This window comes from Ruegeria sp. BHSA163 (assembly GCF_059613365.1).
Genome location: NZ_JBXWSJ010000017.1, coordinates 1 through 57,671, shown reverse-complemented (window position 1 = coordinate 57,671; position 57,671 = coordinate 1). Strand labels below are relative to the sequence as shown.

Annotated in this window: 52 protein-coding genes, 1 tRNA gene and 1 pseudogene (1 of these 54 running past the window's edge); 26 read left to right on the top strand and 28 right to left on the bottom strand. The window is 52.2% G+C overall.

Annotation, left to right across the window (positions count from 1 at the left end):
• Window positions 1-762, bottom strand: the 5' portion of a protein-coding gene (gene regB / locus AC2FNV_RS10000) for a sensor histidine kinase RegB (protein ID WP_170481116.1). 636 nt of this gene lie to the left of the window's left edge; the window shows 762 of its 1,398 coding nt (coding positions 1-762); it begins with the start codon at window positions 760-762; its stop codon lies beyond the left edge, outside the window.
• An 89-nt stretch (window positions 763-851) separates the two neighbouring features.
• On the opposite strand from regB, the gene AC2FNV_RS09995 reads away from it, so the two are divergent.
• Together AC2FNV_RS09995 and AC2FNV_RS09990 are read left to right on the top strand one after the other, a co-directional pair.
• Complete coding sequence (locus AC2FNV_RS09995) at window positions 852-1,472, top strand: SCO family protein (protein WP_170606555.1); 621 nt, start codon at window positions 852-854, stop codon at window positions 1,470-1,472.
• An 87-nt stretch (window positions 1,473-1,559) separates the two neighbouring features.
• Window positions 1,560-2,114 carry an ActR/PrrA/RegA family redox response regulator transcription factor gene (locus AC2FNV_RS09990; RefSeq protein WP_170481122.1) on the top strand — a complete coding sequence of 185 codons (555 nt, stop codon included), beginning with the start codon at window positions 1,560-1,562 and terminating at the stop codon, window positions 2,112-2,114.
• Window positions 2,115-2,202: 88 nt separating this feature from the next.
• Here AC2FNV_RS09990 and AC2FNV_RS09985 read toward each other — a convergent pair whose 3' ends face one another.
• Window positions 2,203-2,631, bottom strand: coding sequence for a GFA family protein (locus AC2FNV_RS09985; RefSeq protein ID WP_170606557.1), 429 nt, complete (start codon window positions 2,629-2,631; stop codon window positions 2,203-2,205).
• Window positions 2,632-2,772: 141 nt separating this feature from the next.
• Window positions 2,773-3,366, bottom strand: a complete 594-nt coding sequence (locus AC2FNV_RS09980) for an HD domain-containing protein (protein WP_170606558.1) — start codon at window positions 3,364-3,366, stop codon at window positions 2,773-2,775.
• Window positions 3,367-3,573: 207 nt separating this feature from the next.
• Between AC2FNV_RS09980 and AC2FNV_RS09975 the strand changes: the two genes are divergently transcribed.
• Complete coding sequence (locus AC2FNV_RS09975) at window positions 3,574-3,888, top strand: hypothetical protein (RefSeq protein WP_170481131.1); 315 nt, start codon at window positions 3,574-3,576, stop codon at window positions 3,886-3,888.
• Between the two features lie 3 nt (window positions 3,889-3,891).
• Here the strand turns inward: AC2FNV_RS09975 and AC2FNV_RS09970 are convergent, their stop codons facing one another.
• Window positions 3,892-4,899: a glycosyltransferase family 8 protein gene (locus AC2FNV_RS09970; protein WP_254442569.1), complete on the bottom strand. Its 1,008-nt coding sequence runs from the start codon at window positions 4,897-4,899 to the stop codon at window positions 3,892-3,894.
• Window positions 4,900-5,031: 132 nt separating this feature from the next.
• Here AC2FNV_RS09970 and ahcY point away from each other — a divergent pair, with 132 nt between their 5' ends.
• On the top strand, window positions 5,032-6,420 hold the full coding sequence (ahcY, locus tag AC2FNV_RS09965; RefSeq protein WP_170481134.1) for an adenosylhomocysteinase: 1,389 nt from the start codon (window positions 5,032-5,034) through the stop codon (window positions 6,418-6,420).
• 55 nt (window positions 6,421-6,475) lie between these two features.
• Here ahcY and AC2FNV_RS09960 read toward each other — a convergent pair whose 3' ends face one another.
• The 5 genes from AC2FNV_RS09960 to tsaD all read right to left on the bottom strand — a co-directional run bounded on the left by AC2FNV_RS09960 (window position 6,476) and on the right by tsaD (window position 10,367).
• Entirely contained in the window at window positions 6,476-7,123 is a 648-nt protein-coding gene (locus AC2FNV_RS09960) for a DUF899 family protein (RefSeq protein ID WP_496773168.1), read from the bottom strand.
• Window positions 7,124-7,617: 494 nt separating this feature from the next.
• Window positions 7,618-8,040, bottom strand: coding sequence for an EVE domain-containing protein (locus tag AC2FNV_RS09955; protein ID WP_170606562.1), 423 nt, complete (start codon window positions 8,038-8,040; stop codon window positions 7,618-7,620).
• Window positions 8,040-8,309 (bottom strand): YciI family protein, encoded by a 270-nt coding sequence (locus tag AC2FNV_RS09950; protein WP_170606564.1) that lies wholly within the window; start codon window positions 8,307-8,309, stop codon window positions 8,040-8,042. The genes AC2FNV_RS09955 and AC2FNV_RS09950 overlap by 1 nt, the downstream gene beginning before the upstream one ends.
• 1 nt (window position 8,310) lies before the next feature.
• Entirely contained in the window at window positions 8,311-9,273 is a 963-nt protein-coding gene (locus AC2FNV_RS09945) for an NAD(P)H-dependent glycerol-3-phosphate dehydrogenase (protein ID WP_170606566.1), read from the bottom strand.
• A complete protein-coding gene (gene tsaD, locus AC2FNV_RS09940) occupies window positions 9,270-10,367 on the bottom strand; it encodes a tRNA (adenosine(37)-N6)-threonylcarbamoyltransferase complex transferase subunit TsaD (protein ID WP_170606643.1) in 1,098 nt (365 codons plus the stop codon). Before tsaD ends, AC2FNV_RS09945 begins: the two co-directional genes overlap by 4 nt.
• 97 nt (window positions 10,368-10,464) lie before the next feature.
• Here tsaD and AC2FNV_RS09935 point away from each other — a divergent pair, with 97 nt between their 5' ends.
• The 11 genes from AC2FNV_RS09935 to AC2FNV_RS09885 all read left to right on the top strand — a co-directional run bounded on the left by AC2FNV_RS09935 (window position 10,465) and on the right by AC2FNV_RS09885 (window position 22,894).
• Window positions 10,465-11,178 (top strand): uroporphyrinogen-III synthase, encoded by a 714-nt coding sequence (locus tag AC2FNV_RS09935; protein ID WP_170606644.1) that lies wholly within the window; start codon window positions 10,465-10,467, stop codon window positions 11,176-11,178.
• A gap of 54 nt (window positions 11,179-11,232) precedes the next feature.
• Window positions 11,233-12,447 carry a COG4223 family protein gene (locus AC2FNV_RS09930; protein ID WP_496773165.1) on the top strand — a complete coding sequence of 405 codons (1,215 nt, stop codon included), beginning with the start codon at window positions 11,233-11,235 and terminating at the stop codon, window positions 12,445-12,447.
• A gap of 10 nt (window positions 12,448-12,457) precedes the next feature.
• Window positions 12,458-13,945, top strand: a complete 1,488-nt coding sequence (locus AC2FNV_RS09925) for a heme biosynthesis protein HemY (protein ID WP_170606570.1) — start codon at window positions 12,458-12,460, stop codon at window positions 13,943-13,945.
• 466 nt (window positions 13,946-14,411) lie between these two features.
• Window positions 14,412-15,512: an MHYT domain-containing protein gene (locus tag AC2FNV_RS09920; protein WP_170606572.1), complete on the top strand. Its 1,101-nt coding sequence runs from the start codon at window positions 14,412-14,414 to the stop codon at window positions 15,510-15,512.
• A 138-nt stretch (window positions 15,513-15,650) separates the two neighbouring features.
• Window positions 15,651-16,484: an FAD binding domain-containing protein gene (locus AC2FNV_RS09915; RefSeq protein ID WP_170606574.1), complete on the top strand. Its 834-nt coding sequence runs from the start codon at window positions 15,651-15,653 to the stop codon at window positions 16,482-16,484.
• Between the two features lie 14 nt (window positions 16,485-16,498).
• On the top strand, window positions 16,499-16,993 hold the full coding sequence (locus tag AC2FNV_RS09910) for a (2Fe-2S)-binding protein (protein WP_155149197.1): 495 nt from the start codon (window positions 16,499-16,501) through the stop codon (window positions 16,991-16,993).
• Window positions 16,990-19,407 carry an aerobic carbon-monoxide dehydrogenase large subunit gene (locus AC2FNV_RS09905; protein WP_170481160.1) on the top strand — a complete coding sequence of 806 codons (2,418 nt, stop codon included), beginning with the start codon at window positions 16,990-16,992 and terminating at the stop codon, window positions 19,405-19,407. Before AC2FNV_RS09910 ends, AC2FNV_RS09905 begins: the two co-directional genes overlap by 4 nt.
• A gap of 54 nt (window positions 19,408-19,461) precedes the next feature.
• Window positions 19,462-20,328 (top strand): AAA family ATPase, encoded by an 867-nt coding sequence (locus tag AC2FNV_RS09900; RefSeq protein WP_170481163.1) that lies wholly within the window; start codon window positions 19,462-19,464, stop codon window positions 20,326-20,328.
• Window positions 20,328-21,515, top strand: a complete 1,188-nt coding sequence (locus AC2FNV_RS09895) for a vWA domain-containing protein (protein ID WP_170606578.1) — start codon at window positions 20,328-20,330, stop codon at window positions 21,513-21,515. Before AC2FNV_RS09900 ends, AC2FNV_RS09895 begins: the two co-directional genes overlap by 1 nt.
• 11 nt (window positions 21,516-21,526) lie before the next feature.
• Window positions 21,527-22,336 (top strand): XdhC family protein, encoded by an 810-nt coding sequence (locus AC2FNV_RS09890; protein WP_170606580.1) that lies wholly within the window; start codon window positions 21,527-21,529, stop codon window positions 22,334-22,336.
• A gap of 105 nt (window positions 22,337-22,441) precedes the next feature.
• A complete protein-coding gene (locus AC2FNV_RS09885; protein ID WP_170606581.1) occupies window positions 22,442-22,894 on the top strand; it encodes an SRPBCC family protein in 453 nt (150 codons plus the stop codon).
• Window positions 22,895-23,321: 427 nt separating this feature from the next.
• On the opposite strand, the gene AC2FNV_RS09880 is transcribed toward AC2FNV_RS09885, so the two are convergent.
• Genes AC2FNV_RS09880 through AC2FNV_RS09870 form a run of 3 tightly spaced genes read right to left on the bottom strand, consistent with a single transcriptional unit; the run spans window position 23,322 to window position 25,800 of the window.
• On the bottom strand, window positions 23,322-23,708 hold the full coding sequence (locus AC2FNV_RS09880; RefSeq protein WP_170481314.1) for a thermonuclease family protein: 387 nt from the start codon (window positions 23,706-23,708) through the stop codon (window positions 23,322-23,324).
• A 32-nt stretch (window positions 23,709-23,740) separates the two neighbouring features.
• Window positions 23,741-24,520 (bottom strand): COG3904 family protein, encoded by a 780-nt coding sequence (locus AC2FNV_RS09875; protein ID WP_496773160.1) that lies wholly within the window; start codon window positions 24,518-24,520, stop codon window positions 23,741-23,743.
• Window positions 24,520-25,800, bottom strand: coding sequence for a hypothetical protein (locus tag AC2FNV_RS09870; RefSeq protein ID WP_170481206.1), 1,281 nt, complete (start codon window positions 25,798-25,800; stop codon window positions 24,520-24,522). The genes AC2FNV_RS09875 and AC2FNV_RS09870 overlap by 1 nt, the downstream gene beginning before the upstream one ends.
• 395 nt (window positions 25,801-26,195) lie before the next feature.
• Here AC2FNV_RS09870 and AC2FNV_RS09865 point away from each other — a divergent pair, with 395 nt between their 5' ends.
• The gene (locus tag AC2FNV_RS09865) at window positions 26,196-26,816 is read left to right on the top strand and encodes a thermonuclease family protein (RefSeq protein WP_496773158.1); all 621 of its coding nucleotides are present in this window, start codon (window positions 26,196-26,198) and stop codon (window positions 26,814-26,816) included.
• 252 nt (window positions 26,817-27,068) lie between these two features.
• On the opposite strand, the gene AC2FNV_RS09860 is transcribed toward AC2FNV_RS09865, so the two are convergent.
• Window positions 27,069-27,554, bottom strand: coding sequence for a hypothetical protein (locus tag AC2FNV_RS09860; RefSeq protein WP_496773156.1), 486 nt, complete (start codon window positions 27,552-27,554; stop codon window positions 27,069-27,071).
• Window positions 27,555-29,827: 2,273 nt separating this feature from the next.
• Here AC2FNV_RS09860 and AC2FNV_RS09855 point away from each other — a divergent pair.
• Window positions 29,828-30,373 (top strand): recombinase family protein, encoded by a 546-nt coding sequence (locus AC2FNV_RS09855; protein WP_496773154.1) that lies wholly within the window; start codon window positions 29,828-29,830, stop codon window positions 30,371-30,373.
• Window positions 30,374-30,653: 280 nt separating this feature from the next.
• Here AC2FNV_RS09855 and AC2FNV_RS09850 read toward each other — a convergent pair.
• The 7 genes and pseudogenes from AC2FNV_RS09850 to AC2FNV_RS09820 all read right to left on the bottom strand — a co-directional run bounded on the left by AC2FNV_RS09850 (window position 30,654) and on the right by AC2FNV_RS09820 (window position 37,089).
• Window positions 30,654-31,004, bottom strand: a pseudogene (locus tag AC2FNV_RS09850) (YgjP-like metallopeptidase domain-containing protein).
• Window positions 31,005-31,128: 124 nt separating this feature from the next.
• Window positions 31,129-31,482: a hypothetical protein gene (locus AC2FNV_RS09845; RefSeq protein ID WP_254448054.1), complete on the bottom strand. Its 354-nt coding sequence runs from the start codon at window positions 31,480-31,482 to the stop codon at window positions 31,129-31,131.
• Between the two features lie 23 nt (window positions 31,483-31,505).
• Complete coding sequence (locus tag AC2FNV_RS09840; protein WP_170481216.1) at window positions 31,506-31,982, bottom strand: hypothetical protein; 477 nt, start codon at window positions 31,980-31,982, stop codon at window positions 31,506-31,508.
• Between the two features lie 346 nt (window positions 31,983-32,328).
• Window positions 32,329-33,759 (bottom strand): S1C family serine protease, encoded by a 1,431-nt coding sequence (locus AC2FNV_RS09835; RefSeq protein ID WP_170481218.1) that lies wholly within the window; start codon window positions 33,757-33,759, stop codon window positions 32,329-32,331.
• A 393-nt stretch (window positions 33,760-34,152) separates the two neighbouring features.
• Entirely contained in the window at window positions 34,153-35,499 is a 1,347-nt protein-coding gene (locus tag AC2FNV_RS09830; protein ID WP_170481220.1) for a hypothetical protein, read from the bottom strand.
• Between the two features lie 54 nt (window positions 35,500-35,553).
• Window positions 35,554-36,918, bottom strand: coding sequence for a hypothetical protein (locus AC2FNV_RS09825; RefSeq protein ID WP_496773150.1), 1,365 nt, complete (start codon window positions 36,916-36,918; stop codon window positions 35,554-35,556).
• Between the two features lie 84 nt (window positions 36,919-37,002).
• Window positions 37,003-37,089 (bottom strand) — tRNA-Leu (locus AC2FNV_RS09820).
• A gap of 208 nt (window positions 37,090-37,297) precedes the next feature.
• Between AC2FNV_RS09820 and AC2FNV_RS09815 the strand changes: the two genes are divergently transcribed.
• Window positions 37,298-38,281, top strand: coding sequence for a complex I NDUFA9 subunit family protein (locus tag AC2FNV_RS09815; RefSeq protein WP_170606583.1), 984 nt, complete (start codon window positions 37,298-37,300; stop codon window positions 38,279-38,281).
• Here AC2FNV_RS09815 and AC2FNV_RS09810 read toward each other — a convergent pair whose 3' ends face one another.
• Window positions 38,282-39,085 (bottom strand): undecaprenyl-diphosphate phosphatase, encoded by an 804-nt coding sequence (locus AC2FNV_RS09810; protein WP_170606585.1) that lies wholly within the window; start codon window positions 39,083-39,085, stop codon window positions 38,282-38,284. It lies immediately after the preceding gene.
• A 229-nt stretch (window positions 39,086-39,314) separates the two neighbouring features.
• Between AC2FNV_RS09810 and AC2FNV_RS09805 the strand changes: the two genes are divergently transcribed.
• From AC2FNV_RS09805 to AC2FNV_RS09775, 7 genes are all read left to right on the top strand, one after another.
• Complete coding sequence (locus AC2FNV_RS09805) at window positions 39,315-40,748, top strand: NAD(P)-dependent oxidoreductase (protein ID WP_170481228.1); 1,434 nt, start codon at window positions 39,315-39,317, stop codon at window positions 40,746-40,748.
• Between the two features lie 28 nt (window positions 40,749-40,776).
• Complete coding sequence (locus AC2FNV_RS09800) at window positions 40,777-41,214, top strand: GFA family protein (RefSeq protein WP_170606589.1); 438 nt, start codon at window positions 40,777-40,779, stop codon at window positions 41,212-41,214.
• A complete protein-coding gene (gene gltB / locus AC2FNV_RS09795) occupies window positions 41,211-45,743 on the top strand; it encodes a glutamate synthase large subunit (protein ID WP_170606591.1) in 4,533 nt (1,510 codons plus the stop codon). Before AC2FNV_RS09800 ends, gltB begins: the two co-directional genes overlap by 4 nt.
• A 307-nt stretch (window positions 45,744-46,050) precedes the next feature.
• Window positions 46,051-46,791 (top strand): monofunctional biosynthetic peptidoglycan transglycosylase, encoded by a 741-nt coding sequence (mtgA, locus tag AC2FNV_RS09790; protein WP_170481234.1) that lies wholly within the window; start codon window positions 46,051-46,053, stop codon window positions 46,789-46,791.
• A gap of 58 nt (window positions 46,792-46,849) precedes the next feature.
• A complete protein-coding gene (fzlA, locus tag AC2FNV_RS09785) occupies window positions 46,850-47,515 on the top strand; it encodes an FtsZ-binding protein FzlA (protein WP_170606593.1) in 666 nt (221 codons plus the stop codon).
• Between the two features lie 76 nt (window positions 47,516-47,591).
• On the top strand, window positions 47,592-48,629 hold the full coding sequence (queG, locus tag AC2FNV_RS09780; protein WP_496773146.1) for a tRNA epoxyqueuosine(34) reductase QueG: 1,038 nt from the start codon (window positions 47,592-47,594) through the stop codon (window positions 48,627-48,629).
• Window positions 48,630-48,700: 71 nt separating this feature from the next.
• Window positions 48,701-50,704, top strand: a complete 2,004-nt coding sequence (locus AC2FNV_RS09775; protein WP_170606597.1) for a hydantoinase/oxoprolinase family protein — start codon at window positions 48,701-48,703, stop codon at window positions 50,702-50,704.
• Window positions 50,705-50,732: 28 nt separating this feature from the next.
• Here AC2FNV_RS09775 and msrA read toward each other — a convergent pair whose 3' ends face one another.
• Both msrA and msrB read right to left on the bottom strand, forming a co-directional pair.
• Entirely contained in the window at window positions 50,733-51,245 is a 513-nt protein-coding gene (gene msrA, locus AC2FNV_RS09770) for a peptide-methionine (S)-S-oxide reductase MsrA (RefSeq protein WP_170606599.1), read from the bottom strand.
• Entirely contained in the window at window positions 51,242-51,691 is a 450-nt protein-coding gene (msrB, locus tag AC2FNV_RS09765; protein WP_170606601.1) for a peptide-methionine (R)-S-oxide reductase MsrB, read from the bottom strand. Before msrB ends, msrA begins: the two co-directional genes overlap by 4 nt.
• Before the next feature lie 143 nt (window positions 51,692-51,834).
• Here msrB and AC2FNV_RS09760 point away from each other — a divergent pair, with 143 nt between their 5' ends.
• Window positions 51,835-52,356 (top strand): glutathione peroxidase, encoded by a 522-nt coding sequence (locus tag AC2FNV_RS09760; RefSeq protein WP_170606603.1) that lies wholly within the window; start codon window positions 51,835-51,837, stop codon window positions 52,354-52,356.
• Here AC2FNV_RS09760 and AC2FNV_RS09755 read toward each other — a convergent pair.
• The 5 genes from AC2FNV_RS09755 to AC2FNV_RS09735 all read right to left on the bottom strand — a co-directional run.
• Window positions 52,332-53,219 carry a DMT family transporter gene (locus tag AC2FNV_RS09755; RefSeq protein WP_170606605.1) on the bottom strand — a complete coding sequence of 296 codons (888 nt, stop codon included), beginning with the start codon at window positions 53,217-53,219 and terminating at the stop codon, window positions 52,332-52,334. The two genes, AC2FNV_RS09760 and AC2FNV_RS09755, sit on opposite strands and share 25 nt — an antisense overlap.
• 327 nt (window positions 53,220-53,546) lie before the next feature.
• Entirely contained in the window at window positions 53,547-53,834 is a 288-nt protein-coding gene (locus tag AC2FNV_RS09750; protein WP_010442901.1) for an HU family DNA-binding protein, read from the bottom strand.
• A gap of 130 nt (window positions 53,835-53,964) precedes the next feature.
• Window positions 53,965-55,428: an AMP nucleosidase gene (locus AC2FNV_RS09745; protein ID WP_170606606.1), complete on the bottom strand. Its 1,464-nt coding sequence runs from the start codon at window positions 55,426-55,428 to the stop codon at window positions 53,965-53,967.
• Entirely contained in the window at window positions 55,425-57,227 is a 1,803-nt protein-coding gene (gene ade, locus AC2FNV_RS09740) for an adenine deaminase (protein ID WP_496773180.1), read from the bottom strand. Before ade ends, AC2FNV_RS09745 begins: the two co-directional genes overlap by 4 nt.
• A gap of 149 nt (window positions 57,228-57,376) precedes the next feature.
• On the bottom strand, window positions 57,377-57,671 hold a 295-nt coding region (locus tag AC2FNV_RS09735; RefSeq protein ID WP_496773143.1), incomplete at its 5' end, for a LysR substrate-binding domain-containing protein.

The window sequence follows — 57,671 nt, the reverse complement described above, 5'->3', positions numbered from 1 at the left end:
GATCAGCGCTGCGTCTTCCTTCAGGTCGGGACGATCTTCGAGCTCTTCCAATAACTCTGAACTGGCTAACTTTATCGTGGCAAGCGGCGTACCCAATTCGTGTGCGGCGGCCGCCACGACACCGCCCAGATCGGTCAGTTTTTGTTCGCGGGCAAGGGCCATGTGGGTGGCTGACAAAGCCTCGGACATGGACTGCACCTCTGAGCTGACGCGGTGCGAGTAGGCCCCGAGGAAAACAATAGCAATCACAATCGCGGACCAATTACCGAATAAAAGGATGTCGGGCATATCTAAAACCAGCCCAACATTGGTGCGCAATGGTAAATGGAATTGCGCCAGCAGAGTTGTCAGAACGATTGCTACTGCCCCGACGATCAGAGTTGAGCGTGTGCTCATTACATTGGCCGAGATTGTAACGGGACCCACCAGAAGCAAGGCAAATGGATTGTTCAGTCCGCCCGTCAGATACAAAAGAAAAGACAATTGCAGCAGATCGAAAAGCACCATCAGGAAATTTTCGAATTCAGACAGGCGTTTGTTTTCTGGAAAAAGAAGGATTGCCGTCAGGTTGCCCATAACCGATACGCCAACCGCGAAATAGCACAAACCAAGCTCAAGCTGAACATGATAGGTGTGTTGGGCTACCGTGATCGCCGTGACCTGGCCAATAATAGCAACCCAACGCAGCAAAATCAGTGTCCGCAGGCGGATCCAACTACTGCGTTCCTGCCCGCGCCAAAGACTGATGCTGGAATTTGCCATTGGTCAATTATGTCCTGTTGCGTCGGATGCTTATCTTGATAGGTGTCCCGGTTGAAACGATCAACAACCCTTGAATCAGGATAATTGCCATGATCCGCCTTTACGCAATACTTGCAGCCGTCGTACTGGCCGTTGGATTAGGAGCCATGTGGTTGCTGACGACAGGAGGGAAAGGGGATGACAAATTCGCTCAATGCCGTGCTAGCCAGATAGCTGGCGGCGCTGCAGCAATAGGCGGCCCATTTCAACTGATCAACGCCAAAGGCGAAACGGTGTCCGATACTGACGTGATCACAGAGCCTACCCTTGTTTACTTTGGCTATACTTTCTGTCCTGATGTCTGCCCATTTGACATGTCCCGTAATGCCGAGGCCGTTGATATTCTGGCGGAACGCGGCTTTTCGGTGACGCCGCTTTTCATTTCGATTGATCCAGATCGCGATACGCCTGAGGTGATCGGAGACTACGCTTTCAATCTCCATGAACGTATGATTGCGTTGACCGGATCACCTGAACAGGTAAAGGCCGCTAGCCAAGCATATAAGACTTACTACAAAGCTCATGACAAAAGCGACGAGTATTATCTGGTCGACCATTCCACCTTTACTTATCTTGTTACCCCACAGGACGGGTTTATTGAGTTTTTTAACCGCAACGATACAGCAGAACAGATGGCTGAAAAGGTCAGCTGTTTTCTAGAAAAAATGTGATTTTCAGCGGCTAGTTTGACCTTTGTCATGGCGCTGCTATTACTCATAATTAAGCCAATTGGCGTGAAATAGCGGAAAGACCCTAATATGGCAGACAGTTCCGAGCTTGACATCGGCCCCGACAAATCCTTGCTTTTGGTAGACGATGACGAGCCTTTTCTGAGACGTTTGGCCAAGGCCATGGAGAAACGAGGCTTTGAAATCGAGACTGCTGGCTCGGTTGCAGCTGGCCGCGCCATTGCGACGGCTCGGCCTCCTGCCTACGCGGTAGTTGATCTACGATTGGAGGATGGAAACGGCCTGGATGTCGTGGAAGTTCTGCGAGAAAAGCGGCCAGATTGCAGGGTCGTAGTCTTGACTGGATACGGCGCCATTGCGACCGCGGTTGCCGCGGTAAAGATTGGGGCCACAGATTACCTGTCAAAACCTGCCGATGCCACCGACGTCATGAATGCTTTGCTGGCCAAAGGTGATGAGTTGCCTCCACCGCCTGAAAACCCCATGAGCGCCGATCGGGTACGTTGGGAACATATCCAGCGCGTTTATGAGCTATGTGATCGGAACGTCAGCGAGACAGCGCGGCGTTTGAACATGCACCGTAGGACGTTGCAGCGGATTCTGGCAAAGCGCAGCCCACGTTAGTACAGTCTTTTTGGCATAGCCTTCATTTGAGTCGCTATCAACGTGACCATTCCTGAGTGCGCGGCTGCCTTCGAAAAATACCAAACGGTCAATCTTGATAATCGCTAAGATCTTCCGGCGCATGTAACAATGTGCTCTCGTACTTTTTTAGGTCATCGAGCATATTGAGCCATGGCAATTTGCTATGATAGTTGACGTGAAAAGCCGGTTCAAAATCCTCGGGGTTTTCCATCGAAGCCGCGTAAAGGTGCATTCCCCCTTTGTAGTGTTGTGCTTCGAAACCTAGCGGTGAACCGCAATCGGCGCAGAAATGTCTGTATACGCCTTTGGAGCTTTCGAAGGTTTTTGGGGTTTTCCCGGTCCACCTAAAGTTTTTCAAGGGAACGCCGAGCCACGCAACGACAGGGGCCGCGCAATTTCTGCGGCAGTCGTCACAATGGCAATAACAGCCCCAAGAAATTTCTTCGACAAATTCCCAACTGGTTTTCTTGCAAAGGCAATGGCCCCTGGTGGTCATCCGATGCTCCATTTTTTGTTGATAAAGCATCCCATGATTTACTTACTTCGACGCCGCCAAACGGACGTCTAGTTGCCTGATTGCGACATTGGGTCAAAGGTCTTTGTTGGGTCCAAGCCGACGGCGGAGTAATTTGATTTGCTAGAGGGACGCGATCAACTGTTTGTGTCGTTCCATATATGCCCGCCGCACTTCGATTGGCGGACGCAGTTTGATCAGCGATCCTTCAATAATTGCCTTGTCCGGGCGGCCGAAGAATTTTGTGGCCTCGGCTTCAGAAAACCCCGCGATCTGGGTGGCTTCCATCCAGGCGCTGATTTTGTCAGCCTTTTTAATTTGCGCTTTCACAGTTTTTGGAACCGACGCAGGCAGGCCGAACCGGATGTGAATTGCCGTGGCAAGTCGGTCGTCCAGCTCGCCGTATCCCGGTCCGACGGCTGACTTTACTGGCGAAATCATATCCCCGATCACGTACTCCGGTGCATCGTGCAACAATGCGGCCAACCTCCATTTGACTAGTGAATTGGGGGCGATGCGACTAAAAAGTTCTTCGACCAGCAGGGAGTGTTCAGCTACGGAATAAGCAAAATCACCGTGTGTTTGACCATTCCATCGTGCAACAAATGCCAACCCATGGGCGATATCTTCGATCTCGATGTCCACCGGTGTGGGGTCCAGCAAATCCAACCTGCGACCTGACAGCATCCTTTGCCATGCTCTTGGTTGTGTTGCCATTCTGCCATGCCCCTTGATGTCCGACGCGCAAGCCCGGTGTTTTTATGATATGATGTACCTGTCTGGATCACTGGCTGCCAACTATTTCTTGAGCATTCGTGCTTTGAATTGGCGCGATATGATCCCGACATAATGGACTGAGGGGGGCGCAGGCTCCTCCCGGTTGCGCCCCTCTCGAAACGAAACACGTATCGAAAGGAGCGTTATATGTTCAAGCGTTTGTTTGGAATTGTCCTGACTTTCGGAATGGCCGCCGCAGCGCCTCCGGCTTTTGCCCAAAATTGTGCAGAGCGCGAGCATCTCATAACCAAACTGCAGAACAGCTACTCAGAGAAGTTGGCCTTTGGAGGGTTGCAAAAGACGCGTGGTGCGCAATCAGTTATGGAAGTATGGACTTCGGAAGAAACCGGAAGTTACACGGTCTTGGTGACCCATGCGAATGGCATTAGTTGCATAGTCGCAGTCGGCACCGACTTTTTTGAAGCCACCAGCAAAGAAACGCCCGACGGCATCCCTAGCTGATTTTTAGTGACCCGTAGTCGACATGACGTTGTTTGTGATCACTTCAAAATCATTTTTGAATTTGCCTAGATAACGTTGGGTCCTTGATGCTGAAAGAAGATGTTTTATCAAAATTTTGCGCATCTTTGTGCTATTCAAGGCCATTGGCCCATTATTCTTCCGAAATATATTTTCATCGGGAAAATGCACATCGGAGAACGCTTTCATAGTCCTCGCAAAGCGTGGACTAAGCTCGCCTCTTGGATCTTTCCAAGGTTTGGTCTTGCCAATGAAATGAACTAAATGCGGTTCGATCTGCATGGCAAAGAGCTGCGAAGACCACGTAAACTGCCAATTCCACATCGGGCTTATTTCTGCCCAATCCCCTTGTAAAACTGCGTTATACAGGTTTTGGTCATGGCGGATCATAACGTCGGCTTTTGCCTTGCCCAGTTCCAGGCATTTTTTTAGCAAGCCCTGATTGTTGTAACGATTTACATCCATCAGTATCACACCGGCATTGAAGTATGGCGCCGAGCGCAGCGCTAAAATTCTGAACTGTTTAGGTTTTCGACCAGGCGTACGCCACTGAGTGTTATCGCGCACCGCTGCAATTGGGTGTGGTGCAATGTCCACGTCCATCAAAGCGCTAAAGTTTCCGCCTTGGACAAAAATATCGCTGTCCAGATACAGAATGCGATCATATTCGGCGGAAAATGCTGGGGGCAGTGCAAGGCGCAGATAAACATCATGACTTTTGCCGGGATCAAGCCTAAGACCCTGAAAAAGGTTTCCTGTATCCACGTGACAGAGCCGAATGTTCAGATGTTCAAGTGACTTTGGAATTTCAACCGGTCGCTCACCATAGCAGATGCAAATATCGAAATCTCGATTCGAATGCAGAGAAGCGATTTGGGACGCGGCGTGTGCGGCAAAGACCAAATAATTTTGGTCACAGCAAAATATGATCGCTTTGCGAAACTGTGCGGGTGCGGAAGACGTTACATTCAGCTGTTGAATTTCTTGTTCCATATAGACGTCTAAGGTCGCGAGGATATCGGACCCGATCAATTTTCGTATATTCGAATTTGCCGGATCGAATTCGCATTGCGAGACCATGATGTCAATGTTAGATGCCTCGGTCAGGTTATACGGAGGCGTGCTATGGGCAATGACTACGAAGTAAAAGACATTTCGCTGGCTGAGTTTGGCCGAAAAGAGCTGGATATTGCTGAAACAGAGATGCCTGGCCTTATGGCGCTGCGCGCTGAATACGGCGACCAGAAACCCTTGAAGGGCGCACGGATAGTTGGCTCGTTGCACATGACAATTCAAACTGCGGTACTGATCGAAACGCTCGTCGCGCTTGGGGCCGACGTGCGCTGGGCGTCGTGTAACATATTCTCGACACAGGACCATGCCGCGGCCGCGATAGCAGCAGCAGGCATACCAGTGTTTGCCATCAAAGGCCAAACGCTTGAAGAGCACTGGGATTACCTGGACAAATCGTTCTTGTTCGAAGAAGGCCCAAACATGATCCTGGACGATGGCGGTGACGCGACATTGTACATTCTTTTGGGCGCGCGGGCGGAGGCAGGCGAAGAAATTATCGCTGTTCCAAGCTCAGAAGAGGAAGAGGTGATCAAGAAGCAGATCGCCAAACGGATGGCAGCGTCCCCGGGTTGGTTTGCTAAGATGCGCGACCAGATTCAGGGTGTTTCTGAGGAAACTACCACCGGTGTGAACCGACTGTATCAGCTTTTCAAAGACGGCCATCTTCCCTTCCCGGCAATTAACGTAAATGACTCGGTAACAAAGTCGAAGTTCGACAACAAATACGGTTGCAAGGAATCGCTGGTTGACGGTATCCGCCGCGCCACAGACACAATGATGGCTGGTAAGGTCGCCGTAGTTTGTGGTTATGGGGATGTTGGCAAAGGATCTGCCGCGTCGTTGCGCGGTGCAGGTGCCCGCGTTAAAGTAACTGAGGTGGATCCGATCTGCGCCTTGCAAGCTGCGATGGACGGTTTCGAAGTTACCCTGCTGGAGGACGAAATAGACAGCGCCGATATCTTCATTACGACCACGGGAAACAAGGACGTAATCCGCATCGAACATATGCGTGAGATGAAGGATATGGCCATTGTCGGCAATATTGGCCACTTCGATAACGAAATTCAGGTCGCCAATTTACGCAACCACAAATGGACCAACATCAAAGAACAGGTAGACATGATCGAAATGCCTTCTGGCAACCGTATCATTCTGCTGTCCGAGGGTCGCCTTTTGAACCTTGGAAACGCGACCGGTCACCCCTCTTTCGTTATGTCTGCATCGTTTACCAACCAGGTTTTGGCGCAGATAGAGCTATTTACCAAGGGCGACCAGTACGAGAACAAAGTCTATATCCTGCCCAAGCATCTGGACGAGAAAGTCGCTCGGCTTCACTTGGATAGGATTGGAGTGAAGTTGACTCAGATGGATAATGAACAGGCAGCTTATATCGGCGTGAAACCAGAAGGCCCGTATAAGCCTGAGCACTACCGCTACTGATAAATAGTTATCCGAAATAGACGGCGGCTGACTTGGTCGCCGTTACAAATCAACATCATCGTAGCGAGGGAAAAAACTCGCCTCGGCCGCCTGGCGTGAAGTCGAGGATGTTCCAAAGCGACCACGCCGAGTCCACGTGACGTGGATGCCAATCGCTGGGCTCGAAGAAAAGTTCAGAACTCCAAAAGTGGCGTATGCCGTCGTTACCGCGCTGAAAGATGTTCAGGATCGGCAGTTGGCTCCCATCCTGAGTTTCTGCCAGATAATCGCGTTGATAGTCAGTACCTTTTGCGGAGAATAGCGACAATTCGCTCCAACCCATTCGAGATTTAAGTTCAACTAACTTTTCCGCCGTGTTTTGAGCGACAATCGCTAAGCTTATCTTTTGTGAGATATGCGCGATCTGACCATTTAGCCCGTCAAGAAAAGCTGAACACATTGGACAAGGCGCGTCAGCGGTTGGTCCGTACATCAGCGAGTAGATGGCAAGGGTGTCATGCGAACCAAATAGTGACGACATAGGCGCAGTCTCACCTTTCTCGGTCCGAAACACATAATCCGAAGGAACTGCTCCGCCCTTTGGCAGGTTGCGACGCAGTTTCGCGACATTTTCTATTTGAAACCTCAAATCGGCTTCGGCCGCGAGCAAGGCGTTTCGAGCGGATCGGTATTCGGGGCTTTCATTTGGAAGCGTAACTGGCATGACTACCTCTCTGGGCATGGCAGGATTTTTAATTTAACTTTTATGTTAAATAATTGATGAAGAATATTCAAGCCTGACCCAAAAACAGTTTTTCTTGAATGATTGAACTTTTTTTCCCATTCGAGAAAATTTCCCTAGGAACAAATAAGAATTTGAAAAATATATTGAATATGGACGCACCCCGAAAAAAAGTACATGTGATCTGACCTTTGGAAAAAAATTTTAGCGTTGGTCCATCGAATTTCCACTAGTGACGGAAACAAAGATTTCCCTCTCGGCAGTAACAGAAAATAGCCGAACTAATGCTGACAAAAGCAGGCTGAAAATTGAATTTTAGTGAATTCTTACGGATTTGTTGTTTGTGCCTTTAGCCGTTGATCAGCTAAGGTCAACACATGACCAGGACGGTCAGAACCAGAATAATCCAATCGCGTGTGGTGACTCGGGAGCGCGCGGGGGTAGGGAAGGTTTTGAAAGTTCAGGATCTTCCCTTTTTAATCAGCCAGAGTTTGACCAAGGTTGCAAATTACAGCCCACTCGGAACCAGTCACGGGCTGCACAGAAAGTCGCGAGTTTTTAACCAAAACCATCTCAGATAGCCGTTCATCGGCTTTAATCTGGTCTAATGTCACTGGCGCAACGAATGGTCGGACTGCTTTTATGTCCACACACTCCCAGCGCTCGTCATCGGTTGTGCTGTCCGGATGCGCTTGGGCGCAGACTTCAACAATCCCGACAATCGCCTTGTCTTTTTGCGAGTGGTAAAAAAAACCGCGGTCGCCAACATGCATTTGACGCATAAAGTTCCGCGCCTGATAATTTCGAACGCCATCCCATTCCTCACCAGAATCGCCTTTGGCGACCTGTTGATCCCAACTCCACGTCGAAGGCTCGGATTTGAATAGCCAGTATGCCATCAGCCTATCACCTTTTTCCATGGGATTAGCTCTACGGAATAAAACAACCCAGCCTTGGCATAAGGATCGTTGTCGGCCCACGTCTTCGCAGCATCCATATCTTCCACATCCAAAATGATCAGCGAACCAATCATAGCATCGCCGTCCAACAACGGGCCAGCCTGGGAAACAACTCCTGTTTCTTCAATATACGACAGGTGAGCCGAACGGTTATCAAGGCGGGTTTGCAACGCGCCCTCTTTGTCACGGGCGATCAACGCAATTAGCATCCTATTCCTCCTTGAGTGGGCGACTAAGCAGAGTGCCAATCGCGTCGTTTACACTGTATTTTCCGATACTAAGTTCTGCCACCGTTTGGCTTATCGGCATTTCCAGCGCTTCGGTCCGTGCGATTTCCGCAACTGCGGTCGCTGTGGCTACACCTTCGACTGTAGTTGATTGGTCGAAGGGTCGATTCTGACCCAAACACAGCCCAAAACGGTAATTTCTAGACAGTTCCGACGAACAGGTCAAAACCAAATCACCTAGTCCGGACAAGCCCATCAATGTTTCAGACCTTGCGCCACGCATCAACGCAAAGCGCAGCATTTCAGCAAACCCTCTTGTCATTAGCGCCGCTCGCGCACTGTCGCCCAGACCTGCTCCGATGGAAGCGCCACAGGCTATGGCTATCACGTTCTTTAGGGCGCCCCCAAGTTCTGCGCCGATCAAATCGTTGGTGCGGTACAGGCGCAAATTGGACGTAGTTAGGTCGGTCTGCAGGTTTTTCCCAAGGTTCTTGTCCGCGCAAGCCAAAGTCAGCGCCGTAGGTAGACCGCGTGCGATGTCGTCTGCAAAACTTGGTCCGGTCAGAAGGGCAGCGCAGGAATTGGGTGTTACTTGCTTGATAATAGATATCGGACCGACCCCGGTAGCCAATTCTATTCCCTTGCAACAGGCCACCAGTGTCTTGCCATCCAGTGCAGAGGCTTGTTCAACTAAGGCTTCCCGCATTTTTTGCATTGGAACAGCTAATAAGACGACATCGGAAAGGGCAGCTTTCTCTATGTCAGCAGTTACATCGATTTCCGAGGGAAGGCGCACGCCGGGCAAATGGGATTTGTTTTCCCGCTCCAATAGCATTGTCTGCGCTTGTTCGTTATTGCGCGACCAAAGGGTGACCTGCCCATTCTCAGCAAGTGAAACCGCCAATGCGGTTCCAAATGCACCTGATCCCAGGATTGAAATGCTCACGCCTTAGCACCTTTTTTGCCACCGCCCAAAATCGAAGGGCTGTTCTGATCCAGTGGCCAACGGGGCCGAGCGGAAAGCTCCATTCCATCTCTGGCGCCACGGCGAAATCGCTCCAACCCAGCGAATGCAATCATGGCAGCGTTATCAGTGCAAAGGCTCAACGGGGGGGCAATGAATTTTGCACCAGACTCCACAGCAACAGTCTCTAAACGAGCGCGAATCGCGAAATTCGCTGCCACTCCTCCGGCCACCGCTATGACCGGCTCTGGTGGACTCTCAGCCATGTATAATGCAATGGCCCTTCGGGTTTTTTCCGACAGAGTTTCCACTACAGCCTGTTGAAATCCGGCGCATAGATCTGCGCGGTCGCTTCGCATCAAACCGCCCTTTTCAAGAACGACCAGATCGCGCAAACGCAACAAGGCCGTCTTAAGGCCAGAGAAAGAAAGATCACAACCTGGTCGATCCAGCAGAGGACGCGGAAAATGGAAACGGTTTGGATTTCCCGCCCGAGCCTCAACCTCTACGCTTGGGCCTCCGGGTTGAGGCAGTCCCAGCAACCGCGCGGTTTTGTCGAAGGCTTCGCCGGGTGCGTCGTCGATTGTTCCGCCCAACCGGGTAAATTCTTCGGGCCCTCTGGCAATCAGGTACTGGCAATGCCCGCCTGAAACCAAAAGCATCAGATAAGGAAAGGCAATCTTGTCGGTCAGGCGGGGCGTTAGCGCATGGCCCGCAAGATGGTTAACGCCGATCAAGGGCAGGCCGGACGCCGCGCTTAGACCTTTAGCGCACATCACGCCTGACATAACCCCACCTATCAGGCCGGGTCCTGCTGTAACAGCTATGGCATCCATGTCCCGCAAACTCAGCCCCGCAGTGTCCAGTGCCTGTTTTACGCAGATGTCTAACTTTTCCGTGTGCGCCCGGGCAGCGATTTCTGGCACTACGCCGCCGAATGCACTGTGAAGCTCGGTCTGGCCATGCACGATGGAAGATAAAATTTCCGCAGGCTCGAAGTCAGTTTGGCGCACGACAGCGGCAGCTGTATCATCACAGCTGCTTTCCAATCCAAGGACGGTAAGTGTTTGCACCATTGACCTGATCCGTTGCATCATGATTTCAAAGCGGGGTAGCACCCTGCGCGGACGCAAACAATCCCAAGGCCGAAGGCGCCGCCTGTTGTACCTTTTGATGACCCGCCCTCGCGCCGCCTCGGAGAGGTTCGTTGCGCAGCTTCCGACCCGCGCCAGATCGCGTGTCACTGTGATTCATTCCCCTTTACTTGAGATACGGCCGCTTGAGGTTCAAGTGGCGACAAAAGGAATTCGGGGTTTGATCTTCACATCGGCAAACTCGGTGAATGCAGCGGTATCCTTGGGGGTGGACCGAAAACTACCTGCGTATTGCGTTGGGCCTGCCACCACTGGAACTGCAAAAGGCGCGGGATGGATGGCCCAGATGGTTGGCGCGACGGCTGAGGAACTGGTGGCAAACCTGTTACAACTTAGACCCGAAAGCCCACTTTTGCATCTGCGCGGGGAACACAGCCGCGGCAATGTCGCCGAACGCCTAACCGAACTGGGCCTGACCACGTTCGAACAGCCGGTCTATAGACAAAGGCTCCTGCCGCTCACCCCCCAGGCCGAACAAGCTGCCCTTGGTGACGCACCCGTTTTAGCGCCGATATTTTCGCCACGGACCGCGCGACAATTTGCCGACGTCTGGGAAGGTTCTGCGCCTTTATGGTTGGCCGCTATTAGCGAAGCGACGGCCGACCCCCTTAGAACGTTGACGTTCCGGCGCCTGAAGATTGCTAAAGAACCCACGCCCAAGAAGATGAGTAAGGCCGTCAAAAAACTTGTGAAACATGCCTTGCGGGTTGAGGGTGCGGCTGGCGCGGATTAACTTGGGTGCGTCTGTAGTTCGGGTGTTTTTAGAATCGATAAGGGGATTGTGACGGTGGCTGGTAAAAAGAAGACTGATCAGGAACCACTGGAAGACCCCAATTTAGAAGAGCGATTGGAAGTTGATCCATCGGCTTCTGATCCTGCAGCGGACGATCAGTCGATTGAAAACCAAGAGAACCCGGAAGAAATCACTTCCGAAGCCGAAGCCGAAGCCGAAGCCGAAGCCGAAGCCGAAGCCGAAGCCGAAGCCGAAGCCGAAGCCGTTGAGGAAAAGACCATTGAGCGCCCCGTTGAAAGACGAGGCGGGTTTGTTCCTGCGCTGATTGGTGGCGTGATCGCGGCGGCGATAGGGTTCGTCGCTGGGCGCGGAGATTTTTTGCCCGGTGGTTCAGATCCGACAGACGCGATTGCGACGCTTGAATCGAAATTGCAGGACCAATCCGCTCAAATAGAAAAGCTTTCTGGCGCACTGACCGACGGTTCGGATTTGTCCGCTCTAAAGGATCAGTTGACGGCTCTGACTGCTAAATTGCCACCAATTGAAGCAGATTTGGACAGCGCAAAATCCAATATCGACGAACTGAATAGCAAGTTAGACCCTCTGGCAGATCGTTTGGCCGAAATGGAGAAACGACCAATCACCCAAGGTGCCTCGGCCGAAGCAGTTGCCGCTTATGAGGCAGAGCTCAAAAAGCTGCAGCAATCGCTTGCAGCGCAAAGGGCGGAAGTCGAAAAGATGGTTTTGGACGCCCAAGCCCTAGAAGCAAAAGCGGCCGCTGAAGCACGTGCAGCCACCAACACGGCAACGTTGACTCGGCTAAAAGGAAAACTGGATACCGGACAACCTTATACGGATTTAGTTACCGAACTTCAGTCGGGGGGGTTGACGGTACCGGATGCACTGATTGCGACTGCTGAAAAAGGTGTGGCAACTACCTCAACGTTAAACGCGTCATTCCCTCCGGCGGCCCGAAAGGCGCTGGCGGATGCGCGCGATGCGGAAAAGGGCACTGGTTTGGTCGCATTTTTGCAGCGTCAGACGGGTGCACGGTCGGTAACGCCACAGGATGGGGACGACCCGGATGCAATTCTTTCGCGCGCGCAGGCGGCACTCTCAAATGGAGATGTTTCTGCCGCCCTAAGCGAACTTGAATCCCTGCCTGAATCGGCTCGAAGCGCGATGGCGGGTTGGGAAGAGGCCGCTCAGACCAGAGTTGCCGCAGTGGACGCCGCAAATACGCTTGCTTCAAGCGTAAACTCGAACTGAAGGACCTGCCATGCTTTGGTCACTGTTAAAGATCCTTGTTTTTGTTGCGATTATCGGCTTGCTGGCCATAGGTGCTGGGTTTCTGATGGAATCCAGCGGAGGCGTGCAAGTCACCGTGGCAGGTACGGAGTACACGCTAGGGCCCCTGCAATCAGTCATCGCGCTGTGCCTTCTTGTTTTTGCGGTCTGGCTGTTCTTCAAATTGCTTAACTTGCTGATTGCGACCCTGAAATTCCTTAACGGAGATGAAACTGCCTTGTCGCGATACTTCGACCGCAGTCGGGAACAGCGTGGTTATCAAGCTTTGTCTGATGGAATGATGGCGCTTGCCTCGGGCGAGGGTCGGGCAGCTATAACAAAAGCGCAAAAAGCGGAACGCCTGCTGAACAAGCCTGAATTGACCAATTTGCTGGTTGCGCAAGCTGCCGAAATGAACGGAGATACCAAGAAAGCCTCAGAGACGTACAAGAAGCTGGTTCAAAACAATGCGACCCGTTTTGTCGGCGTGCGGGGTATTATGAAACAGAAACTGGCAGAAGGCGACGACGAAACCGCCCGGAAACTGGCGGAAAAGGCACTTGCTTTGAAACCCCGCCATGAAGAGACACAAGACGTCCTGTTGAACCTGCAGACCAAGGCGCAAGACTGGGCAGGTGCCCGCTCGACGCTGACTTCCAAGCTAAAGGCCGGGTATTTGCCTCGGGATGTCTTTAAACGGCGCGATGCGATTCTGGCTCTTTCCGAAGCTAAGGATATTCTGGACGACTCTGCATCGGTAGAACAGCAGGAACACGCAATTGAGGCCAATCGGCTTTCACCAGACTTAGTTCCCGCCGCTGCAATGGCTGCGCGGGCTTATATCGAAAAGGGCAAACCGCGTTCTGCATCGAAGATCTTAAAAAAAGCGTGGGAGGTTCAGCCCCATCCTGACCTTGCCCATGCATTTGCGGAGATTGAACTAGATGAAACCCCGGAGCAGCGCATCAAGCGGTTCACAGCCCTTACCCGGGTCCATCCTCAGGATCCCGAGACTCGTTTAATTTTGGCCGAGTTGAATATTGTTGCCGAGGACTTCCCGGAAGCCCGGCGCGCGTTGGGCGACCTGATTGAAAATCAAGCAGACGCCCGGGGCTACACCCTGATGGCTGCAATCGAACGGGGAGAGGGTGCGTCGGATGCGGTCGTGCAGGGTTGGCTTGCAAAGGCGCTGAACGCTCCTCGTGGTCCGCAGTGGGTTTGTAACAACTGCCATGACATTCAGCCAGAGTGGGGACCTGTTTGTCAAAACTGCAACAGCTTTGACACGCTCAGCTGGCAAACTCCGCAAACGCCAGAAATTGCCACGGCGACAGGTGTTCACATGTTGCCCCTAATCGTTGGGACGATTGAGGACCAGCCTGAACCGGAGCCTGAGGAAGCGCGCGAGGATGACGAACCCGAGGTCGATGAGGTGATTGAAGCGAATGCTGAGCTGGTTGAGGCCGAGAAGCAGTCCTGACCTGTGCTAATGTTTTGACGAACCAGCTTGCATAACGCTGCGTGGCCGGCGAGTTTCTTTCGCTTCACTCATGGCTTTGGTGAATCTACCTGACCGAGACTTTTTGAAACGGTTGGGGCGCCAATCGAACGAGAACAGCAAACGGGTCCGCAGGAACGAGGCGAGGCATATTCAGATCTTATTCTGTAAATACTAGATCGCTGCGGTTAACTGCTTCGGCTATGAAATACAAACTGCAAAACAAGACATTCTCGTTCTGTATTTTCTTTAATTTTTGAGTGAAGTGAAAGCGGAGAAGCTCTTTTCGGCTTTCTGAAACGCGCTGCGATCGCAGCAGTTCCGTCATAGTGACAACCAGGTTCGGGATCGCTCGCGAAGCCGTAAGTCCGCCATACAATGGCGGTGCCCAATTGTCGCATTCAAATCTGTTTGTTAACGTCCCTCTCTAAGGGGGGTGTAAGCCCGTATGTTGGACTACTCACATAACGCCATTTTGGTAGTGGCGTCGCTTGGCGTTGCATTGATGGCCGGGTTCACTGGGCTGTATTTGACGCATGGCGCGAACAGGCTGGACAGCCAAAGGCGCAAGTTTGTCGTCGCGCTGGCTGCGGTCATCCTGGGCGGTGGTATCTGGTCCATGCATTTCGTTGCGATGCTAGGTCTGCAATTACCAATCTTGTTTTACTACGACGCGCTTGTCACACTGATTTCGGCGTTGGTTGCCATTCTGATGGTTGGCCTCGCACTTTTGCTGCTTCATTTTCGGCGGCGCACGATGCAAACAATCGTTGGCGCAGGTGTCATTGTCGGCATGGGGATCGTCGTGATGCATTACGTCGGCATGGCCGGAATGCAACTGTGTCGTCCGGTCTACAGTATTTGGGATGTTGCAATCTCGACTGTCGCGTCGGTCGTCCTGTCTGTGCTGGCGATATGGGTTGCTTATGATAACCGCACACAGCGCAATATTTTGCTGGGGACCGTTTGTTTCGGGGTCGCGGTTTTCACCATGCATTTTGTTGCAACTGGATTGACTGATTTTGTCGTCAGTGACGTTCCCAGCGGCGCCGGACCAGAGTTAAATAATCAGGTCCTGGCGATGGGAGTCACGGTTTCAGTATTCTTAATTTGCTCGGCATTTTTGTTAACCGGCATCACCTTCATTGGCCCAAGCCAGGAGGCTGAACCCGCCGGAGACTCCGAGCCTGCGCATGAGCCAGAATTATCGGTTTTGCGCGCGGGCGTTCCGTTCGAGCGGGAAGGTCAGACTTTCTTTGCTGAACCCTACCGTATCGCCGCAATTCGCGCCGAAGGCCACTACACCATCCTTTACATGGATTCTGAAAAATTATTTTGTCCGTGGTCAATTACTGAGGCTGAAACACGCCTTTTATCGGACGGCTTTCTGCGGGCGCATCGCAGCTATTTGGTTAATCCAAAACATGTGTCGTGTTTCGAGCGTCACAAGGACAACGGAACCTGTTATTTTGACGGTGTCGAGGCGTTGACAAAGGTTCCAGTGAGTCGCTCACGCCTAGCGGATATTCGCAGCGCGTTGGGATTGTGATCGCAACTCGTGCAGCCCATTCGCATTTCGTGAAACAGACGGCGTCCCCTGTTCTCGTGTGCTGGAACGTATGAGCCATTAAGCTTTTTCCTTACTCTAGGGAGTTTAAGGCGTTTTGCCGTACCCAGGGAGGAAAACATGATACCAGCCGGTTTTGAGTACCACCGGCCAGGCGACATTGCCTCGGCTATTGGCATTCTACAGGAACACGGAGACGAAGCTCGCGTCATAGCTGGCGGGCACAGCCTTATTCCTATGATGAAACTGCGAATGGCAGAAATGGGCCATCTCGTTGATCTTCAGGCGATCGACGAACTCAAAGGGATAGAAGTGGGTGCCGAGTCAGTCACGCTTGGCGCGATGGTAACCCAGCATGAGTTGATAACTCATGAAGGTCTGGCATCCGCCATTCCGTTAATTCGCGATGCCGCGCTCCAGATCGCGGACCCTCAGGTGCGCTACATGGGAACGGTTGGTGGAAACGTGGCCAACGGTGATCCGGGCAACGACATGCCGGGATTGATGCAGTGTTTGGACGCAACGTTTGAACTCAAGGGCCCCGACGGAACACGTAACGTAGCAGCGCGTGACTTTTACGAAGCTGCATATTTTACCGCGCGCGAGGACGAGGAAATTCTGACGCGTATTTCGATACCTATACCGGGCCCCGGTGTCGGCCAAGCCTACGAAAAGCAGAAGCGCAAGATTGGAGATTATGCCACAGCTGCGGCGGCGGTCTTGGTCGGTAATGGCAAAGCCTCGGTCGCCATGACCAATTTGTCCGACACTCCGATCTGGTCTGCAGAAGCCAGCAACGCACTTGCCGGGGGCGACGTCGACGGTAGCGTCAGCGCGATGCTCGATGCAATTGACCCTGTCGCCGACAACCGCGGACCTGTGGAGTTCAAAAAACACGTAGCTGCTGTGATGTTGCGCCGCGCCATTGGCCGGGCGCAAACCCGCGCGGGCTGAGGGGAGTTAAACCAATGTCGAAAATGCACGTCAAACTTACAGTAAACGGCAAGCAGGTCGAAGGTCTGGCCGAGCCGCGTACGCTTTTGATTCATTTCCTACGAGAAGATCTAAAAATTACTGGTCCGCACATTGGCTGCGAAACCAGCCATTGTGGTGCTTGCACCGTCGATATTGACGGGAAGTCGGTGAAATCCTGCACAACCTTTGTTGCTCAGGTAAACGGAGCTGACGTCACAACCGTCGAAGGGCTGACCAACGACGACGGTAGCTTAGGCGTCCTTCAAGAGATGTTCCGTGAACATCACGGGCTGCAATGCGGATTCTGCACACCGGGCATGATCACCCGTGCGCATCGCCTGCTGCAGGAAAACCCGAACCCGACAGAAGAGGAAATCCGTTTTGGGATGGCTGGTAACCTCTGCCGCTGCACCGGTTACCAGAACATCGTAAAGGCCATCTCGGCTTCCGCCGACATGCTTAATGCTCAGAAGGAGGCCGCGGAATGAACGACCAGACAATGACACCCGAAGAACGCGCCGCCAATCTCAAAGGAATGGGCAGTTCGCGCAAACGCGTGGAGGACGTGCGATTCACTCAAGGCAAAGGCAATTATGTCGATGACATCAAGTTGGACGGAATGCTGTTTGGCGACTTTGTGCGCTCGCCTTACGCACATGCCCGTGTCGTCAGCGTAAACAAGGATGCAGCGCTTGCTCTGCCAGGCGTAATTGCAGTGCTGACCGCCGAGGACCTGTCGCCGCTGGGTCTCCATTGGATGCCGACTTTGGCAGGTGACAAACAGATGGTACTGGCCGATGGAAAGGTTCTGTTCCAAGGTCAAGAAGTCGCCTATGTCGTCGCCGAGGACCGCTATATTGCTGCAGACGCTGCAGAACTGGTTGAGGTTGAGTACGAAGAACTGCCAGTTCTGACCGATCCGTTCGAAGCGTTGAAGTCCGACGTTGTCCTGCGCGAAGACCTTGAGGGTCAAACCGAAGGAGCCCACGGGCCCAGAAAGCACCACAATCATATCTTCACCTGGGAACAAGGCGACAAGGACGCGACCGAGTCCGTTCTGGCAGAAGCCGACGTGGTGGCCGAAGAGATGGTGTATTACCACAGAACACATCCTTGCCCGCTGGAAACCTGTGGCTGTGTAGCGTCGATGGACAAAGTTACCGGCAAATTGACGCTTTACGGTACGTTCCAGGCTCCGCATGCGATCAGGACGGTCGTTTCACTGATATCTGGCCTTGCCGAACACAACATCCGCGTTATTAGCCCTGATATCGGTGGCGGTTTTGGCAACAAGGTTGGTGCCTATGCGGGTTACGTTTGTTCAGTAGTCGCATCTATTGTCACGGGAAAACCCGTTAAATGGGTCGAGGACCGGATGGAAAACCTGATGTCCACCGCATTCGCACGCGATTACTGGATGCAGGGCAAGATCGCTGCCACGAAAGAGGGTAAGATCACAGGCCTCTGGTGCCATACGACGGCGGACCATGGAGGATTTGACGCCTGCGCTGATCCAACCAAATTTCCTGCTGGGTTCATGAACATCTGTACTGGATCCTATGATATTCCGACGGCATATCTGGCGGTAGATGGTGTTTATACTAACAAGGCACCCGGTGGCGTAGCGTATCGTTGCTCTTTCCGCGTGACCGAGGCCGCATACTTCATCGAGCGCATGATCGAGGTTTTGGCTATCAAGCTGAACATGGATGCAGCCGAGTTGCGCCGGATCAATTTCATTAAGGCCGATCAGTTTCCGTATCAATCTGCGCTGGGCTGGGAATACGACTCGGGCGATTACCATACCGCTTGGGACAAGGCGTTGGAGGCCGTCGACTACAACGGCCTACGGGCTGAACAGGCACAGCGGATTGAGGATTTCAAAGCTGGCAAGACCCGCAAACTGCTTGGGATTGGGCTAACGCACTTCACAGAAATCGTTGGCGCAGGTCCGGTGAAGAATTGCGACATCCTAGGACTGGGTATGTTCGATTCCTGCGAAATTCGCATCCACCCAACTGGATCCGCCATCGCACGGCTTGGGACGATTAGCCAGGGTCAGGGTCATGCCACGACTTTTGCCCAGATTATTGCCAGTGAGATCGGCCTTCCAGCCGATGACATCACGCTTGAAGAAGGCGACACTGATACGGCACCCTACGGGCTTGGGACGTACGGTTCCCGGTCGACCCCGGTAGCGGGAGCGGCAACGGCAATGGCCGCTCGCAAAATCCGGGCCAAGGCGCAGATGATCGCCGCCTATCTGCTGGAAGTTCACGACGACGATGTCGAGTGGGATGTTGATCGCTTTGCAGTCAAAGGCGCGCCTGAGCGCTTCAAGACGATGAAGGAAATCGCCTTTGCCGCCTACAATCAAGCCATTCCGGGATTGGAACCTGGTCTTGAGGCGGTCAGTTATTATGACCCGCCGAATATGACATATCCATTTGGTGCCTATATCTGTGTTATGGAAATCGACGTAGATACCGGTGAGTGGGAAGTTAGGCAGTTCTATGCGCTTGACGATTGCGGAACCCGGATCAACCCGATGATCATCGAGGGGCAAGTCCACGGTGGCGTGACCGAGGCGTTGGCCATCGCAATGGGGCAAGAGATTGCTTATGATGAAATGGGCAACGTAAAGACCGGTACGCTTATGGACTTCTTCCTGCCGACAGCGTGGGAAACACCCAACTACACGACCGATCATACGGTGACACCGTCTCCGCACCATCCAATTGGCGCCAAGGGCGTAGGCGAGAGCCCGAATGTCGGCGGAGTGCCAGCATTTTCGAATGCTGTGCATGATGCATTCCGCCCATTTGGCCTTGTTCAGAGCCATATGCCGCACGATCATTGGCGCATCTGGAAAATTGCCAATGGTCTAGGGATGCACGGCTAAAAAACTCAAGCCGCTGCACTAGAATCCAGTGCAGCGGCTGTTCAGGAGACAGGCATGAGCTTGCAAGACATACAGCAAGGGCTCGCGAAAGTGGGTTACGTTGCGGGCGACCGCTTGACGATGGCGCTTCATCTGGCGCAGAAACTCGGCCGCCCCTTGCTGCTGGAAGGTCCAGCCGGAGTTGGTAAAACCGAAGTCGCCAAAGCACTCGCCGCTAAACTTGATACGAGGTTGATCCGGCTGCAGTGTTACGAAGGTCTCGACGCCAGCCACGCAATTTATGAGTGGAATTACCAACGGCAGTTGCTTGCAATTCGCGCCAGCGAGTCGCAAGGCGGAACAAGCGAAGCCCATCTTTTCACAGATGACTTCCTTTTAAAACGTCCCCTTCTGGAAGCTATCAGCGAGGAGGTGCCCCCAGTTCTTCTGATTGATGAGATTGATCGCGCCGATGAGGAGTTCGAAGCTTACTTACTGGAAATACTGTCAGATTTCCAGATTACCATACCTGAGCTTGGTACAATCCGAGCCCGTTCAAAACCCATCGTGATACTGACCGCAAACGGAACACGTGACCTATCGGACGCATTGCGACGCCGCTGTCTGTACAGTTTCATCGACTACCCGTCCCATGAAACCGAAATGGCAATTCTCAAGGCTCAAATGCCAAATATCGAAGGCTTGCTTGCACGACAAATTGTCGGAGTTGTGCAATCCCTGCGCAAAGAGGATCTTGAGAAGACGCCAGGTGTTGCCGAGATGCTTGATTGGGCAGCCGCCTTGTCTGGACTGGGGGTAAATGACCTTGCCAAGTCCCGCTCAGAGGTTCAGGCAACGCTTGTTTGCCTGCTTAAAACGGCCGCTGACTTTGATGCTGCTCCGCCCGAAATTATGGACCAGTTCATTGGAAAGGTCGCCTGATGCCGGTCACGCGCTTCCCTTCCCGAGCTGAAGGTCTGGCGGACAGGATGTCCGGTTTCATCGGGCATTTGAGAATGAACGGTTTGCGCGTCGGGCCAAAAGAAACCGGAGATGCATTGGCAGCCTTGTCTGCAGTCAATGCTGCGGATGCAGATCAAGCTCGGCGTGCGTTATGCGTTTTGCTTGCAGGAGATTCAGAAGACTGGAACCGCTTTGATGAACTGTTCGACGCTTATTGGTTCAACGCCGGAAAGCAAAGGACGGGAACGGCAAATACCGCGCATGTTCGGGTGCAGTCTGCAAAACCGATGATCTGGCAGACAGAAAGCCGGGCGGATAAACAAGACGCTGATGGGCCGGATAGCTCTGCGACTGTTGATCCGGGTGAAGGCGAAGCCGAAGGTATAGATGGTAAGCTGATCGCTACCCGAACCACAAACCTTGCGAGAAGAGATCTTCGCGAGCTTATGGATGATGAGGCTCTAAAAAGGGCCGAAACTGCTGCGATGTTGATTGCCCGTGCGATCCGTGACCGTCGGTCACGGCGTCGCAAACGCGCCCTGCGGGGACCGGCGCTGGATATGCGGCGCATTCAACGATCGAGTCTTGCACGTGGCGGTGAGCCAATCGACCTATACCGCCGTGCGCGCCCACCTCGCCCTATGCGAATAGTCGCTTTATGCGATGTCAGCGGATCCATGACAGTTTACTCGCGGGTTTTTCTGGCATTCCTCAAAGGACTTGTTGGCAGCGGGACAGAAGCGGACGCTTATTTGTTTCACACCCGTCTGATGCGCGTCACAGATGCGCTTCGCGACCACGACACCTTGCGAGCAGCAGGAAGACTGTCGCTGATGGCCGAAGGGTTTGGTGGCGGTACGGATATCTCTGGTAGCTTAGAGAGTTTTCTGGGCGGATATGGCGCACGGGCGCTTAATGGGCGTACGGTCGTTTTGATCCTTTCGGACGGATACTGCAGTTCCGATCCGCGGGCGCTGGGCTCAGTATTGGCTCGCATCCGGCGAAAGGCGCGGCGTATTGTTTGGCTAAATCCGTTGAAAGGGTGGGAAAACTATGAGCCTGCGGCTGCTGCGATCCAAGCAGCTTTGCCTCATCTGGATGCGCATCTGCCTGCTAATACTCTGGACGCTTTGGCGGCTTTAGAACCAGAGTTCCAAAAGTTGTGAAAGGAGACGTAATGCCGGGCTTCGACATATTCGACACAATCGACACGTTGCGCTCAAAAGGCGAAAGTTTCTGCGTTGCCACAGTATTGCGAACCGCGGACGTGACGTCGGCCAAGGCCGGGGCCAAGGCTGCAATAACTGGGACCGGCGAAATACTGGGGCATTTGGGCGGCGCTTGCGTGCAACGCGCTGTTCGCGCCTCTGCTGTCAAGGCGTTATCCAGCGGCGATCCGCAAATGATCCGCATTAAACCTTCTGACAAGGTGGTTTCCTTGGCGGACCCAGACGGGGTGCAGACCTTCAAAAGTGGATGCCCGTCTGGCGGAACTGTCGACTTGCTGGTTGAGCCGTATCAACATGCCCCCAAATTGGTGATTTTTGGGGATACGCCAATTGCTTCGGCGCTTCGGGCTCATGCGACACTGGCCGGACTTCGGGTTTGCCTGCCCAAAGGGACTGTTGGTGAAGCCTATTCTGAATTTGACCCAGACGACCTGCCTGCGCTGGGCATCCAGCCTCGTGATTTTGTTGTTGTCGCCTCGCAGGGCAAGGGTGATGCGGTTGCGTTAAAGTCTGCACTGCAATCACCTGCCAGAAGAGTTTCAATGGTGGCCAGCCGCCGCAAGGCACAGGTCTTGTGTGACAGGTTGATATCGCTGGGGATGAACCCCGCCCGAGTCGAACAATTAAAGGCACCCGCGGGGCTTGATATTCACGCGGTCGATCCACACGAAATCGCGTTGTCGATTTTGGCTGAGATCATTTTTTGGCGGAATATCGACAAATCGGAGGAAGCATCACATGATGAAAAGACGGCTTAAACCGCGGTGTAACTTCCAATTCAAACACCTCGAATTGACGGTGAAAGAAGCGGCGTAAGAGGCGCTTTGCGTCTACCTAAGATGTTGTTGAGAAAGGAAATCTAAATGGAGCTGACTGACGAAATCCGCATATCCGCGCCGCGGGATGTGGTATATGCGGCCTTGAACGATCCGGATGTTCTGCGAGAATGTATTCCCGGCTGCGAGGAACTGACACAGGCTGCGCCCGATCAGCTCGAGGCTAAAGTGGTCCTTAAAATCGGTCCGGTAAAGGCGCGTTTCGCTGGCGAGGTGACCTTGGACACAACAAACGCACCGAACGGCTTCAGCCTGTCAGGCGAGGGCAAGGGTGGAGCGGCCGGATTTGCCAAGGGTGGCGCGGACGTAACCCTGACCGAGGACGGCGGCGAGACGGTTCTGACTTACACTGCAAAGGTTGATATCGGCGGAAAGATCGCCCAACTGGGCAGCCGATTGATTGCAGGGACTGCAAAGAAACTATCGGGCAAGTTCTTTACTAAGTTCGGCGAATTGGTATCCGAACAATCCGCAGCTTGAAGCAGCGCAAAAATGAAAGTGGGGGCAAGCTATATTTGCCCCTGTCCTAGTTCGAAGGCGCTGCGCTAAGCGTACGAATTTTCTAAAAAACGACACTGGATTGCGGTGGATCTCCTCGCCAGGCAAAGGCAATAAATGCCCTATGCCATTGCTGACGGGTGAAGCTTTGAATGGAAATTTTTTGATGGGTTGGTGCCCAGGAGAGGACCTAGTTGGAGGTATTAATTATTATAAATCAAATATTTATGAGTTGCGACATTTGATTTGTGGACTCGAATGTGGACCTGATTGGAGGAGCTAAACGATCGTACACCCAACCCTTGAGGCAGCGACAAAAACTTTTCAGACTCGAACAACCAACTCCCTAGAGCTTGAACACCTCAGGGGCTTTTACGGTTGATCCTCGACGTCCGAATGAAATTGGTCTCTACCTACAATAGCCAGCTCGCCTCAAACGAGATTTCGCTGCCGGTGTTTCCAGCTGCCGGTATCGCCCACCCGAGAACCTCGCGCAATCCAGTGCATGTCCCGCAGCAATCACGGCAGCGCCAATATCTTGTCCGTCGGCATAACAAACACCAACCCAACGATCATAGGTACGCTCACCGTTCAGTTTGCACTCGATGTTCTTGCCTCGCAGGAAGTTCACCATCCAGCGTTTAGCGTCCTGACCAGAACGAGTGCCAAGTTCTGGCGCATCCACTCCGTTCAGGCGAACGGGAGTGCCATCGACAACGATCGTATCTGCGTCGCGTACTTGGAGGCCACCAGCAGCGGCAGTCGTGGCGAAAAGAGCCACAGCAATTGTTAGCATCTTGAACAAGACAAATTCCTCGGTGTTGCGTGTTAGTCGATTACTTGAGTTGCTATGCGTGTATCCAAGAGTTCTTCTTCGACGAGCGCATAGATTTCGTCAGGTGGAGTGTTCAGAGAGTACAGCATGAGCGACGGTTCCACGCCCATGTCGATGAGATGTTGCATCGTTTCGCCTTGTCCCATTTGGATACCTTCAACTGCGAAGACGACTGGTATCAGGCGAGGCTGATCGTAGTAGTGCTGATGCATACCAACAATGCTACGGAGCGAGACGATGCGCTCCTCCCCACCTGCTAGGATGTAAGGGCATGAGGACACGCACATCGCGCCAGCCAGAACTGCAGAAGATAGCTCCGCTTCTCTGACCTTCTCACCGATGGACAACGCCTCTGACACCATTCCACCGGGGCTGTGAAGTGCCACGAGGTCCGGTTTCTCTTGCATGTCGGATAGGTACGAAGCAAATCGCGATGAGTCGTCCACTTCTATTTGCCCAGTGAGAAGCAATACACTCCCCAGCCCTTCCACTTCCACTACAGAGAAATCCAATCTTTCTGGAAAAGCCTCTGGCATCGGTATTTCTAGTGGCCCGTCTTGTAGCAGAAGCGACGGATCAGAACGGTCGGTACGATATTCCCGACGTTGATCGCCGGGAGACACTGGTCCCGTAGGGAGTTCAACTCGCTCTTTGAACGGGTTTGGAATGACGCCAACAACATCGAACGCAATCAGAACACCTGCGATCACGAGCTGCAAAATCAGAACGTACCGTAGCCCAGAGCGTGGATCGAGACGATTTAAAATACCCATCAAGCTTGATCTTTTTGCGTCGTAGCGCGGTTAAGTATGGCGGCGTCCGCCACACCCATTGTTGCCTCGACGTCCTTCATGGCGTTCATAGCGGCTCTGAGGTCGGAGAGTGTCAGCGTATCCTCTATGCTCATACCGTCCTTGCCGCTGCGAATTGCGGCTTGGGTGATAGCCAGCACGAATACCAACACGGCGGGCAGCAAGTCGATTGCGATTGCTCCGGCCCACGAAGGTACGAAGTTGTGGGCGTATTTGATTACAGCATCGGCACTGGAAATCGGATTGTATGCCGTCTCGATTGGCGGCTCCATGTCCAATACCTCGTCAGCTGCGTTCTTGAGTGTCTTGCTTCGTTGGTCCAGAGCGTTCAAAACGGAATTGATAGTGGATGATTGCGCGTCGCGTACGTCGGAGCTTCGACCATCAAGCTCTGGAAGTACGACTGACGATGGCAAGTCTTCGGCAGCACGAGCAACAAGTGGTGCTACGCTGTATTGGTTGAGACGAGAGATGACGCCGGCCAGCTTTACGCTTTCCTCAGAAAACTGAACCGAGCGACGATCCACTGGACCGGGTGCAACGGTAAGCTCACGCATCTTTGCGAGGATTTCGTTGCCTTGTTGGAAAGCTTCCTCGATAGGTTCTTGCTGTGCAGCGATCTGTTCCTCCAGGTTACGCAATTCCTCAGCCTTTTGAGTAAGAACACGGAACACGGCACCTCGACCAGCTGTACCTGATAGATCACCAGACTGCTCGAGTTCAGCGAGTTCCTCAAAACTCTGTCGGGCGCGTTCCACCTCGCGACCCAACGCTTGACCGCTGAGAGCGATGTCGTGAGCTTGCTCAAGGGCTGCTTGGTAGTCACGCACAGTGTTTTCGAGGTGTTGTTCAACCGCTGCTGAGCCAGCGAGAGCTGCAGCATTGAGCCAGCTGGACATGGCAATAATGGCAACAGAGCCGACAATGGTTGAGATAGTTAGCCCGATAAAACCGCTCGCAGTGCGCATTGAAGGCAACAGCCGGAGCATGTAGCTCCAGAACACAAAAATGCCGACAGACACAGCTATCGAATAGGCCACGGCAGCGAAGAATGAGACCGCACCGTTGTCTTCAAGCAGCGAAGATACACCGAGATATGTGTAAATCCCTGACGCTATAGCGAGGACACCCAAGGCTGCGGGAGTGAAGGTGTCAAGCCAAGCGAGATGACCTTCGAGTTCTTTTGCAGTCCGAAGCCCTTTTGCTTCTTCGGCAGTCAGCCGGTCTTTGTTCTCTGTCATGGCAACACTTACTCCACACTCTTGACGCGATACAACGCCACATAATCATTCACTGAAATATTTCACGTGGGTTTGCACATCACGCCGCAGCGAAGAGATTGCTTGTGAGAACCTGCCATTCTCATTGGATTTTCCGCCAGTTTTCATTCTGAGCTCTAGGCGGTGTGGAAAACTACAACTAACTGAAATTTAAGCCCGTTCTTTTGGGCCTATCTGTAAATGGAGTTGAACATTCTAATAGTCCTTTGAGTGACCTCTCTCTGAGAGGAGACTGGTTCGCAACCCTCCGGACAAAAAAATGACATGCTTTCAGGGCATCAACCTTGGCGTGTACTTGAGTCAGCCTTGATCTGGTGAAGCAATTTTGAACGACCTAACGTTGGGAGACCTGTTTCGTGGAGACTTTTGTTGTTTTAGGATTGGTATTGGCAGGTGCGGTGTATTTGGCATTCCGCAGCAACAGGTACAAAGACACGACAACGCCCCCGAGAGAGTCACAGTCGGACAAAAATCCTAGATTAACTACTGGGCAGCGACAACGCACGTCGCCGCAGCGGCGTTTTGATCCAAGCCATACGGTACCACGGCCAAGCGTCTCGATATTGACGGGTTCCGCTTACGTAGTGGATGGCGACACGCTGGTCATAAAGAAAACCCAGGTCAGGTTGTTTGGTGTCGATGCGCCCGAGATGAACCACCCTTACGGGAAGAAAGCAAAATGGGCGCTCGTTTCTCTCTGCAAGGGAAAAAAAATTAGGGCTGAAGTAACAGATCAAGACACCCACGGTCGTACAGTTGCAAAGTGCTACTTGGAGGACGGCCGTGATCTATCTGCTGAAATGGTCAAACTTGGCTTAGCGATAGACTGGCCAAAATTCTCAGGTGGAAAATATCGATCAATGGAAAAGCCCGATGCTCGAAAGAAGCTCTGGCTAGCCAACGCAAGGCAGAATGGACATATGGGGCTGTGGAAGAAATATGAAGAGAAAGAAGCCGCTCGGAAGATGAACGGTTAACACTATTGGCAGCTGTCCCTCAGATTAAGAGTTACGAGAGCGATCATAGATCGACGAAGCTGCCTTCTGGCCTTGGTAGTCGCTCGTATTTACTTGCATCTTTCAATGCAGTTCCGAGAGTGTCCATATTGTGTTGCCCACGACGCTTTGAAAGCATTGCGGCTCCTTTCGACCTCGCTTGATTGAGAGCATTAATCAGTTACTGATTGAATTCAACACGCTGGGCCACGAGGCTTCTTGAGAAATGAAATCCTAGCTACGACTAAGAAGCGACAGCAGTCGAAAATCAGGTTGCGATTGGCTGACTTCCACTAGGAATGGTTTTGTTTTTGAAAGCTTCCCTTCTGCAATCAACCTTTTCTTTCGTGTCTTGTACGCCCTTTTCACAACAGTTGCGTTCCAAGAGGGAAAGTCTGCTAGTTCTTTAATCTCGAGCACCTCTAAGATGTCGTTGCCATCTGATCCAGGAACGAAGAGCGCTTTGTAAAGCCAAAGGTTGTTGCTTCGGAGGGCATCATCCCACTGTTTGATTTCAGGAAGCTGGTTCTCCAATTCTTGCCCATACAATTTTGTGCTTTTTACTTTTTGTCGTAATTCGTACTGGAAGCGACCAATAACAAAGCCACGCTCGAGCACGTATTTTTTGATGTCATTCTTCTTCATATGAATTTCTTGCAACGCTTTCCGTGCCAATGCCTTTCGTGTTTCGTTGTTAAGATTTTTTTCGAACATACCCATGAAACTTCCTTATGTTGTGGGTTGCGGTTAGGAGCGGTTGCTCCGGTTTGCAGAAAGTCCAACTTTTGGTCCTGCAGATAAGTCGCACCAAAGATCAGGCTTTGATGCGGATTTTTGGTGCTTGGAAATTTGGTTCGAAGAACACGAACCACTTTGGTGACGCCTAATGGCGTCCCCCAGTTTGGAAATAGCTAACTCTTGAAGCTGCTTCGCTTCTGTAATGGTACAGTTGGATGGGCCGAAAGCGCTGTGAGTTACGTACTCCGTAAGGGTCCGTTTGGAGACCTCTGTCGAAGATGAGCCTTCTGGCACTCCAATGAAGCTGATTTCCTCAGCATCAGAGAAGATGTCTGCAGAACCGCCACAGTGATGCTCAGAGAGTCACTGACCTTACATCCGACAGGGGTTGTTAATGGCGTCCCCCCAGCATGGAAATAGATAACTCTTTAAGCTGCTTCGCTTCTGTAACGGTACAGTTGGATGGGCCGAAAGCGCTGTGAGTTACTACTCCGATAGAGTCCGTTTGGAGACCTCTGTCGAAGATGAGCCTTCTGGCACTCCAATGAAGCTGATTTCCTCAGCATCAGAGAAGATGTCTGCAGAACCGCCACAGTGATGCTCAGAGAGTCACTGAGAGGCCTAGCGAGTCCTGATAGGGGTTGCCCAACTCAGCCCCAAATGCCTCTCCTGTGGATTTATGTATGCCCACTGAACTGATCTATCGAAGCGGTTTCATCAGAGGCAGATACTGCATCCAAAAGGACATCAAAAAAAGCCGCTAGTGTTTTCCACTGCGACCCATGGTTTCGAAGTTTTTGAAGAATGCTCCGAGCACTTTATCATCGACTGATAATTTGTCCCCAGGTAAAGGACCTATAAACGCGTCTCTTCACTTTCTAGAAAAGCGGACCTTGGTTCGCAGTGCAGAGGATGACTGCATTGAGCCCAATGCGGACGCTAAGTTCAAGCGGCTTTCTAAGCCTATAGCCAGCTGGTTATAGATTGACTTAGATCATTTGTTTCTTGGTCCCAATGACGAATTATTGATCCTATGAACGCCCGACTAAACATATCATTGATGCTCGCAGCTCTTTGCTTTCTTATCCCAAGTGTCTCGCTTTCAGAGAGCGCTGAATATTATATTGACAGTAGGATAAACCTTCAGTTTGAAACTCCTAAAGAGTGTAACCTCTCGAAAACCCCGCGAGATCAAGTCACGAATTGCCAGTGGGTGGCATCGGACGGTGGAACGCGAGGCGTTTACTTAGTCGCATTTCGACGCCCTGTGGAAGCGGTTCTGAAAGAGCTAGGAGTGCGCCGCACTCAATTTAATACTGAACCAAATAAGTATCTGATGAACTTGCTCAAGCACCTCGAAGAAATAGCTAGATCTATCCCACCGGCTCCGAATCAAACTCTAGTAAACCTAAATTCTCGCCCATATTCGCTTTCGCAAAACTCAGAGCTTCTTGAAGTTTGTTTGGCGTATGACTTTGACTTTACAGATATTGCCTTCGACGAGCCTATTCGCCTGGATAATACTGGCGTTCGATGCGCCGGGTATGATCTCACAAAGGGGTGGGTTCTAATAATTTTCATTGAATATGTGAATTCGCATACTGACCGCTTAGATCAGCGAGCCGAGGGCTTCGAAAAGGAAGCTGGCCGCGTCATAAATAGTTTGAATGTCATTCGAAAATAAGCGTCTTGCTGGAGCGTGAGATGGCGTTTCCAAAGGCCTCAGCTTTTGAAGTCCTCTATCAAATGACCGAAACGGTAAATTACCTTGACTGCTTTGTCCGCAGAGTGGTCTTTCATATCTGGCACTGAGGTTGACCGCCTTTCTTCAATTTGAAAGTCATGACCCTAAATCCGATAGGCGCTGTCAATGGACGTACGTCAGAGTTTCTATCTCTTGAAGGTACAGTTGGAGGCACCTTGCCTTGGATCAATCCAAAGGAACTGCGACCCTGAGCTGCAATATCATCGGGACTCAGTTGCCTATGAACTTGAAATACTCAGCTTCAGTCCAATTCACGGAGGGACCGATTCTCAGAAGCAATAATAAGAATAATAAACCCCCTCTTTTTTGAAGTCGTTTTCCAAAACCCCCCACCCCTTAGTTTCCAGCTAAAAGTTCTGCCAATAGACCTTGCCTCAGTGACAGCTTCTCAGGGCGGCGGATTTGTCTGTCTATGGAGTCGGATTTCACTTTTGGCAGACACTCTGCCTCGACTCCTAAGAACCTAATGGCAGACAAGGAGATTACCGCCATGTTGATTGGATACGCCAGAACATCGACTTTGGAACAGAATGCCGGCTTAGAGGCTCAAAGAGAGTCACTGAGGGTCATGGGTTGTGAGCGGCTTTACGAGGAGCAGACCAGCTCAGTGGCTGTCAGGGAGTCGCTCAAGGCCGCTATGGACTATGCCCGTGAAGGGGACACTTTGGTCGTAACAAAATTAGATCGCTTGGCCCGATCAGTGCGGCATCTAGGTGAGATCGTTGAGGGGCTGGAAGCTAAGCGTGTTGGCCTTCGCGTCCTTGATCTTGGACTTGATACCTCGAACGCTACAGGAAAGCTGATGCTCAACGTGCTTGGGTCGGTGGCCCAATTCGAGCGGGAGATTATGCTGGAACGACAGCGTGAAGGCATCGTCAAAGCCAAGTCGATGGGTAAGTACAAAGGTCGAAAGCCAACAGCAAAGTTGAAAGCACCACAAATCCGGGAGTTAGCAGCACAAGGGGCATCCAAACGTGAAATCGCTATGCAGGTCGGGGTTTCAGAGCGATCGGTTTATCGTGTCCTTTCAATCTAATTGAGCTGTCGAAAGAAATTGGTGGTGGAACAGATAGGCTGAAAAAGAGGAAGAAAGGTTGGACTATCTTCGTAGAAAAGCGTCTATGAGGACCTTCAGTGAACGGCAGGCGTTAAGGATTGAGCGTTAGGGCGAGAGATTGGACAGAGTTGATCGAGTTACATGTCCTGTTTGCTCAAATCCTCAAAGCCTCGCCGTTCTACTTCAACCATTCCCAGCGTTCTTTGTAATTCGGAGCAATGTGCTCAACGTGCCTCCAAAGCTTGGGACCGTGATCGTGTTAGGGAAGATGACACAACTCATGAACAACGATGTATTCCACGATATTTTGGGGTGCTATGATTATGCGCCAATGTTATGTGACATCTCCACTTGAAGAATACGATCCCCAACGAGCTTTGTAGTCTTTAAGATCAGCGGATTTTAGGGTGACACCGATGATGGACGCATACCGCTTGGTCTTGTCCAGCAGTTTGGTGAGTGCGTGAGCACGATACCTTTGCTCTAGCGACGTCCTCACGGGCCGTTCTAGATCGCTACCTGAGATACCTTTCTCTACATCTACAGTCAGACAACTACCCACACTTCCTGACATTTCCAACTTAACTGAAAAGGCTTTTCCTAAAGCAATTCAGGCACCCACCTGACGGGTAGTCAGATGGGCGCAATAATGTTTGCATTGATGGTTGGCTAGGCTTCTTGCCTGATACGGGTTCGGCAGTAGGAGCACATTTTTCAAAACGGCGAGATCAACATCATTCACACCAAAAACTGGGTTCTTTGAAACCGACCACCGTGAAGCTGTTCTGCGCGTTGGGTTTTGCAAACAGTGTATACAGACACTCCGAGTAAGTCGTACCTCCACCGTAAGTCGTTGCCGTAGCGTAGTTTCCATACCCCTGAATATTTGTCGTCGTGGGGGCGGTATATGATGTAGTAAAACTCCATTGAAAAGCAGTGCGCCCGTCAGGCAGCTTTACGACATTGCTGGGCGGCCCGTAATCTAGCACGACATCCGTAATGTCTCGCCCAACATAACTTTTCATAATCTCAGATGCACAACCTGCAAGCGCTAGAATTGTTACCGCAATAGCAGTCAATTTTATCATCCCACGTTCCAGTCCATTTCTTGTCATTCTAGGCAGGTGTTTGGGGCACCCTGAGCAACGACTTCTTGCCAATTCGGACCGAGAGTGGCCCGAGCATCAATCGCGTTTGCTGCCTCAGGGTCATTTGCTTTGAACATTACTGCAACAAGTGCGGCGTCTCGTGATCCCCCATAGATAGGTGTCGCTGTTGTGTACCCAGAATAGCTTCCAGTGTTACCATATGTGTTTATTGTGCCAGTCGTGTTGTAATTGGCTCCAACAACTCGAACGTTATTTTGTGCATCCATTGCGGCGATGTAATACTTGTCGTAACCCAATCTGATGGTTTCGACCGCCGCCATGCGAGCTACTAGTTTCTTTGCGCCTGACGAACCACAAGCTGGGGCAGCACTTACATCAATACGGACTACGTTTTGAGCAAGTTGTGTGGTCGTGGATGAGGCGCAAGCGCCAAGAAGTGTGAGCAACGACAACACGCCGATGCAACTGGCAATTTTCATTATCTTTCTCCCGAGATTTCTTCTGCTTGGTTAGGCAACCAGTTCGTCTGCAGCAACTCCTGCAAGCACGACAACAAGCGCTTTCAGCATTTGATACATGTTTCGCCGATCGACGTAGCTTAACGCATAATCGAGCTGGTGGGCATTGCTTTGACTTCGATCAAAAAACACTGAGAGAATGCGTATTTAGGGCAGTTAGGCGAGGGCAAAGAGAAACTCGGTAGGATACAGCCGTTTCTAAGGCGCTTCGTGAGATGCAATAGGATCTATACAGCGAGTAATATCGTGCTACGACTGTCCGTACTGCCAGCTAAGCCTTTGTGTGAGTAGCCGCCCGAGCGTTTCGTCATTCGCACTCAATAAATGTTGTGAAACTTGTTGCCGTCTCAGCGATTTCTTCGGGCTCCAACCGCTGATCATCCAAACTCAATCTAGGTTCAATTCCATTTTGGGCGAGGAATAGTCTTGCGATCTCCCCCCGAATGGCAAAGTTGACGTTCTGCGGAACGTCCCCCAATGCGTCAGCCACTTTGAGTTCATTCAACTTTGCCACCACCACGCCAACGACCTCACCGTCAGAAGCAAGCAGAGGACCGCCTGAGTTACCACTTTGGATTGGACTTGTAATCTGCATCGTAGCTGAATCTCCTCCTAAGCCCTTAAGTGACGAGACCGACCCTCTTGTAATATTGAGGCCGCCGAGCATTCCAGCATACGGGTATCCAGCCGCAGTAACATCTGAATTGAGTTTTGCTGAACTTGCTGAAAACACGGCAACCCCTTTGTTATGAACTGCGTCTGACCTTAGCAGCGCCAGATCAAATTCCTCAGAAACGGCAACGACTTGAGCGCTTTGCCCGTCCACGGAAATTGCTTTGCATCCCTCGATGACGTGCGCATTTGTCAGAACGTGCCCGGCTTCCGAAACGACGAATCCGCTTCCTGAACTTCCTGAGACACTTTCTTCGTTGGAAGGTGGAGTGTTGGCTGAACTTGTTCGGTCGTCTTCTGCCTGTTCGATTGCATCAATTGTTCGTTTTACCACGTAATCAAGTTTGCCACCGGTCGTGAAGGACAACGGCTGTACTCGATTGGGCGAGATACTAGACGCAACCGTGCCCAATACGGCCGCATCTCGTTCATTTGATGACAGCATCACAGTTGACCAGGACCCGTTAACGAAGTCAGAACGCGTGTAGAGTATTGAACCATCTCGTTCTGTGGCCGACGAGACAGCCAAGTTCGACTTACGCACAGAATAGGGTTGCGACGCACTGTCGTGAGTTCTCATTGTGAAGTCGTGTAGGTTCTGTGTGATGTCCTGACTGTGAATGCCCATCGAAATTGCAAGGCTACTTCTTGTATGGCGATAATTCACAAAGTATTCGGAGTCGGCCTCACGAACGATCGTCTTTTCGGGCCACAAGAGCGACAAACCCAAGCCGGAAAAGTAATTGAACTCCCACCCATTGTCAGACAGACGCTCAAATAACGACCAAGCAAGCATTGCCATGTGCCAGTCTTCAGGTGCAGTACCAAACTCGCTTTGAGAGTACCTGCGCAATGCCCGGTCGCTAATCCGCCCCCATGCCCCGTCTAACAAGCCTTGATACTTTCCTTCAAAGGCTAATGCGGTCTGAAGAAAGCGCTTGTCTTGGTATGTCAGGTCGCTGGCATCAAAGTCCCGGAAAAGAACTTCAAAGTCTTGAGAGTACGCTTTGTTCGGTGCTTCCAGCCAGAAAAACAACAATAAAAACAGACAGAAGAGTTTATTCAAGCCAGACTTCTGCAACTTAGGAACCCGTACTAGTTTTAGTTTTTGTTGGCCTTAAAGTCTTACAGAGAAACTTCTTTGACCACCCCTCGTAGCAAGAATTGCGTACATCGCAATTAGATATGGCTCAAATCCAACAGTGAGCTGCATCGCTGTGGACCAATTTGAAACGCGCCAGTAAGAACAGCGTTTCTCCCCACTTGAATGCGACCATCAGTGGGTGGAGTTGTAGATTGATCTACCCAAATCAACGGTGAACTTAAGTGATCATCCCTTACGCCTCATGGTAATGCGTATCGATCTCTTAATGTGTTTTGGAGACTATTGGGCCAACTTTTTAGAAGTAGAATAATCACTACTGCTACTGGGTACACCTAAAGTAAGACCCAGGCATTCTTAAGCTACCAAATATGCAAACTCCACGCCCGGGATATCAACGTGAGGTCTAAACCCAAGGCGCTCCTCGTAGGCATCTCTGAGACAATTGGCGGCGTACGCAGCGTCGCGCACTCGGACGATCAAGCTGTCGTGGACAGGAAGCGAGGGTACTTCACTCTCATTGTGTAGCCTCATCATCGTAGCAAAGAAGCATTCAGCCTCTTCGAACTGAAGGTTGGCCCAGTCCAGCTCGCCCTTCCTCAACTTCAACAAGACAGGGTGCTTCTTTGAGATCGCCTCGGTGATGTCCTTCAGCTTATGCCGTTTTTCTGGTGCCCAGCCATACTCGGACTTGAAGTTTTCCTTGAATCCCTTGGGCCATTGGGATGGTAGTTTGCCGCTGCCGATAGCTGTCACGATTACCTTTTTGATGATGTCTCTATGGATGCCCTCAATGGAATAGGGATCAGTCGTCCGGTCAGGAGATTCTCCCGATATCGAGTACAGGATGGAAAGATGGCTGGCGCGTACATCAATCTCTGTCGTTTCTTCTCCATCAATTCTGATACGTGCTCGCTCCTCTTTGGGCATCTCCATCCAGTTGTCATCTGAGGCACCGTAGAACCTGCCGCCAAGATTGAAGTCGAAGCCTCGGCGGTCACCACAATTGAATACGCGTCGGACCATAGGGGTATCAGATAGATTGTACTCGTGTCCGGACATGAGTTGGTTGAGGCGTCTTACCCGATCACATTGTACTCTGTATCCTTCGCCCTTCTGCTTAATCAGCTTGCCGCGTTCCGCATTGAATTGATCGGCCCCTTTGGAGGCCCGAACCTGTACGACATTTGCATGGCGATGACTGACTTCGAAGTGGTCTTTAACCGCTTTTGGCTCGACGCCATGATTGGATGCCAAATCTAGAAAGGAGGAAGTCGCTCTGAAGCGACGCGCCCTGCGATAGAATGGAACTCTTGCTCCTTCGAAATCATCACGAGCATCGATGTAGCCAGTCCTTTCCATCAAACTGAGTTCGGTCCAAAACGTGGTCAACTTCTCGAAGTTATCACTGCTGACAAGTGTTGAAGCCAGTTCCTCTCGATCAGCTGATCGATACATGAAGCCATGGGACTCCTCATTTGCGCTGTGTCGAAGGAGGTCAGCGGCCAAAGCGCCAACGGCCTGACTGAAAGAGAGATGGTCAGTTCGCCTTCGAGCACGCTTTCTAGGATGACTAGTTGCCTCATGAGCCAATGTTAGAGTCTGAATAGCGTCTATCCATGCCTTCGCAGCGTCCGAACGAGGGGAGCGATCGAATGTAGCCATTTTAGCGTTGTTTAGTATGTCGCGGTCGTAGTTAGCCATTCGCTCGGTGGCTCCATATTGTAGTTGAAGTTCGTGTGGATGAGGCGAACAGTGTCAGGTCACATCGGGAACATCGAAGTTAATCCTGAGAAGCGCATCTCTCAGTTCGTCAAGGCCAACACCACTGCCATACTGGGAAGAAGAAGACTTCTCACTGGAGTGCCCGAGGAGAGCTAGTTCGACCCTCTCACCAACCTTGGCTGCTCTCAGTGCATCCTTCATGTTGTGGCGTAGGCTGTAGACAACGTGCTTCGGATTGTCTGTGAACTTCCTCAGTCGCCTTCGAGTGGCTTGGCTGAAATTATCGTGGCTGCTGCTATCTGCATAGCTAGGAAAAAGAGCGCGTGAGGTAGGTGTGTTTGCTTTCAAACGACGCGCTACATGAAGCGCCCTACCGACCAGAGGGACTTTCCTGATACGAGATCGCTCTTTTACGGACCTCAAACCATGTGGCTTGATTTCGAAGTACGGTATTGGCTCATCTAAGAACAAATCATCCATAGTTAGACCCAATATCTCGGCGTTTTGTGCCCCTGAATGATGAATCAGGGTCCAGATATCCTGCAGTGTCCGGTTGTTTTCCAACTCTCGATACATGTCTTGGATCACGGTAGCTGGTAAGGGATGCCTCAAATCTACTGATGCATCATCCGGTTTGGGATACTTTAGCTTGTTGAAGGGGTTGTTGATATTGAGATCATGCTCCTCAATAGCCAACGAGAAAACCGCCTTAACGTCGTTGATGTTCCGTTTCGCAGAAGATGAAGACATTTTCTTAAGAAGGTTGTCTCTGAGCGCTCTGGCATGTGCACGAGTGACGTGTTTCAGAGCAATGTCTTGCTTAGTTACGCTGAGAAGATTGCGTTCGGCACGAACGATTCTCTGAACTTGTTTCTTCCGCTTGAACGCGTCCGGTTCTTGCTTCTCGTCCAGATAGAAGGCGAATGCTTGCTTTATGGTAAGCTCTGCATCGATGTTTTGAACCCCATACAGTAGGGCGGTAACCATCGCAGAGTCTTGAACAGACAGGTCTTCTGGCTCTGGATTTCCAGTCTCTGGGTTTGTTGGGTACTCGGAGAGAATGGCCTCCGCTCGTTCTGAGCGAGAAAGCTCTTCGTTGTCCGAACGCCCCTTAGAATACGGGTCGATACCAGCTTCAAGAAATTGGGCCTCGATAGCTGATTTGACCGCCCAAGTTTCGGCAGCCGAAGAGGTTGAACTCGTTGATTTAAATAGAAGTTCGACATGATCATGAACCGAAGGATAGTTCCGCATTGCCTCGGCTTCAGATTGACCCAAAACCTTAACAACTTCGGTCTTTCCGAGGGCTGCTTGAAGCCTGTCTGGGACCCTTCGGCGATACTTGTACGTACCGTTCTTTTCGATTCTGAGGTGTTTTACCACGAGTGTTCTTGTCATTGGCTTTGTGGACCTGATTGTGGACCTCACAAGGCCATCAATCCGGAAAAGCCAATTTATTTCAATAAGTTAGGCCTGTTAGATTGGTGCCCAGGAGAGGACTCGAACCTCCACGTCCATACAGACACTAGCACCTGAAGCTAGCGCGTCTACCAATTCCGCCACCTGGGCAGGTGTCGTGCAGGCGCGTTTAAGCCGACAGGCCTAAACCGTCAACTGGATTCGCGAAGAATCTTGAAAGTTTTTTGACAGCAACGGGCACACACAGTTTTCCAATGTATTTCGGCGATCAAATTGAACTAGGGTAGCGTTATTGCGACTTGTTTGCTGAGCGTGCGGATTGTAGATCAATCAAGACTAAGACAGCAGGAGCGCCAACATGTCTAAAATGGTCACTATTTACGGTGGATCAGGCTTTGTCGGCCGATACATAGCCCGTCGCATGGCCGTTGAAGGCTGGCGCGTAAGGGTCGCCGTCAGGCGACCGAATGAGGCGATGTTCGTCAAAACCTACGGGGTAGTCGGTCAGGTTGAGCCAATTCTATGCAATATTCGCGATGATGCTTCGGTTGCCGCCGCGATGCAGGGCGCTGAAGCCGTGGTGAATTGTGTTGGAGTTTTGAACGAGCTAGGCAAAAATGAATTCGATTCTGTGCAGGCCCAAGGCGCCGAGCGAATTGCCCGGCTGGCTGCAGAGAACGCGGTACTTCGCATGGTTCATTTATCCGCCATCGGAGCTGATGCTGGCGCGGACAGCGTGTATTCGCGCACTAAGGCGCAAGGCGAAGCCGGGGTTCGGGAGCACTTTCCAAATGCATTGATACTGCGCCCGTCGGTTATTTTTGGGAACGAAGATCAGTTCTTTAACCGATTTGCAGCCATGGCCAGAATGGGGCCGTTTCTTCCGCTGGTCGGGGCCGAAACACGGTTTCAACCGGTTTATGTCGATGACGTGGCCTGGGCTGCTGTAAAAGGTGTTTTGGGCGAGGCCGACGCAGGTGTTTATGAATTAGGCGGACCTGAAGTTAAAACTTTTCGCGCGCTGATGCAGCAGATGTTGGATGTTATTCACCGTCGGAGAGTCGTCGTGGGAATGCCGTTCTGGGCAGCACGGATAATGGCCGGAGTGCTGGACATTGTTAAGTTCGTAAGCTTTCAATTATTTCCCAACAACATTCTTACGCGCGATCAGGTTAGGAACCTGCGTCGTGATAACATCGTTTCGGATAACGCAAAGGGTTTTGACGATTTGGGTATCGAGCCGGCAGCGTTAGACTCTATTCTGCCTGAGTATCTTTGGAAGTATCGCCCCTCGGGTCAGTATGACGACATCCAGAATTCGGCAAAAAATATGCGGACTTAGTCACCAATATGCGATGCCCAAAAGGATGATCCCAAGAACTACCCGATAGATCACGTAGGGCGTAAAGCTGACACTGCGCAGAAGTCGCATCATCAGGCTTAGCGCAAGCAGCGCGGCAATGAACGCAAACGCTGCGGCGATCGCCCCATCGCGTGCTAGCTGAGCATCTGCATTACGCACAACGTCTACCGACAGCAGCGCGCCTGATGCCAAAATCGTAGGGATTGACATTAGCATGGCTAAGCGGGCGGCATCTTCGCGGCGATAGCCCAATTGCCGTGCGCCAGTGATTGTTATTCCGGATCGGGAAGTGCCTGGAATCAAAGCAATAACTTGCCACAACCCCATGATAACCGCGTCCCTGAAGCTCCAGCCCGATGCCTGTTTTGTTTGCGGTCCTTTCTGATCCATCCAGTACAGCAGCAATCCGAATCCCAGCATCGCCCAGCCGATCACGGCAACCGAACGAAGAGAGTGACCTAGGTCGTTAAAGAATAGGATTGCCCCCACAAGGACGGTCGGTATCGTTGCAAGGATCAAGCACATTGCAAGTTTGGCCTGCGGGGTTTCGATTCGACCTGCAAGGGCGGCAGGCAGGCCAATAAGGGCCTGTTTCACGTCGGTCCAAAAATACAATACTACGGCACCCAGTGTGCCAACATGGACCGCGACATCAATCGCAAGCCCCTGATCGTTGAGCCCGGTCAAGCCTGGTAGCAAGATCAAGTGACCAGAAGAAGAAATGGGCAAAAACTCAGTTATTCCCTGAATGATCGCAACAAGAATCAATTGAAAAAGACTCATTACCTGTCGTACCGCCTTCACGTGCTCTTTGTTTTCAATGGGTATAAGCGTGTTGCCCGAAAGGAAAGCATACAAATAGGTCCGATTCGGAACTAAATTTGCGATATTTTTTTTACTGAATCCATGGTGGAGCGATTGTTTTTTTCAAATAGGTAACTAATACTGACTTTTCAACTGCCTCACCTTCCCTTAAAGAGGCCGGACCAAACCATTTCATGGAGTCTGACCCGTGGCCAAGCAACCGATGCTGAAATTTGTGCAGATCGATCGTGCGATGCCTGAAAAGCGAGCCGCCGATGACCGCAAAGAAGACTTTGACGAAATCTATTCTGAATTCGCGGCTGAGAAAGCCGCCGAGCAGGCGAGCCGTTGTAGCCAGTGCGGAGTGCCATACTGCCAGTCACATTGCCCGCTGCATAATAATATTCCCGATTGGCTAAGATTGACCGCGATGGGCCGCTTGGAAGAGGCGTATCAAACCAGCCAAGCGACTAATACTTTCCCCGAGATTTGCGGCCGAATTTGTCCACAAGATCGCTTGTGCGAGGGTAACTGCGTGATTGAACAGTCGGGCCACGGAACAGTTACAATCGGCACGATAGAAAAATATATCACTGACACCGCTTGGGACAAAGGGTGGGTTCAGCCGGTCGCGCCCAACGCGGAACGCAGCGAAAGCGTCGGAATAATTGGGGGTGGACCCGGAGGTTTGGCCGCTGCTGACATGTTGCGCCGGGCGGGTATTCAGGTCACAGTCTATGATCGCTACGACCGGGCAGGAGGTCTGTTGATGTATGGCATCCCAGGCTTCAAGCTTGAAAAAGACATCGTACAACGTCGTAACGATCTGTTGGCAGACGGGGGAGTTGAATTCGAACTCAACTGCGATGTTGATGCTGCGAAATTCGCGGATATTCGAGCCAAGCATGACGCGATTGTAATAGCGACGGGTGTCTATAAGTCACGGGACTTGAATATGCCTGGAAGCGGATTGCCCGGAATTGAAAGGGCAATAGATTTCCTGACTGCTTCAAACAGAAAGAGCTTTGGCGACACTGTTGAGGAATTCGACAATGGTCGCCTGAACGCCGAAGGCAAAAAGGTCGTTGTGATCGGAGGGGGCGACACGGCAATGGACTGTGTGCGCACTTCAATCCGTCAGGGTGCGACATCTGTGAAATGCCTTTATCGCCGGGACCGTGCCAATATGCCAGGCTCGCAGCGTGAAACGCAGAACGCTGAGGAGGAGGGCGTGGTCTTTGAATGGCTCAGCGCGCCCAAAGGCTTTACCGGAGACGAAAAAGTTTCGGGAGTGATGGTGCAGAAAATGCGTTTGGGTCAGCCGGATGCGTCCGGCCGCCAAGCTCCTGAGGTAATTGAAGGCGCGGACTACGTTGAAGACGCTGATCTGGTGATTAAAGCATTGGGTTTCGAGCCCGAAGATCTTCCTGCACTGTTTGGTCAGCCAGACCTCCCAGTCACGCGTTGGGGAACGATTAAGGCCGCGTTCCAAACCGGCGAGACCGAGATGGAGGGCGTCTATGCCATCGGTGACATCGTCCGTGGTGCGTCTCTGGTCGTTTGGGCTATACGTGACGGGCGCGATTGCGCAGAAGCGATCATCGACCGCTTAAACGTAAAGGCATCGATAGCAGCCGAGTAACTTTAAGCCAGCGACAGGAGCTTTCGTAATGCCCGAATTGCAAGGCCAATGTATGTGCGGTGCAGTTACACTTACCGCGACCCCGGCAAAGGATGCGCTGGGCGCGTGCCATTGCGACCAGTGCCGCCGTTGGACAAGCTCTATGCTAGTAACTTTTCCGGCTGAGCAGGGATACGCCGCGTTGGGTCCGGTCAAGGTACACAAATCATCAGATTGGGCCGAACGCGCATTTTGTTCGGAATGCGGATCGGCACTGTGGTACCGGATTACTCTTTCCGGTGAGATGCATGGACACACGCAAATGGCCGCCGGTTTGTTCGAAAATGCTATCGGCAGCCCACTGAAACTTGAACTTTATATCGACAAAAAACCTGAGGGTTACGCGTTCGAAGGCGAACGCCGACAAATGACGACTGCTGAGGTGGAGGCAATGTACGCCCCGCCGGAAGAAGGAGACAGCCAATGACCAAATACGACGCGAATTGGGTGCAAGCCGAAACAAATAAACGAGCTTGGATGGCCGAAAACAGTCTCTATTCTAAAGAGGAAGAGCATTCCTCGTGCGGAGTCGGACTTGTTGTCTCGATCGACGGAAAGAAAAGCCGAAAGGTTGTTGACGCGGGCATCGACGCGCTAAAGGCTATTTGGCACCGTGGGGCCGTTGATGCGGATGGTAAAACTGGTGACGGTGCAGGCATCCATGTTCAGATTCCGGCTCCATTCTTTTACGACCAAATTCGTCGAACAGGGCATGAACCCAAGTTGGACGAGTTAATTGCTGTAGGTCAGGTATTTCTTCCGCGGACAGACTTTGGCGCTCAGGAACAATGCCGCACTATTGTGGAAACCGAAGTCCTTAGAATGGGGTATTACATTTACGGCTGGCGCCACGTCCCAGTCGATGTGACCTGTTTGGGAGAAAAGGCTAACGCAACAAGACCCGAAATTGAACAGATTCTGATTTCGAATTCCAAGGGCGTAGACGAAGACACTTTTGAACGCGAGCTGTACGTGATCCGCCGCCGAATTGAAAAGGCGGCAATGGCGTCAGGGATCTCCGATCTGTATCTGGCCTCGCTCAGCTGCAGGTCAATAATTTACAAGGGCATGATGCTTGCCGAACAGGTTGCTGTTTTTTACCCCGACCTTATGGATGAGCGGTTCGAAAGCGCATTTGCAATCTATCACCAGCGCTACTCGACCAACACATTCCCGCAATGGTGGTTGGCGCAGCCGTTCCGTATGTTGGCTCATAACGGCGAAATCAATACGCTGAAAGGCAACATCAACTGGATGAAAAGCCACGAGATCCGCATGGCAAGTGGCACATTTGGCGACTACGCAGAAGACATTAAGCCAATCATCGCTGGCGGATCGTCAGATTCAGCCGCATTAGACTCTGTATTCGAAGTTTTGGTGCGGGCCGGTCGATCTGCCCCAATGGCAAAGACAATGCTGGTACCGGAAAGCTGGTCCAAGCAAGCGGTCGAACTTCCTCAAGCGTGGCGCGATATGTACTCCTACTGCAACTCAGTGATGGAGCCTTGGGATGGTCCCGCCGCATTGGCCATGACCGACGGCCGCTGGGTTTGTGCAGGGCTTGACCGAAATGGCCTGCGTCCGATGCGTTATGTCGTGACAGGGGACGGCCTTGTGATAGCCGGTTCCGAAGCTGGCATGGTTCCCATTGATGAAGCCAGCGTGGCTGAAAAAGGCGCACTGGGCCCCGGCCAAATGTTGGCTGTCGACATGAAAAAGGGAAAGCTGTTCCGAGATAAACAGATCAAGGACAAGCTGGCTGCAGCTCTGCCGTTTGGTGAGTGGGTCGGAAAGATCAATGATCTGGACGACACTTTGGCGGGTGTAACAGAAACACCTAAGTTTTCTGGCGCAGAACTGCGGAAGCGACAGATTGCAGCCGGATATTCCGTCGAAGAACTGGAACAGATACTCGCGCCCATGGCCGAGGACGGTAAAGAAGCGTTAGCGTCGATGGGCGATGACACTCCGTCTGCCGTCCTTTCAAAACAGTATCGCCCGCTAAGCCATTTCTTCCGCCAAAACTTTAGCCAAGTGACTAACCCACCGATTGACAGTTTGCGTGAATACCGGGTCATGTCGCTGAAAACCCGGTTCGGCAACCTTAAGAATGTGCTGGACGAAGACAGCAGCCAAACCGAGATCATCGTATTGGAAAGCCCTTTTGTCGGGAATGCGCAATGGGACAAGTTAGTCGAGAATTTTAACGCTCCTCAGGCCGAGATTGATTGCAGCTTTGAACCGGGCTCAGGTGCACTAAGCGCCGCTTTGGCCCGAGTTAGAGCCGAAGCGGAAGAGGCCGTACGCTCGGGTGCCGGGCATCTGGTGTTGTCTGACATGCAGTCGGGCGAAGGTCGTGTTGCGATGCCTATGATCCTGGCGACAAGCGCGGTGCACTCGCATCTTACTCGACAAGGTTTGCGGACGTTTTGTTCGTTGAACGTCCGTTCTGCGGAATGTGTCGATCCACATTACTTCGCGGTTTTGATTGGCTGCGGCGCGACCGTAGTAAACGCCTATCTGGCTGAAGACTCGCTCGCCGACCGAATTGAGCGTGGTCTGTTGGATGGCACCTTGACCGAAAACGTTGCTCGGTATCGCGAGGCGATTGACCAAGGTCTGCTGAAGATCATGGCAAAGATGGGGATATCAGTGATCTCATCTTATCGTGGCGGTCTGAACTTCGAGGCTGTCGGGCTAAGTCGGGCAATGGTCGCAGAATATTTCCCGGGCATGACCAGTCGCATCTCGGGCATAGGTGTTACCGGAATTCAGGCAAAGGCAGAGGAAATTCACGCCAAAGGATGGGAAGACGGCCTGGACGTATTGCCCATTGGTGGGTTCTACAAGGCCCGTCAGTCGGGTGAGACGCACGCTTGGGAAGCGACTTCGATGCATATGATGCAAATGGCCTGCAACAAAGCGTCGTATGAGCTTTGGAAGCAATACTCAGCGAAAATGCAGTCCAACCCACCGATCCACCTACGTGATCTGATGGACTTCAAACCTTTGGGTAAACCAGTGCCGATTGAAGAGGTCGAATCGATTACCTCGATCCGCAAACGGTTTGTGACCCCTGGCATGTCGCTGGGCGCGCTAAGCCCAGAGGCACACAAGACGCTGAACGTGGCAATGAACCGGATCGGCGCAAAGTCCGACTCGGGTGAGGGAGGAGAAGACCCGGCGCATTTCATTCCGGAACCGAATGGCGACAACCCTTCGGCCAAAATTAAACAGGTCGCGTCAGGCCGGTTCGGCGTGACGGCCGAATACCTTAACCAGTGCGAAGAGCTAGAGATCAAGGTTGCTCAGGGTGCGAAGCCCGGCGAGGGTGGTCAGCTGCCTGGTATGAAGGTCACGGATCTGATCGCGCGTCTGCGGCATTCGACCAAGGGCGTGACTTTGATCTCGCCCCCGCCGCATCATGATATTTATTCGATCGAAGATCTGGCCCAGCTGATCTATGACCTGAAACAAATTAACCCTCGCTGCAAAGTAACCGTGAAACTGGTGGCGTCTTCTGGTGTAGGCACGATTGCCGCCGGCGTGGCCAAGGCGAAGGCGGACGTAATTCTGATATCGGGTCACAATGGCGGCACTGGCGCATCTCCTGCGACCTCGATTAAGTATGCAGGTCTACCGTGGGAGATGGGCCTGACCGAGGCTCATCAGGTTCTGGCGATGAACAACCTGCGGGATCGCGTAACATTGCGCACTGACGGTGGGTTGCGAACGGGTCGCGATATTGTCATGGCTGCGATGATGGGAGCTGAGGAGTACGGCATTGGAACCGCCGCTCTTATCGCTATGGGATGCATCATGGTGCGGCAGTGCCAGTCGAATACCTGCCCGGTTGGTGTCTGTACGCAGGACGAAAGCTTGCGCGCCAAGTTTACCGGTAATGCGGACAAGGTGGTGAACCTGATCACTTTCTATGCTCAGGAAGTTCGCGAATTGCTTGCCAGCCTTGGTGCGCGTTCTGTTGATGAGATTATTGGCCGAGCAGATTTACTGGCGCAGGTCAGCCGGGGATCGGCGCATCTCGATGATCTGGACCTCAATCCACTGCTAATCACGGTCGATGGAGCGCACGACATCGTCTACAATCGTGACAAGAACAGGAATGCCGTGCCGGATACGCTTGACGCCGAAATCGTACGAGACGCCGCAAGGTTTCTTAAGGATGGCGAAAAAATGCAGCTTTCCTATGCTGTCCAAAATACACACCGGACCGTAGGTACACGTGTATCCAGCCACATAGTGCAAAATTTCGGGATGCGGAACACGTTCCAATCGGACCACCTGCACGTGAAACTGCAAGGTTCCGCGGGCCAGTCACTTGGGGCATTCGCAGCACCGGGACTTAAGCTGGAAGTGTCGGGCGACGCTAACGATTATGTCGGTAAGGGCCTTTCAGGTGGTACTATTGTTGTGCGTCCTCCGCAGGTCAGTCCGCTCAAGGCAGATGAAAATACCATTATCGGCAACACTGTTTTGTATGGTGCCACAGATGGTTACCTATTTGCGGCAGGACGTGCTGGTGAACGATTTGCTGTCCGAAATTCCGGTGCAAATGTGGTGATCGAAGGCTGCGGTTCGAACGGATGTGAGTACATGACCGGCGGAGTTGCCGTGATTCTAGGTGACATCGGAGCAAATTTTGGCGCGGGTATGACAGGTGGTATGGCCTATCTGTATGACCCTGAAGTCAAGGCGCAGTTATTGATGAACACGGAAACGCTTGTGGTTTGTCCTGTAACGGTTGATCATTGGGAAACACAACTGAAGTCCCTCATCGAACGACATGCTGACGAAACCAAGAGCCGAAAGGCAAGCGATATTCTGCAGCATTGGGAAGTTGAAAAAGGTAATTTTCTGCAGGTTTGCCCTAAGGAAATGTTGAATAAGCTGAGCTATCCATTATCGGCTGAAGTCACAGCGGTGCCCGCAGAATAATCGGCATTGCCTACGAAATATTCGAGCCTCCACATGTTGTTCACGCGACGCGGAGGTTCGATTTCCCAGACATGTACAACCATCTTGCAGTGCTTAATGTACTAGGCCTGACTTAAGTTATGGGCGAAATTGGGTCCTCATCGCGGCCCACCGACTTATAGGCGGCAAGACGCAGACTGAAATTTAGAACTTTTCCGGGAACTACAGACGTTGGTGGGCAAATGCTATAGACATTTCGCTGCGCGAGGCTTGCAATACGGTGAATTAGGCCTTTCCTCACGTCCCCGCGGCGGCGTATAGCAGGGGCATGGCAAAGAAAGCAGTCCGCAAATCTCGCGGTCGAAAGAAACAGGTATCTCAGTCAAAAAAACGAGCCTCGTTTCTGGGGTTGATCAGGCGCTGGGTTGTGCGCATCGCGCTGGGATTTGCAGTACTATTTTTAGTGCTTGTGCTACTCTACTCTGTTGTTAATCCACCCATTACGCATACGATTTGGTCGGAATGGCGTCGGTTGGGTCAAGTCGAACGGGATTGGGTTTCTTTCGACGAAATCGCGCCTGTAATGGCGCGTTCAGCTGTTGCGGCCGAGGATGCAAATTTCTGCCTACACTGGGGGTTTGACGTCGAGGCGATACGCGATGCTTTGGAAGATGGAGGGTCAAGGGGGGCTTCTACCATCTCTCAACAAGTGGTGAAGAATGTCTTTCTTTGGCAGGGACGTAGTTGGGTTCGAAAGGCTTTGGAGACTACGATGACTCCGGTGGTTGAAATAATCTGGACCAAGCAACGTATTCTTGAGGTGTATTTGAATGTTGCCGAAACTGGACAAGGCGTTTTCGGGGTCGAAGCAGCCGCTCAGAGATACTATGGCGTAAGCGCCGCCAAGTTGACACCAGTTCAGGCGGCGAGGTTGGCAGCAATCCTGCCCTCGCCACGTAACAGGTCGGTTACAGACCCCTCGACGCGGACACGCCGACGCGCAGCATCAATTTTGGATGGTGCGGCCACCATCCGCGCAGATGGTCGCGCGGATTGCTTCGAGGATTGAAACTTCTGTCCATCAAAGGCTAAAGCTGAAGCAGGTTATCTGGTTTGATTGGAAGTCCATGGCGCGTTTGTTTCATGTCCCCTTGTCCCCATTTTGCCGAAAAGTCCGGCTTTCATTGGCAGAAAAGAAGATCGAAGTCGAATTGGTCGAAGAAAGGTACTGGGAGCAGGGTTCTGATTTCTTGCGCCGGAACCCGGCGGGTAAAGTGCCTGTGTTGCGACTTGATGGGAATGTCATGGCAGAGAGTAGTGCGATCTGTGAGTATATTGAAGAAACGCGTCCAGATCCCCCACTGATGCCCAAAACGCCAGAAGCCAGATACGAAGTACGGCGACTGATTGGTTGGTTCGATGACAAGTTTCACAACGAAGTCACTTCGAAGCTGTTGTATGAGCGGGTAAACAAAAAGGTGACTGGCCAAGGTTACCCGGACAGCAAGAATGTCAAAGAAGGAGCCCGCGCAATCAAATACCATTTGGACTACATGTCATGGCTATTGGATCATCGCCGGTGGCTGGCCGGAGATCAGATGACTTTGGCGGATTTTACTGCAGCCTCGCATTTGTCCGCTTTGGACTATATTTCAGACGTTGATTGGAACCGAAGCCGGGCAGTTAAGGATTGGTACGCGAAAATCAAATCCCGACCGGCGTTCCGATCAATTCTGGCCGATCAAGTGCCAGGGTTCCGTCCTCCGGCCCATTACGCTGATCTGGATTTCTGATAGGATTGTTTAAAAGGGTCGGTCCGCCATCGTTAGCCCGCGGATTTAGTTCACCCCCAATGGGTTTTTGCGACCAATGAAGAGCGGATTGGAGTTGAAAGAACGGCTGGTGGCCCAAGCCCTGTCGGAGGGGTTTGTCTCGTGCCGCTTATGTCGGCCATGGGATGTCCCTCATGTTCCAGCACAGCTGCAGACGTATCTGGAAAAAGGGTATCATGGGCAGATGACATGGATGGCGGAGCGTGTTCACTGGCGTGGCGATCCTGCCAAGCTATGGCCCGAGGCCAGGTCCGTAGTTATGTTGGCTGAAAGTTATGCACCCGAGCATGATCCGACCGAGGTGCTAAACCATCCGGATCTCGGCGCGATATCAGTATACGCCCAGAACAAAGACTACCATGATGTGGTGAAAAAACGACTGAAGCGATTGGCGCGGTGGCTGATTTCAGAAGCAGGGGGCGAAGTGAAGGTGTTTGTAGACACCGCTCCGGTGCCAGAAAAGGCGTTGGGCCATGCTTCGGGGTTGGGATGGCAAGGGAAGCACACGAACTTGGTCAGTCGAGAATGGGGAAATTGGGCCTTTTTGGGCTCTGTTTTTACTACATTGGACATACCAGTGGACGTTGCCGAGATTGACCACTGCGGATCGTGCCGCGCTTGTTTAAACGCCTGTCCCACGAATGCGTTTCCAGCCCCTTATCAGTTAGATGCTCGACGTTGCATCTCATATCTGACGATCGAACATAAAGGGCCGGTGGATGCCGAACTCCGTCCCTTGATGGGCAACCGGATTTACGGATGCGACGATTGTTTGGCGGCATGTCCGTGGAATAAGTTTGCGGTCTTGGCCAGCGACATGCGTTATGCAGCGCGAGATGATCTTGCGGCACCAAGTTTGGCGAAACTCGCCAAGCTGGATGACGCTGAATTTCGCAATAAATTCTCGGGTTCTCCAATCAAACGCATCGGTCGGAATAGGTTTGTTCGCAATGTATTGTACGCGATTGGCAATTCAGGTTTGACTGAATTGCGAGTGACAGCGCAAGCATTGTGTGACGATCAGGATCCTGTTGTGGCAGATGCCGCGCGCTGGGCTGTAAGTCAGCTGTCATAAACGCCGCAAACAGGCTGGACGCGGCGTATTTAACCGCTACACCCGACGTTAAAGAAGAAATGGAGGGCCCGATGGCTTTGGCTTTGGGTGTTGATACGGGCGGTACTTTTACAGATGCCGTTCTGGTACGGGATGAGAACGAAGTTGTGGCCTCTGCCAAGTCACTAACGACCAGAGAGGATTTGGCAATCGGCGTGGGCAAAGCGATTTCTGCCGTTTTGGATGCAGCGAAGGTCCACCCTGAACAGATTGCGTTGGCGTCCTTGTCGACCACACTTGCAACCAACGCGCTGGTTGAAGGACAGGGTGGACGTGTTGCGCTGATATACATCGGTTTCAAAGAAAGTGATCTTGACAGACATGGTTTGAAGGACGCTCTGAAAGGGGACCCGGTATTAGTATTGGGCGGCGGTCACAATCATGCAGGCAGCGAAGCCGCACCTTTGGACGAAACCGACCTTTTGAATTTTTTAGACTCTGATTTAGGGGTTTCAGGCTATGCTATTGTCGGGCAGTTTGCGACTCGAAACCCTGTGCATGAACTTCAGGCCGCGAAAATAATTTCGGATCGGACGGGGGTGCCGGTTACGTGTTCGCACCATCTTTCCGCTAAGCTGAATGGGCCAAAGCGGGCGGTTACTGCGGTGCTGAATGCCCGATTGATTGGCATGATCGACCGCCTTATCGGGCGGGCGCAGGATAGATTGACTGACTTGGGTATAACCGCTCCGATGATGGTGGTGCGCGGCGACGGTGCGCTGATGAGCGCCGAACAGGCGCGTGAGCGACCAATCGAAACCATTCTTAGCGGACCGGCTGCGTCGATAGTTGGGGCACGATGGTTGACTGGCGCGCAAAACGCATTGGTGTCGGATATAGGTGGCACGACTACTGATGTCGCGCTGATACGCGATGGGAAACCGGCCATTGATCCTGCGGGTGCGCAAGTGGGTGGATTTCGCACCATGGTCGAAGCAGTTGCCATGCGGACCCAAGGTTTGGGCGGCGACAGTCAGGTTCATGTCGTTACAGAAGGACTGCAAGGTGGGGTACTTCTTGGCCCACGTCGCGTACTGCCAGTTTCGTTGATCGCCATTGAAGCACCTGAGATCGTGCATTCTGCTTTGGATCAACAACTTCAGGCGACAACTGTGGGTGAGCACGACGCCCGGTTTGCGCGGAGGGTGCCCGGTATCCCAACAGACGGCGCTGGAGAACGGGAAGAAAGGTTGCTTGCACGAATCGGTGATCAGGTTTTGCCGCTCGATCAACTATTGCGGACCCGAATGGAGTACGCTGCTTTGAACCGGTTGGTGGACAGGGGGATAGTGCAGGTGTCTGGCATCACTCCATCTGATGCCAGCCACGTTTTGGGCCGCCTTTCCGAATGGGACGAGAAAGCAGCCCACAAAGCACTCGAACTTGTTGCACGCAAAAGAGTGGGATCAGGAGATCCATTGGCAGCATCACCAGAAAAGCTGGCTCAGATGATTGTGGATCAGCTTACAGAACAAACGTCATTTGCCTTATTAGAGACTGCTTTCTCGGAAGAGTTTGAAAAATTTTCGCTTTCGCCGAAAGAATTGGCGCACCACGTCCTGACAAGACTAGGGCTGGCAAAACACCGGGGCCTGCTTGCGCTGGATGCTGCGTTGAATGTCGATGTAGTCGGGTTAGGGGCGTCTGCTCTCAGTTATTATCCTGCTGTCGGAAAGAGGCTGCATTGCCAGATGATCCTACCGGATCATGCAGGGGTAGCCAACGCAATTGGAGCTGTCGTTGGTAGGGTGACGCTACGAAGATCGGGAACAGTTACATCGCCTTCCGAAGGGAGTTTCCGGGTTCATCTGGAAGACGGTCCGCAGGATTTTTCCGACGTACAGGTAGCATTAGAGCTTCTAACGAGCGTTCTGCGGCGCGATGCTGAGAACGCTGTGAAAGAGGCCGGAGCCGAAGATATTCGCATGACAGTGGCCCAGGATATTCGAACTGCAAGTGTCGAAGCGCGGGAAGTTTTCGTGGAGGCGCTGATTACCGTCGAAGCTAGCGGCCGGCCTCGGGTTGCCTTGGGCTAGCGCCCCTATCTTGCAAGGGGCGCTTGTATTATTCAGCTGCGCTTGATCGTTTGGGCACAACCCAGTTGGCTCGGGGGAAATGACAGGTATAGCCGTTGGGAATTCTGACCAAATAGTCCTGATGCTCAGGTTCGGCCTCCCAGAAATCGCCAACTGGCTCGACTTCGGTAACTACTTTACCCGGCCATAAGCCACTAGCGTCAACATCTGCTATTGTGTCATCAGCGACTTGTTTCTGTGCGTCGTCCGAATAGTAGATCGCTGAGCGGTAGCTCATGCCGATATCATTTCCTTGGCGATTCACCGTAGTTGGATCGTGAATCTGGAAGAAAAATTCCAGAAGTTCACGATAAGTGATTTCAGAGGGGTCGAACCAAATCTCGATCCCTTCCGCATGGGTGCCGTGGTTGCGATAAGTGGCATTTGGCACATCGCCACCTGTATATCCGACGCGGGTGCGTTTCACCCCGGGTAGCTTACGGATCAGGTCTTGCATTCCCCAGAAGCAGCCACCAGCCAGAACAGCGCGTTGTTCGGTCATTGGATTTCCTCCACATGGATCAAATATTCACCGTAGCCTTCGGCCTCCATCTCGTCGCGATGAACGAACCGCAAAGCCGCGGAATTGATGCAGTAACGTAGCCCGCCATGTTCGCGTGGGCCGTCAGGAAAAACATGCCCAAGGTGGCTATCCGCAAATTTAGAGCGAACTTCTGTCCGGATCATACCAAGCGAATGGTCTTGAAGTTCCTCGACATGCTCGTGAACAATCGGCTTGGTAAAGCTGGGCCAACCGCATCCGGATTCGTATTTGTGAGTCGAGGCAAAAAGCGGTTCTCCGGAAACGATGTCCACATAAATCCCCGGTTCCTTGTTATTCAACAACTTACCCGTTCCGGGTCGTTCGGTACCACTGCGTTGTGTGACGTGAAATTCTTCGGGAGAGAGGGCTGCAATGGCCTCGGGGTCCTTGGTGTAACGGGTCATGGCTCCTCCGGTGATGATCCAATTGTCCTACTAATTTGGTATATTCCGGCGAAAATCAAAGTCATATTGCAGGCATTTTCCACGGACTTGCGGTGATCTGCCAGTCAATTTGGCGCGTATTAACATATAAAGGAGGTAACGAAATGCTCAGACTGCTTCTACTGACCGCGTTGTTGTTGCTTGCCCGTATCGTTCAGGCAGCTCCGCTAACTGGTACTTTCGAGTCAATAGACGGCGGAACGCTGTCTATCGAAGATTGGAGAGGGCAACCAATCCTGGTCGTAAACACAGCTTCCCAGTGTGGTTTCACAGGTCAGTATTCGGCGTTGCAAAACCTGTACGAAACGTACTCGGAACAAGGCCTTGTCGTCCTTGCGGTTCCTTCGGACTCGTTCAAACAAGAATTGGCGTCGGCTGAAGAAGTGAAACGCTTCTGTGAATTCAATTTTGGGCTGACACTTCCAATGACCGAAATAACACCCGTCAAAGGTGAAAATGCTCACCCTTTTTACAAAGCGGTTGCTGATCAGACTGGCTTTGCACCAGCATGGAACTTTAACAAAATTCTGATCGATTCAGAGGGATCGGTTATTGCGACCTGGGGAGCGAATACCAAACCTAATTCACGAAAAGTTGTGCGTCAGATCGAGGCTTTGCTGCGCTGAACTGGTTGCCTGGACAGTTGAACCGCTAAAATACCCACCGTCGTTATGGCGACACCCACGGCGTCAAGGTACCCGAGTGTTTCGCCGAGAAGCAGAGCGGCAATCGTGACGCCAAAGACCGGGTTCAAGAAGTGGAAAGTTGCCGCGCGAATGGCACCGATCCGATTGAGAAGCTGAAACCAAATGAGTGTGGCAAGCAGGCCCGGGAACAAGATTGTGTAGGTAAATGCTGTCATCCACTGCAAGTTTGGCCGGATGTAAATCGTTTCAAAAACCGGCGCCGCTAAGAAAAGCACAGCTGACCCTATGATCATTTGAAGCCCAACAACCATCATGAAATTGCCACCGGAGGTAGCGCTGCGCACGGCCAGTGTGGCAAATGCCAATGCCAATGCTCCTATGCCGCACAAAGCGACTCCGAACAGGTCGACACCTGAACTGATCCGATTACCCATGATCAATGCGACCCCGGCGAATCCAGCAATCAAACCAGCAACGCCTAACGGGCGCAGTTTTTCTTTGAGAAATAGCCAGCTTGCCAGAGCGACAAGCAACGGCATTGTGGATGCTACTATCGCCGCGACCGAAGCTTCGACTGTTTGCATGGCATAGAAATTCAGACCCAAGTAAAGGGCGTTCTGGCAAATTCCAAATAGGATCGTTGCCCGCCACTGGTCACGTGTCAGGTTCCAGCTCTGGCCCATGGCACGCGCTATTGCGATGCCGATCAGTCCCGAAATGAGAAATCTGAGCGCCAGCGAGAATAAGGGTGAAGCGTCCGCCACTATGATCCGGGCCGACGTAAAGGCTGAGGACCAGATAAGGGCAAAAACCAACCCCATACCGATGGCACGCAGATCCATCTGAGACTCCCGAGAAATTCCAGGGGACTGTTTCCCATTTTCAGTAGGGTCGCAAGCGTCAATCTGAGGCATAGTGACCGGGCTGTTGACGTTTTCGATTGTTAATGAGGTGTGTCGGTATGGTGGAGTAATATTTGAACGAATTTCTTGGCACGCGGTCCTGCAAAACACCAACCAAACAAAGGTTGGTAGGCAGGCGCGTTACAAATCTCAGGGAATTTGGATGTTTCGGTGTCGGCTGTTTCGTGCAGTTAATTCTCAACTTCTGTCATGCATGGAAAAGGGGCCACCCGACGGCAGCCCCTGAACGCTTTCGTAGAAAACGAATTAGCCGTTTACGCTGTCTTTCAACGCCTTTGCGATAGTCATCTTGACCACCTTATCGGCTTCTTTTTTGAACTGTTCGCCTGTGGCTGGGTTGCGCACCATACGCTCTGGGCGCTCGCGGCAGTAGATTTTACCGACGCCAGGCAGGGTCACTGCACCGCCCGCCGACACTTCGCGAGTGATCAGGCCGGTCATGGCCTCCAGCGCGGCGTTCGCGGACTTCTTGTCGGTTCCCATTTCCTCAGCGAGAGCAGCAACCAGCTGAGTCTTTGTCATAGGCTTTGCCATTTCTTGGTCTCCTTAACGTGCCCGATAGATAGGGCCTCACCGCGTAACTTTAACGGGATATTGTGGTCAAACACAACGAATAGTAGCGCCAAAAACCATAAAAATATGGGGAAATCGTTGCTTTTTTACGTCAGAGAAAGGCAGTTTCGTCGAAAGAACGCAATTTCCGACTGTGCAGACGCTCTAGGGGCATGCCGCGAAGGTGCTCCATAGCGCGAATTCCAATCGCTAAATGACGGCTTACCTGAGTTGTGTAAAAGGATGAAGCCATGCCTGGCAATTTCAGTTCTCCGTGCAGTGGTTTGTCTGAAACGCAAAGCAATGTCCCATACGGAACGCGAAAACGATAGCCATTTGCGGCGATCGTCGCGCTCTCCATATCCAACGCAATCGCGCGCGATTGGCTGAGCCGTTGCACTGGCCCGGACTGGTCGCGAAGTTCCCAGTTGCGGTTGTCAACCGAAGCAACAGTACCGGTACGCATTATACGCTTAAGTTCGTAACCCTCCAGTTCGGTTACTTCTGCCACTGCGCGTTCCAGTGCGACTTGAACCTCAGCCAGAGGCGGGATAGGAACCCAAACCGGTAAATCGTCGTCCAGAACCTTGTCCTCGCGCAAATAAGCGTGGGCCAGGACAAAGTCGCCCAATGCCTGCGTATTCCGCAGACCTGCGCAATGTCCGACCATCAACCAAGAGTGTGGGCGCAAAACTGCAATGTGGTCTGTTGCAGTTTTGGCATTCGAAGGTCCAACGCCAATGTTGACCAAAGTGATACCGGATCCGTCAGCACGCTTTAGGTGGTAGGTCGGCATTTGAGGCAGCTTTAACGGCTGTTCGAGCTTTTGGTTAGGTTCAGATATTTCCACATTTCCGGTTGAAACAAAGCTGGTGTAGCCACTGTCGGGGTCGGCGAGTTGCTCACGAGCATAATTTTCGAACTCGGACACGTAAAACTGATAGTTTGTAAACAGGACATGGTTTTGGAAGTGGCTGGGGTCGGTCGCCGTATAATGAGCAAGCCTTGCCAGCGAATAGTCGACGCGCTGAGCGGTAAACAGAGATAACGGACCCACACTGTCTTCGCCGTCATAAACTCCGTTTACGATGTCATCATTGGTGGTAGTCAGATCAGGAACATCAAAGACATCGCGCAACGTGAAACCAGCTGCGCCCTGATGCGGAACGTGAAGACCCGGATTATTGGCAACCGCGAAATGAACCGGGATTGGTGTATCTGACGCACCGATTGAAACCGGTTGATCATGATTTTTGATCAACAAAGCAATCTGTTGGGTCAGGTAAGATCTGAACAGATCCGGTCTTGTTACTGTTGTTGCATGAACACCCGGTTCCGAGACGTGACCGAAACTCAAGCGGCTGTCTACTTGTGCGTATGATGACGTTTCTATTCGAATCTCTGGGTAGTAGGCTCTAAACCGAAGGTTTGGAGCATCCCCGTCCATTGATTTAGCAAAGTTTTCGCACAAGAAACGGGTTGCTGATTGATACAATTCTTCGAGACGGGCAACCGCCGCACCCGGATCGGTGAACTGTGCAGATTTGGGAATGTCGGGCGTTACAATTTTTGTCATGCTAACGGTTCCAAAAGATCAATCTTTTTAAATGTGCGGACATCCACCAACCCAATGTCTGAAATCCGCAGCTCGGGGATCACGACAAGCGCCAGCAGAGAATGTTGCATGTACGCGTTGTTGAGGCGGCAACCGCAGGCTTGCATGGCCGCGACCATGTTTTCGGCTTTGGCTGCGACTTGGGCGGCGGGGCTGTCTGACATTAGGCCAGCAACGGGAAGCTCTACCAAAGCAAGCTCTTGCCTATCTCGAAATATCGTGATGCCGCCGCCCACTTCGGCCAATCGGTTAGCGGCCATCGCCATTTGTTCACGGTCGGTGCCCACGACGATCATGTGGTGGCTGTCGTGCGCCACCGTCGAGGCCATCGCCATTTTGCCTTGATACCCAAAGCCTGAGACAAAGGCGTTGGTTACACCTCCGGTCGCGCGGTGCCGCTCGACCAAGGCAATTTGGCAAACCTCATCCTCGCCCTCCACCAAACCCTCGATGATAGGCAGTTCCACCTTCAATGCTTTGGTTGGCGCCTGATTTTCCACGACTCCGATAACATTGGCCTTCACTCGGTTGGCTCCTTTAGGAGCTTGAATCTCAAAATCTGAGGAAGTCAGCTTATGTCCCAGATGTACGGTATTTCGTGCGGAGGCCGGCCAATTCAAATGAGGGCAATCGACGGTGATCGAGCCGTCTTGAGCCACTATCTGACCACGCGCAATAACAGTCTCGATGGGAAGCAGAGATAAATCTGAGCTGAGAATCACGTCGGCCCTACGTCCAGGGGTAATAGACCCAATCTCTCGCTCCAAACCAAAATGAGTGGCTGTATTGATTGTCGCCATCTGTATGGCAACCAACGGATCGCAGCCACAAGCGATCGCATGCCGGACGACTCGGTTCATGTGTCCTTCATTGACCAGCGTACCTGAATGGCAATCATCGGTACAAAGAATAAAGCTGCGGGGATCCAATCCTTTTTCGGTCACCGCGGTGATCTGGCTTTCTACGTCATACCATGCCGAGCCGAGTCGCATCATCATTCGCATCCCTTGGCGGACCCGCGCAATGGCATCTTCCTCACATGTACCTTCGTGATCGTCGGCAGGGCCACCCGCAGCATAAGCCGAAAAAGCAGACCCTAAATTGGGCGAAGCGTAGTGACCGCCGACAACTTTTCCAGAATTCTGAGTTGCTGCGATTTCGGCCAGCATTTTGGCATCGCCATTGATGACACCCGGGAAATTCATCATTTCGCCCAGCCCAATTATGCCGGGCCAGCTCATAGCCTCAACGACGTCTTCGGGTGTGATTTCGTATCCGGTCGTCTCCAATCCCGGCGCGGATGGCGCACAGGATGGCATCTGAGTGAATATGTTCACCGGTTGCATCATCGCCTCGTCATGCATCATACGCACGCCATCCAGCCCAAGGACATTCGCGATTTCATGAGGGTCTGTGAACATGGAGGTCGTGCCATGAGGGATTACTGCACGCGCAAATTCGGCAGGGGTTAACATGCCAGATTCAATATGCATGTGCCCATCACACAAACCCGGCATCATATAGCGCCCGCTCGCTTCAACGATCTCGGTGTTTGGACCGATGCAATGACTTGCATCCGGACCAACAAACGCAATACGCCCTTGTGCAATTGCTATGTCATGGTCGGGTAACAACTCTCGGCTGTGCACATTTACCCAGACGCCGCCGCGAATAGCCATATCGGCAGCATCCCGGCCTGCGGCAACAGCGATCAGACGATGGGCGGAGTCGGGCCAACTGGGGAGAGGTGCAATTTCCATGGCCCAACTTTCACCAATGCGGAAGAAGGTGCAACCCCGCAAAACGGGTATCATAAAACCATCATTAAGTGCTGACCCAGGCAGTACTCAAGGACGTCGTTGATCGTTAGTGCCCGACAGACGGAAGCCCCGAAAAGTTCCGAAAATGATCAGTGAGTCTGGCTAGGAACCGTTGGTTTGTGCTGCTGTGGAGGCAATTGGCTCCGGATCCAATTGGCAAATACAACGGCTCCGGGTGTCTCTTCGGCGGCAGGCGATAACAATAGGTAGTAGGCTTCAGCCATGGGCGCACGATGATCAAACGGTGCGATCAAGCGCCCCTCGTCGATTAGGCCCTTGGCAATAGCGTCATGAGCCAGGCAAAGGCCGCCACCCGCAGCAGCAACCGAAAGGCAAACCAGATAGGTCGTAGCATATGTTATTGGTGGATTTGTCCATGTTAGA

Excerpts from the sequence above, each read along its gene's own strand:
- AC2FNV_RS09830 (WP_170481220.1), bottom strand. The coding sequence starts at position 35,499 with ATGGCTAACTACGACCGCGACATACTAAACAACGCTAAAATGGCTACA.
- AC2FNV_RS09980 (WP_170606558.1), bottom strand. The coding sequence starts at position 3,366 with ATGGCAACACAACCAAGAGCATGGCAAAGGATGCTGTCAGGTCGCAGG.
- AC2FNV_RS09910 (WP_155149197.1), top strand. The coding sequence starts at position 16,499 with ATGTCGAAAATGCACGTCAAACTTACAGTAAACGGCAAGCAGGTCGAA.
- AC2FNV_RS09845 (WP_254448054.1), bottom strand. The coding sequence starts at position 31,482 with ATGATAAAATTGACTGCTATTGCGGTAACAATTCTAGCGCTTGCAGGT.
- msrB (WP_170606601.1), bottom strand. The coding sequence starts at position 51,691 with ATGACCCGTTACACCAAGGACCCCGAGGCCATTGCAGCCCTCTCTCCC.
- AC2FNV_RS09955 (WP_170606562.1), bottom strand. The coding sequence starts at position 8,040 with ATGGCATACTGGCTATTCAAATCCGAGCCTTCGACGTGGAGTTGGGAT.
- AC2FNV_RS09900 (WP_170481163.1), top strand. The coding sequence starts at position 19,462 with ATGAGCTTGCAAGACATACAGCAAGGGCTCGCGAAAGTGGGTTACGTT.
- AC2FNV_RS09775 (WP_170606597.1), top strand. The coding sequence starts at position 48,701 with ATGGCTTTGGCTTTGGGTGTTGATACGGGCGGTACTTTTACAGATGCC.
- AC2FNV_RS09815 (WP_170606583.1), top strand. The coding sequence starts at position 37,298 with ATGTCTAAAATGGTCACTATTTACGGTGGATCAGGCTTTGTCGGCCGA.
- mtgA (WP_170481234.1), top strand. The coding sequence starts at position 46,051 with ATGGCAAAGAAAGCAGTCCGCAAATCTCGCGGTCGAAAGAAACAGGTA.
- AC2FNV_RS09935 (WP_170606644.1), top strand. The coding sequence starts at position 10,465 with ATGACCCGCCCTCGCGCCGCCTCGGAGAGGTTCGTTGCGCAGCTTCCG.
- AC2FNV_RS09875 (WP_496773160.1), bottom strand. The coding sequence starts at position 24,520 with ATGGGTATTTTAAATCGTCTCGATCCACGCTCTGGGCTACGGTACGTT.
- AC2FNV_RS09855 (WP_496773154.1), top strand. The coding sequence starts at position 29,828 with ATGTTGATTGGATACGCCAGAACATCGACTTTGGAACAGAATGCCGGC.
- AC2FNV_RS09895 (WP_170606578.1), top strand. The coding sequence starts at position 20,328 with ATGCCGGTCACGCGCTTCCCTTCCCGAGCTGAAGGTCTGGCGGACAGG.
- AC2FNV_RS09745 (WP_170606606.1), bottom strand. The coding sequence starts at position 55,428 with ATGACAAAAATTGTAACGCCCGACATTCCCAAATCTGCACAGTTCACC.
- tsaD (WP_170606643.1), bottom strand. The coding sequence starts at position 10,367 with ATGGTGCAAACACTTACCGTCCTTGGATTGGAAAGCAGCTGTGATGAT.
- AC2FNV_RS09755 (WP_170606605.1), bottom strand. The coding sequence starts at position 53,219 with ATGGATCTGCGTGCCATCGGTATGGGGTTGGTTTTTGCCCTTATCTGG.
- AC2FNV_RS09970 (WP_254442569.1), bottom strand. The coding sequence starts at position 4,899 with ATGGAACAAGAAATTCAACAGCTGAATGTAACGTCTTCCGCACCCGCA.
- AC2FNV_RS09990 (WP_170481122.1), top strand. The coding sequence starts at position 1,560 with ATGGCAGACAGTTCCGAGCTTGACATCGGCCCCGACAAATCCTTGCTT.
- AC2FNV_RS09810 (WP_170606585.1), bottom strand. The coding sequence starts at position 39,085 with ATGAGTCTTTTTCAATTGATTCTTGTTGCGATCATTCAGGGAATAACT.
- AC2FNV_RS09925 (WP_170606570.1), top strand. The coding sequence starts at position 12,458 with ATGCTTTGGTCACTGTTAAAGATCCTTGTTTTTGTTGCGATTATCGGC.
- AC2FNV_RS09840 (WP_170481216.1), bottom strand. The coding sequence starts at position 31,982 with ATGAAAATTGCCAGTTGCATCGGCGTGTTGTCGTTGCTCACACTTCTT.
- AC2FNV_RS09860 (WP_496773156.1), bottom strand. The coding sequence starts at position 27,554 with ATGGGTATGTTCGAAAAAAATCTTAACAACGAAACACGAAAGGCATTG.
- ade (WP_496773180.1), bottom strand. The coding sequence starts at position 57,227 with ATGGAAATTGCACCTCTCCCCAGTTGGCCCGACTCCGCCCATCGTCTG.
- ahcY (WP_170481134.1), top strand. The coding sequence starts at position 5,032 with ATGGGCAATGACTACGAAGTAAAAGACATTTCGCTGGCTGAGTTTGGC.
- AC2FNV_RS09760 (WP_170606603.1), top strand. The coding sequence starts at position 51,835 with ATGCTCAGACTGCTTCTACTGACCGCGTTGTTGTTGCTTGCCCGTATC.
- AC2FNV_RS09750 (WP_010442901.1), bottom strand. The coding sequence starts at position 53,834 with ATGGCAAAGCCTATGACAAAGACTCAGCTGGTTGCTGCTCTCGCTGAG.
- AC2FNV_RS09950 (WP_170606564.1), bottom strand. The coding sequence starts at position 8,309 with ATGCTAATTGCGTTGATCGCCCGTGACAAAGAGGGCGCGTTGCAAACC.
- AC2FNV_RS09985 (WP_170606557.1), bottom strand. The coding sequence starts at position 2,631 with ATGACCACCAGGGGCCATTGCCTTTGCAAGAAAACCAGTTGGGAATTT.
- AC2FNV_RS09885 (WP_170606581.1), top strand. The coding sequence starts at position 22,442 with ATGGAGCTGACTGACGAAATCCGCATATCCGCGCCGCGGGATGTGGTA.
- AC2FNV_RS09870 (WP_170481206.1), bottom strand. The coding sequence starts at position 25,800 with ATGACAGAGAACAAAGACCGGCTGACTGCCGAAGAAGCAAAAGGGCTT.
- AC2FNV_RS09915 (WP_170606574.1), top strand. The coding sequence starts at position 15,651 with ATGATACCAGCCGGTTTTGAGTACCACCGGCCAGGCGACATTGCCTCG.
- AC2FNV_RS09890 (WP_170606580.1), top strand. The coding sequence starts at position 21,527 with ATGCCGGGCTTCGACATATTCGACACAATCGACACGTTGCGCTCAAAA.
- AC2FNV_RS09920 (WP_170606572.1), top strand. The coding sequence starts at position 14,412 with ATGTTGGACTACTCACATAACGCCATTTTGGTAGTGGCGTCGCTTGGC.
- AC2FNV_RS09880 (WP_170481314.1), bottom strand. The coding sequence starts at position 23,708 with ATGCTAACAATTGCTGTGGCTCTTTTCGCCACGACTGCCGCTGCTGGT.
- msrA (WP_170606599.1), bottom strand. The coding sequence starts at position 51,245 with ATGACCGAACAACGCGCTGTTCTGGCTGGTGGCTGCTTCTGGGGAATG.
- fzlA (WP_170606593.1), top strand. The coding sequence starts at position 46,850 with ATGGCGCGTTTGTTTCATGTCCCCTTGTCCCCATTTTGCCGAAAAGTC.
- gltB (WP_170606591.1), top strand. The coding sequence starts at position 41,211 with ATGACCAAATACGACGCGAATTGGGTGCAAGCCGAAACAAATAAACGA.
- AC2FNV_RS09975 (WP_170481131.1), top strand. The coding sequence starts at position 3,574 with ATGTTCAAGCGTTTGTTTGGAATTGTCCTGACTTTCGGAATGGCCGCC.
- AC2FNV_RS09905 (WP_170481160.1), top strand. The coding sequence starts at position 16,990 with ATGAACGACCAGACAATGACACCCGAAGAACGCGCCGCCAATCTCAAA.
- AC2FNV_RS09960 (WP_496773168.1), bottom strand. The coding sequence starts at position 7,123 with ATGCCAGTTACGCTTCCAAATGAAAGCCCCGAATACCGATCCGCTCGA.
- AC2FNV_RS09995 (WP_170606555.1), top strand. The coding sequence starts at position 852 with ATGATCCGCCTTTACGCAATACTTGCAGCCGTCGTACTGGCCGTTGGA.
- AC2FNV_RS09800 (WP_170606589.1), top strand. The coding sequence starts at position 40,777 with ATGCCCGAATTGCAAGGCCAATGTATGTGCGGTGCAGTTACACTTACC.
- AC2FNV_RS09825 (WP_496773150.1), bottom strand. The coding sequence starts at position 36,918 with ATGACAAGAACACTCGTGGTAAAACACCTCAGAATCGAAAAGAACGGT.
- queG (WP_496773146.1), top strand. The coding sequence starts at position 47,592 with ATGAAGAGCGGATTGGAGTTGAAAGAACGGCTGGTGGCCCAAGCCCTG.